The organism is Corynebacterium sp. UMB9976, from assembly GCF_030212265.1.
Lineage (GTDB): Bacteria > Actinomycetota > Actinomycetes > Mycobacteriales > Mycobacteriaceae > Corynebacterium.
Genome location: NZ_JASODY010000008.1, coordinates 1 through 57671 on the forward strand (window position 1 = coordinate 1; position 57671 = coordinate 57671).

Consider the following 57671-nt stretch of genomic DNA (forward strand, 5'->3'; position numbering starts at 1 on the left):
CCCAACCGAATACCAACACAACATAGGAATCCGGAAAGGGCCCATGAGATAAAAAGGGCCCACCCGGCGACACGCCGAGCAGACACACTTTTTGCTACTTAACCCACAAAAGGTCGGCGCCACCATCACGGTGGGGCCGACCTTTTTGCGTTGCCGACTGCTTCTCCCCTACCTCGCCCTCTACTGAAAGGTGCGCTGCATTGGGGAGGTAATCGACTACTGCTTAGCGTCGAAAGTGACCTTCACGGAAGCGGTGCTCTGCTCGTTGTCGTCCTCGTGGACCTCAGTGCTGACGACGTAGCGATCACCGGTCTTGACGACCTTAGCGTCACGCTCCTGCTGGTCGGAGGTCTCCCACTCCTTGCCGTCGACATTGAGGCTGAGCCCGTCGAGGGTCGGGTTGTCCCCCTCGATGATCTCAACGTCGAGCTCGGTAGCCCCATCGCCAGCCTCGTACTTCAGCTCCTGCTTACCGTCGTCCGTGTCACGCTCAACCTTCACGGGGGCGAACTCGCCGTCAACAGGCTTGCCATCGAGCAGAATCTTCGGCTGGCTCAGGTCAGAGTTCTCATCAGCGGCATCCGTCGTGGCCGTGGACTCGTCCGCCTTCGCGGAATCCACCGCGTCGCCAGCCTTCTCGGTCGCGGAGCTAGCAGCGTCGCCTGCCTGCTCGGTGGCATTGTTGACCGTCTCCTCGCCGGAGTCACCACACGCTGCCACACCCAGCAGTAGAGCCGGGGCGGCAACGGCAGCGGTCAGCGACTTCAGAACATTGCTCTTAGCGGTGTTAGTCATAAATCCACGCTAACAGACTTTTGCCTTTGCCCTCCGAAACCATATCGGGCTCGACAGTGAATCAGGGCGACTTTCCCCTCAGCAATAACGTGGAGCTAGATCAGCAAAGACCCAAAAAGGAATCCGAAAGCCACCGCAAGAACAATATTCACCACACCCGGGATCATGAACGGGTGGTTGAAGACCGCCTTACCCACCCGCGTCGAGCCGGTGTCATCCATCTCGACCGCCGCGAGCAGCGTCGGGTAGGTCGGCAGCACGAAAAGCGCGGACACGGCCGGGAAAGCAGCGATAGCAGCAACCGGGCCAACTCCAAGCGCCAGCGCCGTGGGCATCAGCGCCTTTGCCGTCGCAGCCTGTGAGTACAGCAGGGCCGCCGCGAAGAAGAGAACCACGGCCAGCAGCCACGGCTTGGTGCTGAGGGTCGCCCCGGCAGCATCCGTGATCTCGTCGAGATGAGCATTCACGAAAGTCGTCCCCAACCAGGCCACACCGAGGACACACACGCAGGCGGACATCCCGGAGCGGAAAGTTGCCATCTCCAGAATCCGCCCCGGCTCGACTCGGCAGAACACGGTGATAACCATCGCCGCGGCAAGCATGATCGACATGATCGCCTCGGTGCGCGGCAGGGTCGGGTCGACAATAACCTGCAGGTTATCCGAGATCAGCGCCGCGTAGCTGACCACTGCGACGATGGCGAGTAGGAAGATCAACACCGAAGCCTTAGCGCCCGGCTTCTCGGTGTACTGCACCTTTCCCCGGAATTTCACCAACCCCTTTTCCTTACGCTCCAGGTAGACGGGATCCTCCGAAAGCGGAGTGCCAAGCCAGTTGGCAACAAAGCTGGTGACAATGACCGCGAGGAACGTCGAAGGAATCGCGATCCCAAGCAACGTCAGGTACCCCACCCCCATCGGCTCCAGGATGGAGGCCAGGAACACTACGGCCGCGGAAATCGGGCTGGCGGTGATAGCCATCTGCGAGGCCACGACCGCGATCGACAACGGCCGCGATGGGCGAATCTCGTTTTCCTTGGCGACCTCCGTGACCACCGGCAAAGCGGCGAAGGCGGTGTGCCCGGTGCCCGCGAAAAGCGTCAGGAAATAGGTGACCATCGGAGCGAAGAGCGTAATTCGCTTCGGCTGCTTACGCAGCAGCTTATCGGTCTGCGCGACGAGCCAGTCCATGCCGCCGGCAGCCTGCATCGCAGCGATGGCAGCGATGACGGACATGATGATGCCGATGACGTCGAAGGGAATGTCCTCCCCCGTTACCGGCGCGCCAGCGATCGCCAAGGCGATTACACCGAGGCCACCGGCAGCACCGATCGCGATGGAACCGTACCGCGCGCCGAGCACAATGGCCGCGAGGACGATCAGTAGGTGAACCCAAATCATGGTGGCGTTTCTTTCAGCTCAACGAGGGTTCGGCTTCCACTCGCCCACTAACCGCAGTACCTATGCGGAGCAAAAGGAAGTTCATAGAACGCTATGAATCGCACAACAATGAGATGAAATGCGCCCTCGGGAACCCGAGAATAACACGGAAAATAAATTCCACTAAGCCTCAAAAACAAGACAACCATAATGTGCAACCCGTCACTATATCGATTTTAAGGGAATCTCAATAAGGTTATACGACTCGATAAAACGGGCTATTTTTCCAGCTCAAGCCATGCGGGCAGCTCTATTTTCTCCTAGCTCATCGCAGCTCATCCAAAAAGGAGTTAATCCCAAAAGTGATCTCAATAACAGGCGTGACAAGTCACCATCTAATCGTAAACACGGAAACTTCACGCTTGCTTTAATTTCAGGCAGCTTCTTTTGGGAATACCCCCAGGAACTTCCTCACAGCACCCCAGAGCCCTGAACGGCAATTCCCCCATTCCTCCCCGCTCGGCGGCGCATTAGGTAGCGCTCCCGATGGCGCATACAGCCGTATAGCTGCGCGAGCAGCCCTCCACGCAGGAACGGGCTGGCCCCACTTTTGTGGAGCCAGCCCAAACTTAGTTATCCGCGACGGCGTGCGAGCACCAGGGCTCCCGCGCCAAGTAGAAGCACTCCCGCTCCCACCAGGCCGCTAACCGCGACACCGGTCCGAGCCAGAGGCTTATCCGTGGTCGGCGGCACGGTCGTGGTCTCCGTCGGCGGCACGGTCGTGGTCTCCGTCGGCGGCACGGTCGTGGTCTCCGTCGGCGGCACGTCCGTGGTCTCCGTTGGTGGGACGTCCGTCGTCTCCGTCGGCGGCATGTCCGTGGTCTCCGTTGGTGGGACGTCCGTCGTTTCCGTCGGTGGGACGTCCGTGGTCTCCGTCGGTGGGACGTCCGTGGTCTCCGTCGGTGGCACATCCGTCGTCTCCGTTGGTGGGACGTCCGTCGTCTCCGTTGGAGGTGGCACCTCGGTCGTCTCCGTGGGCGGTGGCACATCCTTCGAGTTCTTCAGCACGAAGCCGCTCTCCGCGTCACCGCTGACAGAGGACTCATAACCAGGGACGTCGACCTCGAGCACCGAGTACTTGATTTCGGTCCGCTGTTCATCCACCGTCTTATATTTCGGCAGCCCCTCGAACTTCCCGTGCCAGCCATCTTCGGCGGTCAGCTCAAGAGTTTTCCCGGTCTCCTCGCCGTCGGCCAGCAGCTGCACGACGATAGCCTCGGGCCGGTCTTCCTCCGCGTCGCCGGACCATTCTTTCCGAACGTCGATCGACGTCGGCGGCTCGTTGCGCAGTGCAACCTCATACGTCCGGGTGGCCTCGTTGAAGGTCACCACAGGGGTGTGGGACATGTAACCATCGACTGCGTGCTCGACGAAGGTCAACGGGATGGTCTCCCCCGTCTTGGCATCGATCAGAGTCTTCGGATCCGGGTAGTTGCTGAGCTCGGCTTCCCAACCATTGGCCTTGTCGAGCTTCACGGTTTCCAGAACCTTGTCCCCGAGCTTGACATCCAAGAAGAGGTCCTCCGGGCGCTCGGTTGGCTCATCATTAACCCAGGTCTTAGCCACTTTGACGGTCCAGGGGTCGGGTTCGCCGAAGGTCAGCTTGCCGTTATTGGCAATACCTGCTCCCGAAATTCCAGTACCCGTCGCGGTGTTTTCAACGATCCGCACCGTTGCGAGGCGCTCCGCAATCGCCTTGGCATCCTCACTTGGCACGGACTTGAAAGCGATATTCTCGGTGACTTCCTTGTTCGACTCGATCGCCGTATTCGGCCCTTCCTCGGAATAGCGCGGAACCTTCCCCTCTTCCGACCAGTTGCTGTGGATGCTGTAGATCGAGCCATCCTGGAACCACTGGCGTGGGCTGCCGCCGAGCATCCGGTCGGTAACCACGACCGAGTGACCTTCCACAGGCTCGCCGAACTTGTGCTTAATGATGCTCGCGAAATCATCGCCCGCACCAGCGTTCTTACCTCCAACCACGTTGGGGGCCACGTTATCGAAGATCGCCACGCCGCGGTTGACGTGCATGACCGTCGAGCCCGTGGGGCAGTTCCACACGCCGCCGCCCTGGGCGCTCACCGGGTGGTTCCCGGCCTGAACCAGGAACCCAGGCTTGATGACGTTGTCGCGGATCAGGCCGTTGTAAATCCTCACCTCGGTCTTGGTGTCGTTATACATCGCCCCGCCGCCCCAGAAGCCGGTCGAGGTATTATCTCTCAAATCCGCAGCGTAGAGGGTGGCCTTGGTGGTTCCCATAAAGGCGATGCCGCCGCCCGACCTCGCAGCAGTATTCGACGTGATCTCGGCCCCGGTGATATCAACCTTGGCGTCCCCTTCCGTGTAGATCGCGCCACCATCACTGGTGGACACGTTCTCCTTAAACGTCGCACCCTGGATCTTCAGCGTGCCACCATGCTGGAATAGGCCACCGCCAAAACCCTTGTAGTCGCCGTTGTTATTGCCTTGGACAAGAACTCCGCCTGACATCGTGACATCGCTATCGATGAAGGCAAGAGCCGCACCCTGCTCCGTCGTGTTCTCTTTCAGGGAGCCGCCGGACATGGCCACCACAGCGCCGTCACCATACACGGCACCACCGCGGCCGTTGTACTTCGGATGACTGACTTTGTTGCCCTGCAGCGTGCCGCCCGTCATCTCGAAGCTCGGTTTTTCGCCATCACGCGCCCACAGGCCAATCACACCGCCATAACGCAGCCCCGAGTTATCGGTGAGCGTCCCGCCCTCGACGCGAACAGTGCCGTTATATGCAGTGATAGGGGCGTATTTTTCCTTTTCCACCCCGGCCGGGTTCAGCTCGCCCGTCTCATCAGCAACGGAGTTCTGCGAAAAATCCGCCGTTCCTCCGATGATCAGCGACCCACCGTCGACGAAGATCACTGGCCCGGTGACCTTAGTATCCCGAATCGCGCCAGCGTTGAAATTCAGGTCACCGGCGACGGCAAACTGCACGCCGCGGAATGTGGGTCCCGCCAGGGTCAGCGATCCCCCCTTTTCCACCGTGATCAACGGGGCACCGGGGCCGTTCAGCTGTCCGCTGCCCGTGAGAGTGAGCGTCCTTCCTTCACGCACCGTCAGCGGTTGCGTGTCCTCCTGCGCTTCGATGTCCGACGCGATTGACAGCTCCGCAGAACCACCCGCATCGAGGGCATCAACCGTGGCAATTATTTCCTCCCACGAGTTGACCTCGGCCGCGTGCCCTACACCCCCCGACAACCCGATGGTGGCCAACAGTGCGACCAGAATTGCTGCCCAAGACCGATGTAGCCGGCCCATTTCTACTCCTCTCAAAAGGAAGCGGCGCTGGTTCGCTCTGTACGGGCCAGGATATTCGCCACTACATTCTTAATGTTTTCACATCTGATACCCAGTGACGAATGGGGCCACCTTGAGCCGCCTACACCTACTACCGACTAACCCCATTCGGGGCTTTTCCACCCGGGCTCGCCTACGTCGAGTCCAATCGTCTCGATCATCGGATATGCGCGAGCGCGAAAACTTTTCACCGAGGGCCAGCCACCGGGCTGCTAACCTGGAGCCATTCATAAAGAGAAGGCGAGAGACAAGCTCGACGACCCTTCAGCAACCTACCGACGTGCAAGGTGCTCCAGCTTGAACGATGAGTCTTCTTTTTATGTTGTTTCCAGCCGATCAACATCAAGGAGAAGACATGCGCGGCGAGATTTTTTACGACAGCGGCGAGCTCAAATATTTCGGTGGTACGACCACCGATCCGCAGACGGGGCACGTCTACCGCAAGGGTTACGGCATCGAATACTACGAGGACGGCACGCCGAAGAAGGTTGGGACGTTCCAGCGCAGGGGGCTGGTCTACGGCTGCGAGTTTTACCCCAATGGCCGGCTCAAATCGGTCGCGACATACAACGACCCGGACGATGGGCAGTACTATGGCCCCTCCTACCCCGTAACCGGAACCTTCTTCGACGAAGAGGGTCAGGTTCTCCACTCCGGGCCATTCACCATCTCCAAGTCTGGAATCGGCTGGCCGCGCGTGGTCAAGCCCGAAGGCTATGGCTCCCTGGATTGAAGGCGGGCCGCCCCCGCAGCGCCGAAATATGAGGCAGGCCCCATCAGAGTATTCACCAATATAACCGCGCAGGAACGGCAAAACCCCTGGTCACTGTGACCAGGGGTAAAGCCAATCGTGGAGCCGGCGGGAATTGAACCCGCGTCCTTCGCGACTTCGCCAGGGCTTCTCCGTGCGCAGTTCGCTGTCATCTCTGCTCGGCTCTCCGGGTCACGCGAACCAGCCCGGACGATGAGCCCAGTCACTCTCAAGTGTCCCATGCAGCTCGAGTGACCTAGCTGCACAGCAAGCCTCTTTAAACGATGCCGGATGCTAAGCCAGAGGCTAGCTTAGGCCGACAGACACGCGGTCGCTGAATTAGGCAGCGAGGGCGTAGTCGCGCTGAGTGTTCTCGGCGCTTAGAAATCGCAGCGACGCTTACGGTGGTCATCTGCCTTCACCGGCACGCTTCCCCTAGCTCAATGCACGAAGTCGAAACCATGTCGGCCCCATACAAGCCTGCTGCGGAAGTTGCGTCTCAGCAGGATGGTTCAGATTACTGCATTTTTCGCTTTTCGTAAAGCGCGTTCAATGCCGTTGCCATCTTTTGCCGCTGCCAGTGCAGCTTTTCCTTCTGCGACCGTCGAGCGTTGCGCACCGCGATGATTCCTACGACGGCTCCCATCACGATGGGCACCCAGAACTTCGGGTGGTCCAGCAGCCAGACGAGCCAGTCTGGCAACTCGGGAAGGCTCGGCAGGCTGGGAAAGTTAATCTCGGGCCATGGGATGGTGGGCCAGTTGATGTCCGGCCACGGAATCTTTGGCCAGCGGATCTCCGGCCAGTCAATATCTGGCAACAGCCCCAGCAGGAACTCAATGACGGCGATGATGGGCGTGAGAATCAGCCCGATCAGCCACACCAAGAACTTGGTCACAACCGGGGCCAGGAGAACGGCCAGGATCGCCCAACCACTCTTACCGAGCCCGCCGAGCAGCGGATAGAGCCAGCGCCGGACAGGCGAAGCCTCCATCTTCGCGGCACGCTTTGCAGCTGGAGTGCCCGCCGGCGGGTCGAAAAAAATAAAAGAATCCTTGGTTTTCACCCCGACCTGGAGGAGGTGCCGGTCGAAAACCGCGGTGTCCAACTTCAGCATCGCGGGAGCCGCGGATACCCCTGGGTCCAGAACATCGGAGAACTCGCCGTCGGCCATCTGTTTGGGGGCTCTCCCCGCCGGCGCCAGCCGGACCTTTCGTTGGCTCAGGCTGCGTTCCCGATAGACGGGCACACCGTGCTGGAGCACGACCACGGGAGGCGCCTCGTATTCGAGAAATGACTGCCACTTCTCGGCGATCTTTCCCCGTACCCCACCATCAGGGCTTCCTTTCTCCCCTTCCGCGAGGGAAGCAGGTCGCTGCGGAGCAGGCCGCGGTGCGGGCAGCTCCCCCACCTCAATCTTTGCCCCACCGTCTGGTGCTTCCAGATCGAAAAAGCCGCCGGAGCTGGCCACCGCGTCAGATTGGGCGTCGTCCTTCGTAGGCAGCGGGAACCCCGGGTCAACGCGCCGGAGCTCGGCCGGCTGACCGACGCAGACCTCAATCAACCCCAGGCTCGGGTGAGTAAGCCGCCAATGTTCCACGGCTGTTCTCCTTTTCGTCCCGACGCCAGCGGCGCCTAGCCCTTCATCCCCTTGATCTTGCGCCCCAGCTCGCGGACCACTTCGCGCTCCTCGGTGCGGCGCTTGATGTCCTGGCGCTTGTCGTAGTCCTGCTTACCGCGGGCCAGGGCCAGCTCGCACTTGAGCTTGCCGTCGACGAAGTACAGCTGCAGCGGAACCAGCGTGTGGTTGCCGTCGCGGACCTTGCCCATCAGCGAGTCGATCTCGCGGCGGTGCAGCAGCAGCTTACGCACGCGACGCGGGGTGTGGTTCCAGTAGTTGCCGCGGGAGTACTCCGGGATGTGAAGCCCCCGCAGCCAGACCTCGCCGGCATCGATGGTGGCATAAGCGTCCACGAGGCTGGCCTTGCCCTCCCGCAGGGCCTTGACCTCCGTGCCGACGAGCACCACGCCGCACTCGTAGGTGTCGAGGATGTGATAGTCGTGGCGGGCCTTGCGGTTGGTGGCAATGACAGCCGGGCCCCCGCCACGTGGTGCGGAGGCCTTCTTCCCCTTCGATTTCCCGGAGTCCACCGGGGTGCTCTTCTTAGCCATGATTGCTCACACGTTACCAGCCGTGCTTCCGGCAAAGCAGTCGAGCCGAGGACGAATGCGCCCAGCTAAGAGGAAGCAGAAGGGCCAGCCGATCCCCCATCAGCCAGCCCCGCCAAACAAAACGCTAGTTCTTGACGTACCAGCGCAGCGTGATCTGCGCGGTGATCGCCGCCACCGCGGCACCGATGATGACGAGGATCGGGGCCATCAGCCAGATATCGGCGGTGGTGATCTTCGCAACCAGGTTGGCCCGGTAGACCGAGTCCAGCGCCTTGTCCACGACCAGCGCCTTGCCGGCGAGCATTCCGCCCACCGCGATGACCGCACCGATCACCGCGCCGATGATGGCCTCCAGCACGAACGGTGCCTGGGTGTACCAACGGGACGCGCCCACCATGCGCATGATGCTGATTTCCTCCCGGCGGGAGTATGCCGCGATCTGCACCATGTTCACGATCAGGAAGATCGCGGCCACCGCCTGCACAGCGGCGACGAAGAACGCCGCGTTACGGATGGAGTCCAGGTTGCGGGTCGCTGCCTGCAGGTCCTCGCCCTGATCGACGACGTCCTGGACGACCGGGTTATCGCGCACCGCGTCGATCGGGGCGGTGTCGGTCGGATCCTCCAGCCGGACGTGGAAGGCCGCCGGGAAGGCGTCCTTGCTGGTCTGCTCAACCAGACGCGGGTCGGAGTCCTGGAATAGTTCCACGAAACGGTCGTAGGACTGCTGCTTATTGCGGAAGGTGACGGACTTGACGGCCTCGTCGCCCTCCAGCTGCTCACGGAGCTTGGCACACTCCGGCTTCGCGCACTCCGGGTCCTCGACCGAGACCTCGTCCTTGAGCTGAACCATGACCTCGATGCGGTCGATATAAATGTCCTTGGTGCGCTCGGTCATCGTGGTCATGAGGAAACCGGTGGCCAGCAGCGCCAGAGAGATCGCGGTGGTGATGATCATCGCGATCGTCATGGTGGCGTTGCGGGTCAGGCCACCGAAGGCCTCGCGGGTGATGAAGTTACTTCGCATAAGTATTTAAACCTTCCTCGTTGCCCCGGCTTAGTGGCCGACGCCGTACATGCCGCGAGCGTCGTCGCGCACGAGCTCACCGTTGTGCAGTTCGATGACGCGCTTGCGCATGGAGTCGACGGCGACGTCGTCGTGGGTGGACATGACGACGGTGGTGCCCTGCTGGTTGATGCGGTTGAGCAGGTTCATGATCTCGGCGGAGGTATCCGGGTCAAGGTTTCCGGTCGGCTCGTCGGCAAGCAGGACGAGCGGGCGGTTGACGGAGGCACGGGCGATAGCGACGCGCTGCTGCTCGCCGCCGGAAAGTTCGTGCGGGAAGCGGTCCTCCTTGCCCTGCAGGCCCACGGTCTCGAGGGCAGCCGGGACCAGCTTCTCGATGTCCGGGCGCTTCTTGCCGATCACCTCGAGGGCGAATGCGACGTTCTCGAAGACCGTCTTCTTCTGGAGCAGACGGAAGTCCTGGAAGACGTAGCCGATGCGCTGGCGCAGCTTCGGGACTTCCTTATCCTTCAGCGCGTTGACATGGAACCCGGCGACATGCAGGTCACCAGAGTCCAGCGCCTCTTCGCGGACCATGAGCTGCAGAAACGTAGACTTTCCGGAACCGGAAGGGCCAATAAGAAAGACAAACTCGCCCTTTTCGATCTCTGCGGAAATATTCTGGAGCGCAGGCCGGGTTGAGGTCCGGTAGCTCTTGGAAACGTTATCGAAAGTGATCACGGCTCTAACCTTAGCGAACCAAAGATGAAACTGTTACAGAAGGGAAGCGTGTGACTGCCGAGAAGACAGCGAACAAGCACAGCGACCAGAAAACCGACCGCAGCGAAGAACACCACGAGGAACACGCGCCTGAGAAGGTTGGCGGTTTCCTCGGCTGGGTGGAGCGCGTCGGCAATAAACTGCCAGAGCCCTTCTGGCTCTTCGTCATCATCGGCGGACTCGTCCTCGTCAGCTCCTGGCTGGGCTCACTGGCCGGGCTGAGCGCGAAGGACCCCGAATCCGGCGAAACCGTCGTCGTGAAGAACCTGCTCTCCGCCGAGGGCTTGTCTTCCATCGTCTCCAACGCGGTCGAAAACTACACCAGCTTCCCGCCGCTCGGGCTCATCATCACCGTCATGCTGGGCGTGGCCATCGCGGAACACTCCGGTCTGATCGCCTCGACGGTGCGCGCGGTGGTGAGCAAGGTGGGCCCGAAGAGCCTCACCTTCGTCGTGGCGCTGGCTGGCGTGACCGGCTCCGTCGCCTCGGACGCCGTCTACGTCATCCTCATCCCCATCGGTGCGATGAGTTTCCGCGCGATGGGGCGCTCCCCCATCGTCGGTGCGATGGTCGCCTTCGCCGCCTCCTCGGCGGGCTTCAACTCCTCGCTGGTCCTCAACATCACGGACGTGCTGCTCGCAGGTATCTCCACCTCGGCCGCCAACATCGCGGACGCCGAGTACGTGGTCTCCCCGCTGGCTAATTACTTCTTCGTCATGGCTTCCGCGGTCGTCCTCGCGCTGATCATCACCGCAGTCACGGAGCTCTATATCAATAAGAAGGCCCTCGAGCTGGTCGACCACGATCGGATCAACTACGAGGAGCTGACCTTCGGCAACGCCGAGCACGTCGACTCCGAGGGCAGCGCAGCCCTCGACAAGGACGCCAAGGACATGACGAAGGACGAGCTGGAGGCAGACCTCGCCCTCAGCGAGAAGGAGGTCCGCGCCCTGAAGTGGACCGGCGTCGCCGCCGTCGTCTTCTTCGCAGCGTACTTCGCCGCCCTGTTTGTCCCCGGCTCCCCGCTGCAGGGCGAGGGTGGCGCGGTCATGGAAAGCCCCCTGATTACGGACGTCGGCGTCCCCATCGCGGTCGGCTTCTTCCTGCTCGGTGTGGTCTACGGCCTGGTCGCAAAGACGCTGACCAAGTGGCACCAGGTCCCGGAGTGGATGGCCCGCGGGCTGAAGACGCTGCTGCCGATGATGGTGCTCTTCTTCGCCGTCGCCCAGTTCCTGGCGTGGTTCACCGAGTCCAACCTGGGCTCCTGGACCGCGATCACCGGCGCGGAGATCCTGCAGAAGGCGGACCTGCCCCCGCTGCTGCTCTTCGCCCTCTTCGTCCTGCTGGTCGCGGGCCTGAACCTGCTGATCACCTCGGGCTCTGCGCAGTGGGCTCTGATGGCCCCGATCGTGGTGCCGATGTTCATGTACCTGGGCTACGCCCCGGAGGTCACCCAGATGCTCTTCCGCATGGGTGATTCGCCGTCGAACATCATCACCCCGATGAGTCCCTACTTCGCGCTGGCGCTGACCTTCCTGCAGCGCTATTACTCGCGCTCGGGCATCGGCACGTTGATGTCGCTCGCGCTGCCTTATGCGACGGCGATGCTCATTGGCTGGTTCCTCTTCTTCGTCGCCTGGTGGCTGCTCGGCATCCCGCTGGGCCCGGGCACCCCAATGGATTACCCGGCCTAAACACTCGGTCCCGCCGGATATCCTTCCGGCGGGGCGCCCCGCACACCGCGCACTCCCCCGCAACTAGGGCGTGCGCGGTTTTTATTTCACTTGATGAAACAATCTCGAAAAGGGCGTAGATTTGGGTCATGTGGAATGATACGGCTTCCCCCGCGGGGTGCAACACCGGGCATATCGCCCGGTACAGCCCCCAGTACCGCGGTGCGCTGAGCCGGGTCACTCAAACCCGGCTGCGCGCGCTGTCCCGCGATCGTCGTCGCCGACCCGGTGACCGCCCGCCCGTTCTCGCTGTCTAAGACCGCCCCTGCCCCGACAGCCGGTCCCCTCCCTCTTGCCCAGCCCGTTCGAGGCCTTCTTTTCGGCTCCCCAAAAACCGCAGTGGAGCCAGGCCACAACGGGAAACCCCTCACATAGAGAGACAGCGACCATGACTTCTCACAAGGAGAACAGCAAGAACACCGAACACCAGGACCTCGCGCCGAACCAGGACATGGAGGGCCTCGTCGACGTCGCCATCGAACAGGCCGATACGTGGCTGGAGGTCAAGGAAACAGCCCCGGCCACGAAGCAGTTGGCCGACATGGTCCACGACCCGCACGGCGTGGAGTTCACCTTCAGCTTCGTCGACCGCGTGGCCCGACCGGAGGACAACAAGGTCGCGGCCGAAGAGTTCGCGAAGATCGCCTCCCCCTTCAAGCGCACCGACCCGGCCCCGGCGTTCCTCGGCCTGATCGACACGATCCTGGTCACGGCAGGCTCCATCGCGGCCCCGATCCTGCCGAACGTCGTGATGCCCATCGCGCGAAAGTACCTGCGCTCCACCGTCGGCCACCTGGTGTTGGACGCCGGTTCCGAGACATTGGACGCGATGCTCGACGATGCCCGGGAGAAGGGATTCACCCTCAACCTGAACCTGCTGGGCGAGGCCGTCCTCGGCGAGGCGGAGGCCAAGCGACGCCTCCAGCAGACCATCGACCTGATCCGGAACCCGAAGGTGGAGTACGTCTCCGTCAAGGCCAGCTCCGTGGTCTCCCAGCTCAACCACTGGGACTTCCGCGGCTCCGTCGATCGGCTGAAGGACCGCCTGCGTCCGCTGTACCGGGAGGCCAAGCGCGCGGGCCAGGAACGGTCCGGCAAGCCCACCTTCGTCAACCTCGACATGGAGGCCTATGAAGACCTCGACCTCACGCTGGAGCTATTCACCGAGCTTTTCGCCGAGGAGGAGTTCCTCGACCTAGAGGTCGGCATTGTGCTGCAGGCCTACCTGCCGGATTCCTTCGACGCACTCCAGCGACTGACTGAATTCGCGAAGCAGCGCGTGGCCCAGGGTGGCGCGAAGATCAAGGTGCGCCTGGTCAAGGGCGCGAACCTCTCGATGGAGCGGGTGGATGCGGAGATGCACAACTGGCCGCAGACCCCTTATCTGACGAAGGCGGAGGTCGACGCCAACTACCTGCGCCTGATCGACTGGGTGCTGAACCCCGAGAACGCAGAGGCCATCCGCATCGGCGTGGCCAGCCACAACGTCTACCACGTAGCACTCGCCCACAAGCTCGCCGAACAGCGGGGCGTGGCCGAGCAGCTGGACATCGAGATGCTGCAGGGCATGGCTCCAGCCCAGGCCAGCGAGGTGCAGAAGAAGACCGGCAACCTGATCCTGTACACGCCCGTCGTCCGCAAGGAGGACTTCGACGTCGCCGTGTCCTATCTGGTCCGCCGCCTGGAGGAAAACGGCGCGAAGCAGAACTTCCTCTACGCGCTGTTCACCCCCGAAGAGGACGACGACACCGGCCTGACGCCGATGGAAAACCAGGAGCAGCGCTTCCGGGACGCCGTCGCCGACCGCTGGGCGACCTATCACGGGCCGCGCCGCACCCAGGACCGCATCCAGGAAGCCAGGGACAAGGTTGGTGCCACGGGCGGCTCCATCCCGGGCAACTTCCTCAACGAGCCGGACACCGACCCCGCTCTGGCGCAGAACCGCGAGTGGGCCCGCAGCCTGCTCACCCCGGAGGCCGACCCGGGCCCGGCACAGTCTCCGCTGGTCACCGACCCGGCGGAGATCGACAAGATCGTGCAGCGTGCCGTTGAGACCCACGAGGGAGCGTGGGGGCAGAAGACCGGCGCGGAGCGTGCCGAGCTGCTGGACAAGGTCGCTGATTCGCTGGCGAACTACCGTGGCCGCCTGATTTCTGCGGCGGCTTTCGAGGCCGATAAGACGATCGCGGAATCCGACCCGGAGATCTCCGAGGCCATCGACATGGCGCACTACTACGCGGAATCCGCTCGCCAGCTGGACCGGCACCGCGGTTCGAACTTCACCCCGTACAAGGTCGTCGTGGTCACCCCGCCGTGGAACTTTCCCGTGGCGATCCCGGTGGGCGGTGTGACGGCCGCGCTGGCTGCTGGCGCCGCCGTGATCCTCAAGCCCGCACCCCAGGTGCTGCGCATCGCCGAGGTCTTCGTCGAGGCCATGCGCGAGGCCGGTGTCGGCGAGGACCTGCTCCAGTTGGTCAACGCCGACGAGGACGAAGCTGGCAAGCGCCTGATCAGCCACCCGGACGTGGAATCCGTGATCCTCACAGGAGCCTCGGAGACCGCGCAGCTGTTCCGCAGCTGGGACCCCCGCAAGGTCCTGAACGCGGAGACCTCCGGCAAGAACGCCATCATCGTCACCCCGGCCGCGGACCCAGACCTGGCCGTGGAGGATATTTACCAGTCCGCCTTCGGCAACGCGGGCCAGAAGTGCTCCGCAGCCTCCCTGATCATCACCGTGGGCTCGATGTCCAAGAACGAGCGCTTCATGAACCAGCTAGTGGATGCCGTGGAGTCCATCAAGGTGGGTCGCGGCACCGACATCTCCACGTACATGAACGGCATCATCGAGGCCCCAGGCGAGAAGCTGGACCGGGCGCTACGCAAGCTCGATAAGGGCGAGAAGTGGCTGGTCAAGCCGAAGCAGCTGGACGAGACCGGCACCCTGTGGAGCCCGGGCATTCGCGATAACGTGCAGCCGGGCAGTTGGTACCACACCAACGAGGCCTTCGGCCCGGTCACGGGCATCATGCATGCCAAGGACCTGGACGAGGCGATCGAGTGGCAGAACTCCACTGGCTTCGCTTTGACCGGTGGCATCCACACCATCGACCGCGACGAGACCGCCTATTGGCGCGAGCGGGTCGAGGTGGGCAATGCCTATGTGGAGCGCGGCATCACCGGTGCGATCGTGCAACGCCAGTCCTTCGGCGGCTGGAAGGGTTCTTCCATCGGCTCCGGGGCGAAGGCCGGCGGCCCGAATTACGTCGCCCAACAGGGCGTGTGGACCGAAGGCAATGTCGAGGAGCTGACCTCAGGGACGGTCGAGCCCCGCATCACCCAGCTGCTGCGAGAGTTCCGCGGGCTCGGCTCCCCGGTTCTGGAGGACGCGGATCACGAGTGGCTCCGCCGGGCGGCGGAGTCCGACGCCCACGCGATGGCCGTCGAGTTCGGCGTCGAGCACGACAAGTCGGCGATGGTCGTGGAGTCCAACGTCTTCCGCTACAAGCCGCTGCTGGAACCGCTGCGCGTCCGCGTTAACGCCGACGCCAAGGCGCGCGACGTCCTGCGCCTCCAGCTGGGGGCGGCGGTCACCGGCACGGAGCTGGATATCTCGGCGTCCGAGGAGGTGGCAGCGCAGTTCGGTGAGCTGGGCAAGAGCTTCCGCATCGCCAGCGACCTGGTGTTCGCCGCGGAGATCTCGAAGGCCGCGAACTCCCGCATCCGTTCCCTGGGCGAGAGCCCAGATGCCTTCTACGAGGCCGCGGTCGACTCGAATTCGAAGATCTTCGACCAGCCGGTGCTACCGGATGGCCACCGCGAGCTGCTGACGATGCTGCTGGAGCAGAACATCGCCACCACCGAGCACCGCTTCGGCTACATCCACGGGCTGACGCCTTAGGCGTTCTCCTCCTGCTGCTGCGCCATGCGCCAGCGGATGCCGGCCTCGATGAGCCCGTCGAGGTCGCCGTCGAGGACCTTCTGCGGGTCCCCGACCTCGTATTCGGTGCGCAGATCCTTGACCATCTGGTACGGGTGCAGCACGTAGGAGCGCATCTGGTTGCCCCAGGAGGCGTTGCCGCCCGCGCCAAGGGCATCCATTTCGGCCTTCTCCTCCTGGCGCTTCTTCTCCAACAGCTTGGCCTGCAGCACGCGCATGGCGGAGGCCTTGTTCTGGATCTGGGACTTCTCGTTCTGGCAGGTCACGACGATGCCGGTCGGGATGTGGGTCAGGCGCACCGCGGAATCCGTAGTGTTCACCGACTGCCCGCCCGGACCGGAGGAGCGGTAGACGTCCACGCGGACGTCCGCATCCGGCACCTCGATGGAGTCCGTCTGCTCCACGACGGGCAGGACCTCCACCTCGGCGAAGCTGGTCTGGCGGCGCCCCTGGTTATCGAAGGGGCTGATGCGCACCAGGCGGTGGGCACCCTGCTCCACGGAGAGCGTGCCGTACATATAGTCACCGTGGATGACGAAGGTCGCGGACTTAATACCCGCCTCCTCCGCGTAGGAAATGTCGTAGATATCCACCTTGTGGCCGTGCTGCTCGGCCCAGCGGGTGTACATGCGCAACAGCATCTCCGCCCAGTCCGCGGCATCCACCCCACCGGCGCCGGAGCGGATGTTGACCAGCGCCTCGCGCTGGTCGTACTCGCCGGAGAGCATCGTGGTGATCTCCAGGGATTCGATGGCGGCCCGCAGCGCCGTGCGCTCCTCCTCCGCCATCGCGGCGGCGTCCTCGGCCGCCGCCGGATCCTCCGCGGCCTCCTCCTCGGCCATGTTGTAGAGCACCGGGAGGTCGTCCAGCCGCTGGCGCAGCTCGCGGATTTTCTTCAGCTTGGCCTGCACACGGGAGAGCTCCGAGGTGACCTGCTGGGCGTGATCCGGATCGTCCCACAGCGAGGGGTCGGCGGCCTGATCCTCCAGCTCGCGGGCCCGCGAGTCCAGCTCGTCGAGGTCCAACACCCGCTCGATGGTAGTCAGGGTGCCTTCCAGGTCTTTCAGATCAGAGCTCACATCCGGTTGCATAGTGCGCAAGTCTACCCGGCAGTGTGCACAATGGGATGTATGGCTAAGGCAAAGAATACGTCCACCTCCACCGGCAACTCCCCGGTGCCAGAGGAGATGCTCAACGCGATCATCAAGACCTTCATCGTCGCGCACGTCGACGACACCGATAACCACCTCGCCCAGGCGCTGGTGTACAACGCCGCCCGCCTGGCGTGGCGGATGCGCGCCTCCGGGCTCGAGACGGAGACGAAGACCTCCATCTCCGACGTCGTCACCGCCGCGGATCGGGCCGCCGAGAAGTTCATCACCGATGCGCTGGAGACGATCCGACCGGAGGACGGCGTCCTCGGCGAGGAAGGCACCCGGCGCGAAGGGACCAGCGGGAGGACCTGGGTGATCGACCCCGTGGACGGGACCTATAACTTCACCACCGGCTCGGACTACTGGTGCTCCGCACTGGCCCTGGTTAAGGGCGACCCGAATGACCCGGAGGAGGTCATCTTCGGCGCCGTGCACCGCCCCGCCATGGGCTACACCTGGTTCGGTGGCCCGGAGATCCCCACCACCCGCGACGCCCAGCCGGTCCCGGAGTTCAAGAACACCCCTGCGGAGCGCACCGTGGTCGGCACCTACCTGCACCCGCCGCTGTTTTCCGTGCCAGAGGTTAGGGACGCCTGGATCGAGGTAACCGGCAACTTCGCGACCGTCCGTATGCTCGGCTCAGCTTCCGTGGACATGGCCGGCGTGGCCTCCGGGGAGCTCGGCTGCTGGATTCAGGACTCCGTGGCGGCCTGGGACTGGCTGCCGGGCCGGGCGCTCGTGGAGGGCGCCGGTGGCGTGGCCGAGCAGATCGAGGCCGCGGGCAAGACCTGGTCGGTGGCCGGCACCGAGTCGGCTGTTGCGAGCGTTAAGACTGCGCTCATCGGCAGTTAGTTTTTGAGGCTAAGATCCAGGGCATGAGCACCACATACTCCGATGACCTGTCGCTTGCCTTCGAGCTGGCCAACGCCGCGGACGAGATCACCATGGCTCGCTTCGAGGCCGAGGATCTCCGCATCGAATCCAAGCCCGACCTCACCCCCGTTTCCGACGCCGACACCGCCGTCGAGCGTCGCCTGCGCGAGATCCTGGCGGATTCCCGCCCGGATGACTTCGTGCTGGGTGAGGAGTTCGGCGGCGAAGCGCACTTCGAGGGCCGCCAGTGGGTCATCGACCCGATCGATGGCACGAAGAACTTCGTCCGCGGCGTGCCCGTGTGGGCCACGCTGATCAGCCTGTTGGAGGACGGCGTGCCGAAGGTGGGTCTGGTCTCCGCACCCGCACTGTGCCGCCGCTGGTGGGCCGCGCCGGGCGCTGGGGCGTGGCGCTCCTTCTCTGTACCGAATACTTTCGACGAGGACTCCACCCCTTCTGCTCAGCCGCGCCGCCTGAGCGTGTCGGGCGTGGGCAAGATCGCGGACGCCAGCCTCTCCATCAGTTCCCTGTCCGGCTGGCAGGATCGCGGCCTGCGGGAGCAGCTGGTGGGACTGAGCGACCAGACCTGGCGCCTGCGTGGATTCGGGGACTTCTGGTCCTACATGATGGTCGCCGAGGGCTCCGTGGATATCGCGGCGGAGCCGGAGGTCAGCCTCTGGGATCTCGCAGCACTCGTCCCGATCGTGGCGGAGGCCGGCGGCACCTTCACGAACGTGGAGGGCGAGCCGGGACCGCACGGTGGTTCCGCGGTGGCCACCAACGGGCTGCTGCACGAGGACGTCATCACCGCGCTGAATAACTAAGCCGCTTGCCCCAACCAGGGCAGACAGAAAGAAAAAGGACGCTACCGCACGTTGCGGTGGCGTCCTTAACTGTTGGGGGGGGAACTCCCCCGGACCGGCCCCTAGTAGGAGACGGTGATGAACTGGGTTTCGAGGTACTCCTCGATGCCCTCGAAGCCGCCCTCGCGGCCGATGCCGGACTGCTTCACCCCACCGAATGGCGCGGCTGGGTCGGAGAGCAGGCCCTTGTTGACGGCCACCATGCCGACCTCCATCTTCTCGGCGAAGGCCATCGTCTCCTGTAGCTTCTCGCCGACGACGTAGCCGGCCAGGCCGAAGTTCGTGGCATTGGCGTTGGCCAGGGCCTCGTCCTCATCGGCGAAGGTCTGGATGGTCATGACGGGTCCGAAGATCTCCTGGTTGGCGATCTCGAAGTCCTGGGTGACCCCGGAGAGGACGGTCGGGGCGTACCAGAAGCCGTTGGTGTCCAGCTCACCAGTGGTCTTGAGCTCCGGGTGCTTCGCCAGGGAGTCCTCGGTCAGCGTGAAGCCGCCGATCTCCACCTTCGCGCCCTGCTCGACGGCCTTTTCGACCATGTCGGCGACCTTATCGCGCTGGTCCGCGCTGACCATTGGGCCTGCGGTGGCGCCACTATCGGTTCCCGCGCCGAGCACGAATTCGCCGATCCGCTTGGTGACCGCTGCGGTGAACTCCTCGGCGAGCGACTCGTGCACCAGGATGCGGTTGGCGGCGATGCAGACCTGCCCTGCGCCTCGCATCTTCGCGTCGATGGCGGCGTTCACGGCCTTGTCCATGTCCGCGTGCTCGAGGACGACGAGCGGGGCGTTGCCACCCAGCTCCAGGGAGGTGCGGATGGTGCCCTCGGCGGCCTTCGCTGCGAGCGCCTGCCCCACCCCGGTGGAGCCGGTGAAGGTGAACTTGCGCAGGCGGTCGTCGTCCAAAATGGCGGAGACATTCGACGCGGTGCTGGTCGGCAGCACCTGGAACACCCCGTCCGGCAGGCCGGCCTGGCGGGAGAGTTCGGCCAGGTAGAGCGCGGTCAGCGGGGTCATCTGCGCGGGCTTGACGATCATGGTGCAGCCCGCGGCCAACGCCGGAGCGAGCTTGCGGGTGATCATCGCCAGCGGGAAATTCCACGGGGTCACCGCCAGAACCGGACCGACCGGCTTCGGGTGGGTGATGATGCGGCTGCCGCCGTCCGGGGACACGCGGTACTCCCCCGCGATGGCCTCAGCGCGGGAGGCGTACCAGCGGAAGAATCCCCCGCCGTAGCCGACCTCGCCCTTGCTGTCCTTCAACGCGCGGCCGAGCTCCAGGGACTGCAGGTAGGCCAGGTCATCGGCATTGTCCTGCACCAGCTGATACAGGGAGCGCAACAGGTCGGCGCGCTCCTGCGGGCTGGTGTTCTCCCAATCGGGCTGCGCCTTCGCAGCGTGATCCATCGCCTCGCGGGCGTCGCCCTCCGTTGCGGACGCCACCCGCACGAACTCCTGGCCGGTCGCGGCGTCGGTAACCCCGAGGGTCTCCCCGTCCGCGCCGTGGCGCCACTGGCCGTTGATAAACAGCCCCGTCGGGACGGTGATCTCCCGCGGTCCGGCGGTGACGGTGGTGAAGAATTCTGGATTCGAGGTGTTCTGTGCTGTGTTGTTTTCTGCCGAAGTAGCCATACCTCCACTGTGCCACTGGGCGTGACCGCCGGCCACCGTGCTTCAGCGCCGGCCGCTGGGCGTGACCGTCGGCCACCGTGCTTCAGCGCTGGTCGCTGGGATCAGACACCGACCACCGCGCGGGTACACAGCCCCACCGGTAGCTATGTCGCGGGGCACGCTGTGGCACTACCGTGCGACCGCCGCCGAGACGACTAGGCTGGGTGACGATACGTCCAAGATTCACCGGCGACGCACCTCCCGAGGAGAACTCAAGCAGTGAGCATCCCACCCAACCCACAGCGGGTGACCAGCACCGCACCGTGGCAGGAACTCCAGGACTATAAGGAAAGCTTCGTCGGCACCACCCTCCGGGAGATCTTCAACCAGGAGGCCACCCGCGTCGAGGACATGACCATCCAGGCAGGCCCCCTGCACATCGACCTGTCGAAGAACCTCGCCGACGCCCGCGTCATGGAGCTACTGGTCCAGCTGGGCGAAGCGATGGGGCTGCCGGAGTACCGCGACGCGATGATGGCCGGGGCTACGGTCAACACCACCGAGAACCGTGCCGCCCTGCACACCGCGCTGCGTGTCCCGGTGGACCAGGATTTCCAGGTCGACGGGGTGGACGTCGCCGCCGACGTCCACGAGGTCCTCGGTCGGATGCGGGACTTCTGCCGCGACCTACGCAGCGGCCGGTGGCTGGGTGTGACTGGGAGGACCATCAAGCAGGTCGTCAACATCGGCATCGGGGGCTCCGACCTGGGCCCCTCCATGGCGGCGGCCGCGCTGCGCCCCTACCGAACCGCGGGCATCGAGCCCTACTTCGTCTCCAACCTGGATCCGGCTGACCTCAGCGCCGCGCTGGATGACCTGGATCCGGAGTCCTGCCTCTTCGTCATCAGCTCGAAGACTTTCAGCACCCAGGAGACCCTGGTCAACGCGCGCGCGGCGAAGCAGTGGCTCCTCACCGAACTGGAGCGTCGCGGCGTAGCAGCGGACACGAGCGCGCAGCGGCAAGCCATCATCGAAAAGCACTTCGTCGCGGTGTCCACCAACCGCGAAGCCGTCACGGAGTTCGGCATCGACCCGGCGAACATGTTCGGCTTCTGGGACTGGGTGGGCGGCCGCTACTCGGTGGATTCCGCCATCGGGCTCACCCTCATGGCCGCGATCGGCCCGCAGGACTTCGACCAATTCCTCGCCGGCCTGCACGACGTGGACGAGCACTTCCGCACCGCCCCGCTGCATGCCAACGCGCCAGCCCTGATGGGTCTGCTCAGCGTGTGGTACCGCGACTTTTTGGGCTCCCAGTCCCACGCGGTGATGCCCTATAGCGAGGACCTCCGCGAATTCCCGGACTACCTGCAACAGCTGACCATGGAGTCGCTGGGCAAGTCCGTGCGCCTGGACGGGTCCAAGGTCGGGGTCCCCACGGGCCCGGTGTACTGGGGCGCACCCGGGACGAATGGCCAGCACGCGTTCTTCCAGCTGCTCCACCAAGGCACGCAGCTCATCCCCTCGGACTTCATCGGATTCTGCAACCCCCACGGCGAGGTCACCACCCAACCCGAGGGCACGAAGATGCACGACATGCTGATGGCAAACTTCTTCGCCCAGACCAGGGTGCTGGCCTTTGGTCGCACCGCTGAAGAGCTGCGCGCCGCGGACACCCCGGAAGAGCTGATCCCCCACAAGGAGATGCCGGGCAACCAGCCCAGCACCACCATCCTGGCGGACATGCTGACCCCGCGTTCCCTGGGCGGGCTGATCGCACTCTACGAGCACATCACCTTCGTGCAATCGGTGATCTGGGGCATCAACGCCTTCGACCAGTGGGGCGTAGAGTTCGGAAAACTCCAGGCCAGCGACCTACTCCCAGCGGTACGGGGCACGGCTGCGGTGGCCGCCGGGGATGGCTCCACCGACGCGCTGATCAGCTTTTACCGGCAGCACCGCAACGAGGGTTAGACTCAATAAACACCATCGGCGCAATGACCTGCGCCGACCGATACTGGAAAGAACCGCCTGCTCATGGACGTTGTGATTCGGCAGACCCCGAAAGAAGTCGCGCAACTCGCGGCCACCATCATGGCCCGGTACGTCTCCGAGGGGAAGAACATCGGGCTGGCCACCGGCTCCACCCCGCTGCTGACCTACCGGGAGCTCATCGCCAAGCACCGCGAGGGCCTGAGCTTCGCGAACACCACGGCCTTCCTGCTGGACGAGTACGTGGGCCTGCCGGAGGATCACGAGCAGTCCTATCACTACACGATCTACAACGAGTTCACGCAGTACGTGGACTTCGCCGACGGCGCGGTGCACACCCCCGATGGGATGAACCCGCGTACCGATGAGGCAGGGCGCGAGTACGAGGCGGCCATCGAGGCTGCCGGGGGCATCGACATCCAGCTCCTCGGCGTGGGAACCAACGGCCATGTGGGCTTCAACGAGCCCGGCAGCTCCTTCGACTCCCTGACCCGTCTGAAGACGCTGCACCCGCAGACACGGCGGGATAACGCCCGCTTCTTCGGTTCGCTCGAGGAGGTGCCGATCCACGTGATCACGCAGGGCCTGGGCACGATCCGCCGCGCCGGGCACCTGTTGCTGCTGGCCACGGGGGAAAACAAGGCCGATGCGGTGGCTCGCCTGGTGGAGGGGCCGGTGTCCGCGATGATGCCGGCCTCCGTGCTTCAGCTGCACCGCCACGCGACGGTCATCGTTGACGAGGCAGCGGCCTCCCAGCTGCAGGAAACCGAGTTTTACCGTTTCGTGGATGCCAACCGCCCGGAGTGGCAGGCATACTGACCCCACTTTGGGGGTAAAACGGCAATTTTATCAACGGGGGCACCCGGGGCATCGGGTGCCCCCGTTGGCATTTTTTCTCCTTTAATTCTTCAAAGCGCGCGACAAGCACTCCGAAAAAGGGATAAATATAGACCCAATGTTTTTCGGGTCGCTTGTGAGAATCACCACTTACTCGCACTGGACGATCACAACGCCACCTCTACGTTGCGATCAGTGCCCGGAACTTTCATCCCCCAGAAGACTGCACAGGAGACAAAGTGCGTATCGGTATTCCGGTTGAGCCGGGTGAGAACCAGCCGCTGGTGGCAGCCACACCAGACACGGTCGGCAAGCTCATCAAGCTCGGCTATGACGTTGAAGTACAGGCTGGTGCCGGCGAAGACGCCGCCTACCCTGACGCCCTCTACCGCGAGGCCGGCGCGAGCATCGTAGGCGAGGAGGTCTGGGAGGCGGACATCGTCACCACGCTCGACACCCCACCCAAGGCCAAGCGCGACCTCATGCGCTCCGGGGCCACCCTGATCTGCCGCATGGCTCCAGGCCGCAACGAAGAGCTCATCAACGAGCTCGCCAACCGTGGCATCACCGGGCTCGCGATGGACGCTGTGCCGCGCATTTCCCGCGCACAGTCCATGGACGTGCTCTCCTCCATGGCGAACATCGCCGGCTACCGCGCGGTCATCGAGGCCGCCAATGCCTTCGGTCGACTGTTCACCGGCCAGGTCACCGCCGCCGGTAAGGTGCCGCCGGCAAAGGTCTACGTCATCGGCGCTGGTGTCGCTGGCCTGGCCGCGATCGGTACCGCCAACTCCATGGGCGCGGTCGTCAAGGCCACCGACCTGCGCGTCGAGGCGGGCGAACAGGTCGAGTCCATGGGTGCGGAGTTCGTCGCCATCCAGGAGGAGGCCGAGAAGTCCGAGGACGGCTACGCCAAGGAGATGACCCAGGACCAGGCGGAACTCGCTGCGAAGATCTACTCCCAGCAGTCCGCCGAGGCCGACATCGTCATCACCACCGCCAACATCCCGGGCCGCACCTCCCCGGTGCCGCTCACCGAAGAGGATGTCGCCAACATGCGCCCGGGCAGCGTCGTCGTCGACCTGGCAGCAGCCAACGGCGGTAACTGCGCCCTGACGAAGCCGGGCGAGGTTGTCGTCACTGACAACGGCGTCACCCTCATCGGCTACACCGACCTGGCAGGCCGCCTGCCAGGCCAGGCCTCCCAGCTGTTCGGACAGAACATCGTCAACCTGTTCAAGCTGATCACCCCGGAGAAGGACGGCCAGCGCGTGCTGGACCTGGATGACGAGATCATCCGCACCATCGCCGTCACTCTCAACGACGGCCAGGAGACCTCCATCCTCTGGCCGCCACCACCGGTGAGCGTGTCCGTCACCCCGCAGCAGCAGCCCGCGCAGGACGCGCAGGCCGCCGAGGAGCCGGAGAAGCAAGCCTTCATGGGCGGCCCCTTCGCCAAGATCGGTCTGGCCATCGCCATCCTGTTGGGTGCCGCAATCGTTCTGGTCAGCCCACTGGGAATGAGCGGCAACTTCGTCGTCCTGACTCTGGCCATCGTGCTTGGCTTCTACGTGATCTCCGCGGTCACCCCGACCCTGCACACCCCGTTGATGTCCGAGACGAACGCGATTTCAGGAATCGTCCTGGTCGGCGCGATCTTGCAGGTCAACAGCCCCAATATCATCGTTACGGTCCTCGCGTTCCTGGCGATCGTCGTGTCCTCCGTCAACGTGTTCGGTGGCTTCGCCATCACAGACCGCATGCTCGGCATGTTCGTTAAGGAGGATGCATAAATCATGACTGCCACTCTGATTCTTTCGCAGGCAGCGACCGGCGAGAACGCCACGCTGCTGGACTGGCTGGCACGGATCTCGAACCTGGCCTACATCGTGGCTGCCGTGCTCTTCCTCATGGCACTGGCTGGCCTGTCCAAGCCGGAGACCGCGAAGCGCGGTAACGCGCTGGGCATGAGCGGTATGGCTGTTGCCATCGCCGTGGCCATCTTCCAGGCTGTGGTGCACTCCACCACCGATTCCGAGGCACTGGACCCGGTTGTCACCGTCATCCTCATCGCCCTGGCTATGAGCCTCGGTGCCGCCTACGGCATCAAGCGCGCGCACTCCGTCGAGATGACTGGCCTGCCGCAGCTGATCGCACTGTTCAACGGCTTGGTCGGCCTGGGCGCGGTCTTCATCGGGTACAACTCCTTCGTCTCCGAGTCCGCCGACTCGATGGGCGCTGCCGCCTACAACTTCCACCTGGGTGAGGTCTTCCTGGGCATCTTCATCGGTGCCGTGACCTTCACCGGCTCGATCCTGGCTGGTCTGAAGCTCTCCGGCAAGGTCAAGGGCGCTCCGCTGCTGCTGCCGGCCCGTAACCTGCTGAACGTCGCCATCCTGGTGGTCAGCCTCGTGCTCATGGTCGTGTTCATCGTCGCTGGCGAGGGCACCACCGCTTGGATCGCGGTTGGCATCATGACCGCCCTGGCGCTGTTCATGGGTTGGCACCTGGTCGCCGCCATCGGCGGTGGCGATATGCCGGTCGTCGTGTCCATCATGAACTCCTACTCCGGCTGGGCAGCTGCTTTCACCGGTCTGATGCTGCAGAACCCGCTGCTGATCATCACCGGTGCGCTGGTCGGTTCCTCCGGTGCGTTCCTCTCCTACGTGATGTGCCAGGCGATGAACCGCTCCTTCCTGAACGTCCTGCTGGGCGGCTTCGGCACCGACGGTGGCGCGGTCGCGGAGGGCGTCGACGGCACCCACACCGAGATCGACACCGACGAGGCTGTCGCAATGCTCAAGGACGCGAAGAACATCATGATCACCCCGGGTTACGGCATGGCCGTCTCCCAGGCGCAGTACACGGTCGCCGAGCTGACCCGAAAGCTGCGTGACCAGGGCAAGACCGTCCAGTTCGGTATCCACCCGGTCGCCGGCCGCCTGCCGGGCCACATGAACGTCCTGCTGGCTGAGGCGAAGGTCCCTTATGACATCGTCATGGACATGGAGGAGATCAACGACGACTTCGACGAGGTCGACGTGGTCCTGGTCATCGGCGCGAACGATACGGTCAACCCGAGCGCCGAGATGCCGGGCTCCCCGATCGCCGGCATGCCGGTGCTGAAGGTGTGGGAGGCTGAGCGCGTGATCGTGCTGAAGCGTTCCATGGGTGCCGGTTACTCCGGTGCGCAGAACCCACTGTTCTTCAACGAGAACACCGACATGCTGCTCGGCGATGCGAAGGCATCCATCGAGAAGCTGGCCGCAGGGATCAGCAACTAAGCCTGAGAACCCCGCGGTGACCGCGCCACCCACCCGGGTGGTGCACCGAGAAAATCCCCGTCGATGCGACAAGCATCGGCGGGGATTTTGACGTCCCTAAAGGGACAACGATCCGGAACTCTAGGGGTGGCGAATGCCACTCCCCCAGTCGGGATGGGGCTAGAAGAGGCCCTCGTTCTTCTTGCCGGTATCGGTGACCGTGTGCTCACGGGAGTCCACCTGCTCGTCGTTAGCGGTGGCGGTGTCCTCCTTGTGGCGGCCGGTCTGGGTGACCTCAAGGTAGTTGTAGAGGCGACCTTCCTTGGTCTTGCCGTCGCCGAAGTCCAGGGCCGCGACGGTTGCGGTGTCGCCGGAGTTAATCGGGTTGGAGAGCGTGACGGTGAAGCTTCGGGTGGAGGTCTCCGGGTCGAAGCCCTCATCGAAGATGTGCGCACCGTTCATGCCGCGCGGGGTGATGAGGCGGTCAACGCCCTCCGGGCCCTTGTCGGTCTTCACGTTGATGCGGAAGGTCGTCAGCGGATAGTCCTGGTAGTAGCGCTGGCTGCCGACGTTCTTCAACTTCAGGACGACGGTTCCGGCGAAGCCCTTCGCCTTGGCGCCGGAGGTCTGGAAGTACGGCTCGAGGTCATGGTCGGCCTGGTTGGACGCAGCGGCGTGGGAGAAGTCCTGGTCGATTTCTTCCTGCGCGGTGGCAGCACCAACCGCACCGCCGATTCCGCTGAGCGCGGCGACGGTGGCCAGGCCTGCGGTGGCCAGGCGGAGGGAGTTCTTGGTTTTCTGCATTAGGCTTCCTCTTCCTCGAGCGTGGTGGTTTCGGACTTAGCGGCGATTTCTTCAGCCTGGGCGGCCTTTTCTGGCTCTGCCTCCTTGGTCACGGCCTCTGGAGTCTCGCCCTCGGTCGGCTTCGCATCCTCCTGGACCTCCACCGGCTCGCCCTGAGGCTCGGTACCTTCCTCGACCTTCGCGCCCTCGGCAGCGCCGGCCGGGTTTTCATAGAGCTTCACATTGACCTGGTTCTTGATCGGGGTGAGTGCAGTCCAGCTGCGCGGGGTGGACCAGGTGCCGTTCGGCTTGCAGTACTGCTGGGTGCCGCTCATGGTGATGGTGCGGAAGCCGTAGGTCGCCTCGCCGGTCTTTCCGGCTGGAACGTTGTATGGGCCGATGCTCTGGCCGACTTCCCAGCTCAGGGAGTAGGAGGCCTCGAAGCCCAGGGTCTTGGCCAGGGAGTAGGTGATACCGGTGGAGACGTTGCCCTTGTCCCCGCTGGCTCCGCCGCCGAGGTTGGCGGTGGTGGTGGAGGTCCGGTCGCCCTTAACGGAAAGCTGGATGGACTGGGACTTGGACAGGTCCTGGGTCAGCGGGATGGTGTCGGCGGTCCCGTTGGTCGCAGAGATCGTGCCGGCCGGGGTGAAATTATCCTTGACCTTGTAGACAACGGTGCGGAAGTCCTCCCCAGAGTTACACACTGGGCGCGGGTTGAGGATATTGGCCTTGATGTGGTCGCTACCGTGGTAGGTGTTGACGATCGGCAGGTCAACGTTGGTTTTCGGGGTCTCCGGATAGTGATCGTTCAGGGTGTCTGCCTGGGCCTGGCCGGCCAAGCCGGTGGCCACGAGGCCGAGAGTTGCTACTGCGGCGGCGCACTTACCGGCCGTCGAGGTTTTGCGGGTGAACACGAAAGAATTCTCCTCCTCGGTGTAAAGCTGACTGCATGACGCTGACTCTGTGTAAGCGGCACCGATAAGATAACCACCCTCGAACACGCACTTGGTTAATGGAGTGAAACCTCAAAGTTAACCAGAGATCACCCCTAAGAGCCCTCTTAAAACAGACCACGAACCCCTAGCGCTCCCCCAAACGAGGGGCCCACACGCTTCAGATTTACAGCTCGCATGCATAAGTCGATATCAATAGATATCGTTCAACGACTACCGAATACATGCGTGACATGACACGCTCGCGGAGCAGTGAACCCAGCTAGCAGCGCGTCACACAGTACTGAATCGTTCAGATAAAAATTCCCTGAAAATTTTTCCTAACCCGCGAAAACAGCCTGCTCTACCCCAACCTGGGGGAGCTAACGGGAGGGGAGGCTAGGCCTTAAACGCCCGGCTGGCAGTGCGGGCACCACCAGATGATGCGTTCCAACTCCCCGGCGTCCAGTACCGGGTCCCCGCCTGCGAAACGCCCCCCGAGGGTGGACTGTTCGATTGTTTCCCCGCAGCGTCGGCAGGGCTTCGCCGCGCGGCCGAAAACGAAGGTGCCCATCCCGGGGCGCCGGTCACCAGTGAACACCCGGTGTGGCTCCAGCCGGTTCTCCCACATCACCCGACGCGCCAGGTCCAGCGCCTGCGCCACCTTCTCCTCCCCAACCCGGCCGACGGGTACGGCGGGGTGCAGGCCGGTGAGGAACATGACCTCGGCGCGGTATTCATTGCCGATACCGGCGACATTGCGTTGATCCAGCAATGCGGCCCCCAGGCTCCGGTCGGGGCGGCGCAGGATCCGTCGCAGGGCCTCGTCTCGCCCCGTCCGGCCGGTGTCCCGGAATTCTTCGCTGGCCCAGCAGGGGTCCAGGATGTCGGGGCCCAGGTGCTGAACCACAGCGGGGTAGTCTCGGGCCGGATACAGGCGCACGAAGCCCAGCTCGTGGCCGACGACCTCGATGGGCGGCCCGCTCGGATGCTGGGGGCTCAAGCGAAGCACGACCCGGGCGGTGTACCCCGGGCGGCGCCAGCGGCTGCCAGCTGCGTGGATGGCCCATACCCCCTCCATTTTCAGGTGAGTGTGCAGGATCTGCTCCCCTGCCTGGATGAACAAGTGCTTTCCATAGGGCCAGACCGCCCGGATCCGCTCGCCGGTGATGGAGGCGGTGGCCAGCGCGGGCACCCGGAAATCGCTGTGCAGCACTTCACGGCCGGGCATCCACTTCAGCCTATTGGCCAGCTGCAGGACGGAATCTCCCTCGGGCATTGCCCGCCTCCTTTCGGCTCTTCTTGATCTCACCTGAGCTCGGCCCTGGTTGCCGAGCTGCCACATCTCATTGCCGGAGTACCGCCCCTATGGTGGGCAGTGCGCTGGCGCGCTACGTCGCACGGCCTCAGCCGCGGATGCTCAGGCCCTTCGGGGTGAGCCGCGCCCCGGCAGCGATCCAGCCCTGGGTGGGCAGATCCATCACGGATGCGCCATTGATCCTGTCAATCGTGACCGGGGATAGCTTCCCGGCGCGAATCACGCTGCTCAGCGCGGTGATGATGGCATCGATCGTCGGCTGGCTGATGGCCCCCGGCGGGGTGTCATCGGCCATGCTTGGCGCATCGAAGGCGGTGAGCGTCCTGCCACCCCGGGTGAAGTGCGCGACCAAGCGGCCACGATCCAGCACCACGAAGGCTCCCGCGCCTCGGGTCAGCCGGGCGGGCTCGCCGTCAAGGCTGGGCCACGGCAGGCTCGCGCCGTAGGGGTTGGCCACATCGCCGGCGGCCAACAGCACCGCCCCGTCCCCTACCCTGCTGGTGGGAGCGCCACCGTCCGACTGTGGACCCGCACCGTGGTCTTCCAGCTTCCGCAGCTGCCGGATCACCGCGTACGGCGCGAATTGCGCCCCGCCGAGGCCTTCGATGACGTATCCGCGAAGCACCGCGCCCGAATCTTCCCAGGCACTCAAGGTCCGGTAGGCTTCCGCGAAACCACCGGCGTGGTGCTCGGCCATCACGGCCCCGCGGGTGACCACGCCATAACGGTCGATCCACGCCTCGCTGCGGGCCAGGGCACGCTCCGCATCGGTCACGTCGATGTCCAACAGCGGGGCGAGTGCCGCCCAGCGCCCCGGCACCGACTGGTGCGCATTCATCGCCTGGCGCCGCTGCCGGATGCGGTCCATCGACTCGTTGCCGGCCATCTGCGCAAAACTACTGCGCCCCATGCGCAGCCGCCGCGCCGATCCTCTCCCGCGGTTGCGGCGGGGTGCCCGGTGGACGGTGGCACCACTTTGTTTTCCGGACGTCAACCTCGCCCGGAGCGCTGCGAAACCATCGGGAGCGATGAGCCCTGCGTCGAAGAGCTCCCACAGGGCGTCGTCGACCTCCTGATAGGCCGCGCCAGTAGCCCGGGTGAGTTCAGCGGCGAGGAAGGCCCCGCCGCCGGCCATGTGCTCCAGCAGCTGGGTTGCCACCATCGAGAGCTGCGGGGCCTCCGCCGGCTCGTCGATGAGCAGCGGGGCGATGTCCGCGGGTAGGAGGCTCACGAGGGCGTCATTGCTCCCGGCGGTTCCCTCCCCGCGCAGGATGATCTCCCCGGTGGCCAGCAGGTCGTCGAGATCACCAGGTTGGTAGTCCGGGATCCGGCTGGGCAGCACGAGGGTCTCCCAGGCGCTGGTGGGCAGTGCGACCCCGGCGAGCTGTTCGATGACCTCGCCCAGTTCCTCCCGCTCGGAGCTGCCCACCCCATGCCAGTCCACGAGGAACTCCGCATAGGTCAGTGGGCTGACCGGTTCCACGGCGCCGCGGGCGGCGGCCAGCGTGGCCGAGCGCAGGCGGCGCAGCATGCCGGTGTCGATATACTCCGTGACCTGCTCGGCTGCCCCCTGACCGCCACCTGCGGTGAAGTGGCCGGACTCCAGGCGACGCTGGCCGACCCAACGTTTCAGCAGGGATTCGGCGGTGGCCGCGCCCAGCCCGAACTCTGCAGCCACCCGGGCAGGCGTTACTGGACCCTGGTGCCGGATGAAGCGCAGCACCAGCTGGTCGATGGCGTCAGCCACCTGCTCAGGATCGGCGGCCACGCCGGGTGGGACGGGCACTCCGAGTCCGTCGCGGAGCACCGGCATATCCTCCACTACCGCCCAGCGGCTAGCTCCGCCGAAGGTCACCTCGGCGAGGCGCTGCGGGATAAGCTCCGCCAGTTCCGCCAGCACGGCCTCCCGGTTCTCCGGCACCAGGCGGTCGCTGACTTGCTCCCGGGTCAGGGGTCCCAGGGCGCGGATCATGTCGATGGCCTGCTCGGCGGTGCCGGCCTGGCGGCCATCGGCCAGCCATTGCGCCGCCGACACCACCCGCTCGATCACCGCGGGGTCCAGCTGCAGCCCTTCGCCGCTCTTACCCAGCAGCTTGGCCAGCAGCGCGGGGTCCACTGCCAGCGCGGCGGCCCGCTCGGCGGAATCGCCTTCGTACATGAACGCGCTGGTGTAGGTGAACAGCAGAGACTCGGCGAAAGCGCTCGGCCCCTCGGTGGTGACCTCCGCGACCCGCACGCCTGAGCTGCCACCCCGTAGCCCAAGCTTCTTCAGCAATTCGGTGAGCGCATCCAGCTGGTAGACATCATGGAGGCATTCGCGCATGCTCTCCACCATGATCGGGAACTCCGGGTGCTCCCGGGCCACGTCCAGCAGCTGGGAGGCCCGCTGCCGCTGCTGCCACAGCGGCTGCCGCTTGCCCGGGTTGCGCCGCGGCAGCAGCAAGGCCCGAGCCGCACACTCCCGGAACCGCCCAGCGAAGAGCGCGGAGCTGCCCACGTTGTCCATCACATCGGCCAGCACGACCTCCGAAAGCTCACCCGGCTGCCCGTCGCCCCGGCCCGCGATATCCTTCCGGCTCCCAGCACCGTCACCACCAGCGCCCTGGCGAACAGCTCCCTCCCCGACTCCAGGCCTGGTCTCCCGGAAGAACTGCCCCAGCAGCAGGTCCGCCCCCGGTGGCTCCTCGGAATACGGCAGGCGCAACACCAGCCCGTCGTCCCCGGCCACGGCCATCGCGTCGATCCCGGTCTCCCGCTGCAGCACCGCGCCCAGCGCCATCGCCCACGGCGCATTAACCCCGCGCCCATAGGGCGAGTGGACGATGACCCGCCAGTCCCCGATCTCGTCCCGGAAGCGCTCGACCAGCAGGGTGCGCTCATCCGGCAGGATCCCCGTGGCTTCCTTCTGGTCCCGGTAGTAGGCGTCCAGATTCTCCCGGGTGTTATCGCAGATGAACGGGGCCGCGTGCAGGTCGCCCACGGTGCCGCTGCCCCACTGCCTGCGATGCTCACCGATCGCCGTACCCAGTTCCACCGGCCGGCCGGCGGCGTCCCCGACCCAAAACGGCAACCGCCCCGTGTGGCCCGCCGCTGGCACGACGATGACCTGGTCGCGGTTGATCTCCGTGATCCGCCAGCTGGAGGCCCCGAGCGTGAATACGTCCCCCACCCGGGACTCGTAGACCATCTCCTCGTCGAGCTCCCCGACGCGCCGGGCGCCCTCCTCACCTGCGGCGAGGAAGACTCCGAACATGCCGCGGTCCGGGATCGTCCCGCCGCTGGTGGCCGCCAGCCGCTGGGCGCCGGGGCGGGCTTGTAGCGTTCCCGCCGCCGGGTCGTACACCACCCGAGGTTTCAGGTCCGCGAAGTCGGTGCTGGGATAGTGCCCGCTGATCAGTTCGATCACGCCATCGAAGGCATCCCGTGGCAGTGCTGCATAGGAGTACGCCCGGCGCAGCGCACGCCACCAGCGCTCCACGTCCAGCATCCCGTGTGGTGTTTGTCCCTCCTCATTTTCCGACGTCAACGCCTCAGCCTCCGCACCCGACGGCGGATTCGTGAAACCCAGTTGGGCCTGCACCGCAGCGGCAATCGTCTGCTGCGCGAGCACGTCCAGCGCATTCGTGATGATCTGCAGCGGTTCCAGCTCGCCCGCGTACAGCCGTTGGGTGATCACCGTGGCCGCCTCGGCGTCCTGCTTGTGCAGCGGGTAGATCGTGGCATGCGAGGTCGCGCCCACAGTGTGCCCGGCGCGGCCGCAGCGCTGCACTGCAGAGGCCACTGAGGGCGGGGCTCCCACCTGCACCACGTGGTCCACCAGGCCCATGTCGATGCCGAGCTCCAGGGAGCTGGTGGCGACCACGCAGCGCAGGGTCCCGGACTTCAGCGCTGCCTCGATGTCGGCGCGCTCTTCCTTGGATACCGAGCCGTGGTGGGCACGAGCGATGACCGCCGGTACGCCGGTGACCTGGGTGGATTGCGCCATGAGCTGCGCGGGGTCGCGACGGGTGGGGGCGGCGATGGACTCCGGATCGTGCTCCTCGGCCCACAGCTCGTTGAGCGCCCCGGTGAGTCGCTCGGCAGCGCGCCGGGAGTTCACGAAGACGAGTGTTGCCCGGTTCTCCATGACCTGCTGGTAGATGGCGTGCTGGACGTGGGGCCAAACGGATTTTTGTTGCGGGAGGGCGGATTCCTTATCTACCCCGCTGGCCACCCGCGCCCCGGAACCCAGGGCGGAGGCACCGCCCAGCCCCTCGCCGATGAGGCTGGGTCCAACGAGGGCCTCGTCGATCAGCGCTTTTTCCGCGACATCGCCGCCTTCCGCAAGTCCTCCGCCACCGTGTCCGGCGCCGGCTGCACCCTGGTCCCCGTCGGTGCCCGCCTGGGTATCGCCAGTTGGGTCCTCGTAGCGCGCGGCGTCGAGATCTTCGGCAGCCGGCGGATCCTGGAAGTCCGGCACCACGCTGCGAACCTGGACGTCCCAATCCTTCCTGATCGCCGGGTTGACCACCGTGACCGGCCGGTCGCCGCCGAGGAAGCTGGCCACCGCATCCACCGGATTCACCGTCGCCGACAGGCCGATGCGCTGCACCGCACGGCCGGTGAGCAGCTCCAGCCGCTCCAGGGAAAGAGTCAGGTGGGCGCCACGTTTGGTCCCAGCCACCGCGTGGATCTCGTCCACAATGACGGTGTCCACCCCACGCAGCGTCCCCGCCGCCTTCGAGGTCAGCATGAGATACAGGGACTCCGGGGTGGTGATGAGGATCTCTGGCGGATTGCGCAGCAACTTTGCCCGCTCCGACTGCGGGGTGTCCCCGCTGCGCACGCCCACCCGGACCGGGGCGACGTCCTCCCCCATCGCCGCGGCGGTGCGCGAAATACCTGCCAGCGGGGCGGCGAGGTTGCGATCAACGTCCACCCCAAGCGCCTTGAGCGGCGAGATGTATAGCACGCGGGTGGGAGTCTGCGGGTCGGCCTGATCCGCGGACGGATGGGAAAGCACACCCGTGCGCGTCAGCTCGGAGAGCGACCACAGGAACGCCGCCAGCGTCTTACCGGAACCGGTGGGGGCGACGACTAACGTGTTCTCCCCTGCACTAATGGCCCGCCACGCCTGGGATTGGACGACCGTCGGCTCGTGGAACACGTCCCGGAACCATGCGGCTACTGGGGCATGAAATTGATCCAAGTCGGCGGAGGGCATGAGTCCATACAACCAGAAGCGCTAAGGTGTAGACCATGACACAAGGACTAGGCTCAGGCGACGCGCTCGACGATGCCACGCTCTGTGCCCGTTTGGCTCGCAGCACCGGGGATATCCTCACCAGCATTCGCACTGCTGGTGCACCGGATCCCCTCCTGGTGGACTCCGACGGGCTCGGTAAGTCCGGCGATAAGGTCGCCCAGGCCTGGATCGCGCGTGTGCTGAGCCTGCACCGCCCCGATGACGCCATCCTCTCCGAGGAGGCGGAGGACGATCCCTCCCGCCTGGACAAGTCCCGGGTGTGGGTGATCGACCCGCTGGACGGCACCCGTGAATACGCCAGTGCCCGGAATGACTGGGCCGTGCACATTGCCCTCACGGTCGACGGCGAGGTTGTCGAATCCTCGGTCGGCATGCCAGAAATGCACACCGTCTACAGTGCCGCCGACTACCGGGAGGGCCGGGCGAAGGCGGACTTCGGTGAACTGAACAACCGCCTCGTCATCAGCCAAAACTCCACCCCGCAGATCGCGGTCGACGTGGCCGAGGACTTGGGCATGGAGATCACCCGCCTGGGTTCCTGCGGCGCGAAGGCCATGAGCGTGGTGCGTGGGGACAACGACGCGTACATCCACGCCGGGGGCCAGTACGAGTGGGATAACGCCGCCCCGATCGGCGTCGCCCTGGCGGCAGGACTGCACTGCAGCCGCCTGGACGGCACGCCCGCGACCTATAACGAGCCGGATCCGTACCTCCCGGACCTGGTGATCTGCCGCAAGGAGATCGCCGAGGACCTGTTGGCAAGCATCCAGAAGTTCCTCTAGTTCGACCCCTCGCACGGGTGGCTGACTGAGCGGCGATTCTTTTGCCTAGACTATGAGGCATGTCAGAGGCTCAATCTTCCCCTACTATCGCCACGCCCTACGAGGATCTGCTCGCCAAGATCCTCGCGGAGGGCACCAAGAAGGACGACCGCACCGGCACTGGTACGACGTCCCTGTTCGGCCAGCAGATCCGCTTCAATCTGGCGGAGTCCTTCCCACTGATTACGACGAAGTCCGTGCACGTGAAGTCCGTGGTCGGCGAGCTGTTGTGGTTCCTCTCGGGCGACTCCAACGTTCGGTGGCTGCAGGATAACGGCATCCGCATCTGGAACGAGTGGGCCGATGAGGACGGCGACCTGGGCCCGGTCTACGGCGTGCAGTGGCGCAGCTGGCCCACCCCGGATGGCCGCCACGTCGACCAGATCTCCCAGGCGCTGGAGATGCTGAAGCAGAACCCGGATTCGCGCCGGAACATCGTCAGCGCGTGGAATGTCTCGGAGCTGGAGAACATGGCCCTGCCACCCTGCCACCTGCTGTTCCAGCTGTACGTGGCTGATGGGAAGCTCTCCTGCCAGCTCTACCAGCGCAGCGCGGATATGTTCCTGGGCGTGCCTTTCAACATCGCCAGTTACTCGCTGCTGACCCACATGTTCGCCCAGCAGGCGGGCCTGGAGGTCGGCGAGTTCATCTGGACCGGTGGGGACTGCCACATCTATGACAACCACCGCGAGCAGGTGGAGCTGCAGCTTTCCCGCGAGCCGCGCCCCTACCCGCAGCTGGAGCTGACCAAAGCCAAGGACATGTTCAGCTATGGCTTCGAGGACGTGAACTTCGTGGGCTACGACCCGCACCCGGTGATTAAGGCAAAGGTGGCTGTGTAATGGAAGCTTCGGAGTTTGACGTCCAGAAGGAACAGCGCCCCAGCGGCTACCGCGAGGGCGACTACCCCACCCTGACCCGCGCGGACGTCCCGGAGGGGGTGGAGATCGCGATGATCTGGGCAGAGACGACCGCCGGCATCATCGGCGATGGCGCGGAGATGCCCTGGTATCTGCCGGAGGATCTGAAACACTTCAAGAATTCCACGATGGGTTATCCGGTCGTGATGGGGCGCACGAGCTGGGAGGCGCTGGGCAAGTACCGCCCGCTGCCGGGCCGCGAGAACTTCGTCATCACCCGTTCGGCTGATTATTCAGCCCCCGGTGGTCACGTGGTCGCCTCCATTAAGGACGGCATCGCGGCGGCCGCAAAGTTCGCCCGCGGAGAAGGTTCGGGTGGCGTGGTGCCGGAGACGGCGTCGCAGGCGCTGCAGGACGACGGCCGGGTGACCGTGTGGATCCTGGGTGGTGGCCAGGTGTACGCGCAGTGCATGCCGATCGCGGACCGGGTGGTGATCACGGAGATCGACATGGTGGCCCCGGAACGCTTCCAGGTCTATGCCCCGGCGATGGATGATTCGGAGTTTACGGTCGAGCGCTCCGAATGGTTCGCCTCGGAGAAGGGCCACCCGGTCGACGAGGAGCCGAACGGGCTGCGCTACCGCTTCGAGACGTGGCGCCGGAAGGCGTAGGTCTTACACGGGGGACGCAACGGGGGTAGGAATCAACCCGGCCACATGGCCGGGTTTTTCTCTATGATCCGCGTTTTTGCAGGTCGGGCGGAAGTTTTCATGAACGCTGTCTAAAAAGTCAAAACTTTCTTATCGGAAACTTTGGAAAAAGCTCTAGGTGCCGGTAGATTCTTTCGCAATCGCAAAAGAATTGTGATGCCAATCACAGGAGCTGAGGCCGAACGGCCAGGCGAATGTGAAGATCTGCACAGTCCCAAGGAAGGGAGAAAGAGTTGACCCAGTCGGCCGCCCCCGCGCAACGGCACGTCCCCACGCCCGATGAATTCGTCGCCGCGCAGCAATCACCCGAGTTCCAGGAGCTTCGCTCAAAAATGCGTGGGTTCACCTTCCCCATGACCGTGTTTTTTATCGTCTGGTTCGTCCTCTACGTCAGCCTGGCGATGTTTGCACCGAACTTCATGGGGATCAAGATCTGGGGAAACATCAATGTCGGCGTGCTCCTTGGCTTCGGCCAGTTCATCACGACCTTCCTGATCACGTACCTCTACGTGAAGTACGCAGACCGCGAAATTGAGCCCCGCGCCCAGCATGTTCGCGAGTCCCTCGAAGGCTCCCCCGCAACCCCAGCCAGCCAGGCTTCCCGGGGCTAGCGGCACCGCGTCCCGCTCACCCCCACGGATTAGAAAAGGAAAGGTCTCACTATGGATCTCATTCTTGCTGCCTCGCAGGAGACAAACCCGATCCTGAACATCAGCGTATTCATCGCCTTCATCGTGGTGACGATGTACATCGTGACGAAGGCTGCCGCCAAGCCGCAGAAGTCCGCGACGGACTTTTACACGGGTGGTGCTTCCTTCACCGGTACCCAGAATGGCCTGGCCATCGCCGGCGACTACCTCTCGGCGGCGTCCTTCCTGGGCATCGTCGGCGCAATTGCGCTTACGGGTTACGACGGCTTCCTGTACTCCATCGGCTTCTTCGTCGCGTGGCTCATCGCCCTGCTGCTGGTCGCCGAGCCGCTGCGTAACACCGGTAAGTTCACCATGGCGGACGTGCTCTCCTTCCGCCTGAAGCAGCGACCGGTGCGCGTGGCCGCAGCTTTCGCGACCCTGTTCACCTCGCTGTTCTACCTGATCGCTCAGATGGCTGGTGCTGGCTCCCTGGTCTCCGTGCTGCTGGATCTGCACTCCAAGACCGCCCAGGGTGTCGTCGTCGTGATCGTCGGCCTGGTGATGATGGCCTACGTCCTCATCGGTGGCATGAAGGGCACCACCTACGTGCAGATGATCAAGGCGGTCCTGCTGATCGCCGGTGTTGCTTTCATGTTCCTGATCATCGCCGTGATGTGGAAGGGCAACCTCTCCCAGCTCTTCGCTGACGCTGTGAACTCCCACGGTGACCCGGCGATCCTGCAGCCTGGCCAGAAGTACGGAGCCACGACCGCAACGAAGTTCGACTTCATCTCCCTGGGCGTAGCCCTGGCGCTTGGTGCCGCTGGCCTGCCGCACGTCCTGATGCGCTTCTACACGGTTCCGACCGCGAAGGAAGCACGTAAGTCCGTGACCTGGGCGATCGTCCTGATCGGCTCCTTCTACCTGCTGACCCTGTTCCTGGGCTTCGCAGCTGCCGCTCTGATCTCCCCGGAGGACATCAAGAACGCACCGGGTGGCGCGAACGCCGCGGCACCGTTGCTAGCGATGGAGCTGGCAGGCCCGATCTTCATGGCCCTGATTTCCGCGGTTGCCTTCGCGACGGTGCTGGCCGTGGTCGCTGGTCTGGCGATTACCGCTTCCGCTTCTGTGGCTCACGACTTCTACAACGGCGTGCTGCGCAACGGCCAGGCAACCGAGGAGGAGCAGGTCCGCGTCTCCCGAATCACCGTGGTCGTGATCTCGCTGGTCTCCATCGCGCTGGGCATCCTGGCGATGGACCAGAACGTGGCCTTCCTGGTCTCCCTGGCGTTCTGCATCGCTGCGTCCGCTAACCTGCCGACGATCCTGTACTCCCTGTACTGGAAGAAGTTCAACACCACCGGCGCCGTGGCCTCCCTGTGGGTCGGCCTGGGCGTGGCCCTGGTCCTGATCTTCTTCTCCCCGGCCGTCTCCGGCGCGGAGACCGCGATGTTCCCGAACGTGGACTTCGCTTGGTTCCCGCTGACCAACCCGGGTCTGGTTTCCATCCCAGCTGGCTTCATCGCCGGTATCGTGGGCACCTACCTTGGCAAGGGTGACGAGGATCCGAAGCTGCAGTCCGAGATGGAGGTTCGCTCCCTCACCGGTGTTGGCGTGGAGGCTCCGGTCGACCACTAAGCCACTCCCCGAGGCTCCTCTTCTTGGATGAGCCCAGCCGCCTGGTCAACGGTGGCTGGGCAACACCCCCGCCGCATCTGGCTAGTTCCAGAAGCTGCGGGGGTACCTTGTATCATGAGTGGTCGTGCCCGCAGGGTGCGGTCGCACAGCCCCAGTAGCTCAGTGGATAGAGCACGGCTCTCCTAAAGCCGGTGTCGTAGGTTCGATTCCTACCTGGGGCGCTTTTTGTTTTTTACCCCACTGGTCATCACGAGCCCCACCAACCCATCACCGTTAATTGTGTTAGCCTTACCTAAGAAAAGACGCGGGCGCCCCCACAGCACCCCAGTGTTTGAAGGACAGTGATGATCATGGCTGACCAGGCTCGAAGCGCAGCACCGAAGCGCAAACCCCGTAAGGCCAACGAAGCAACCGTGACTGACCGCCGCCAGCTCTCTCCGGATCTCGTTCGTTTGAGCTTGAACTCTCCTGCATTTGTGGGCAAGGAGCTGGCGTTTACCGACCACTACATCAAGCTGCTCTTCGCCCCAGAGGGCGCTGATTACTCGTGGCCATTCGATATCGAGAAGGTTCGTGAGGAGCAGCCCAGGGATAAGCAGCCAGTCACCCGCACCTACACCCTGATTAATCTGGACCCAGAAACCGGGGATTTCGACGTCGATTTTGTCACCCACGGCGATTCCGGACTGGCTGCGCCCTGGGCGCGCGCGGCCGAAATTGGGGCGAAGATCGGCTTCTTCGGCCCGGGTGGAGCGTGGGGCCCCGGCGAAGAATATGAGCACTTTATCTTCGTCGGCGATGAGTCCGCTGCACCAGCCATCGGCGCGGGTCTGAAGCACCTCCCCGAGGGCGCCACGGCGACCGCCTTCATCGAGATCGAGGCAGAGGACCGGAAGTTTGAACTCCCCACCCGCGAGGGCGTGGACGTCAACTGGGTTATCCGCGATGGGGCAACCCACGGCACGGAGCTTTCTCGCGTGGTGCGCTCGGCCGGTGTGCCAACGGGTAAGAAGACCAGCTGGTTTATCCACGGTGTCGCCGAGATGATTAAGGAAATGCGCCGCTTCCTCTTCGTCGACTCGGAGATCCCCCGCGCCGACGTTTCGATTTCTGGTTACTGGCGGATCGGCATGACCGAGGACCAGTGGCAGTCCTCGAAGCGCGAATTCAATGCTGAGATTGAGCAAGAGGAAGCACAAGCCAGAGCCTAACGCTTACTCGCAAACCTAGCGCTCGCTGGCCTACCACGCATGGTCAGTATCCTCCGGAACGAACAGGCGCACCTGGCTGGTCAGCCCCTCAGCACGTGCGGTTTCCAGAACGGTTGCCGCCTGGTCCGCCGTGCCTATTGACCCCGCTCAGGTTGCAGAAAACACGACACCACACCCGCCACCGATCAGGCTTTTGCGGAGAGAGTCCGGGCGCCCCTTCTCAGGTATGTCACGGCAACGCCGATCGCGACGACGCCGATGAGCGCTCCCACCGGGAGCAGGATCACCGGCAGGGGATTGATCACCACTCCGTCTCCTTGCGAGGGCCTGTACTCGTAGTAGAGCGCTGAGCCCCATGCGACGAGAAAACACGCGGCCCCGACCCCGTTTAGCGCGTTGAGGACCAGAACCCCCGACCTCCACAGAGCCAGAAACAGGAGAAAGGCGGCGAGAACAGTCGCAGCCCAAACCAGGGGCCAGGACACCGACTCGGCAAGAGTAAATGCGACCGCAGAGCACAGGCCGACGATAGCCTGCAAAACAATTGTCGCCAGCAGGTAGGCGCGGCGAGAACCCGATTCCACTGGGGCAGTAGCCGGAGCGGGCACAGGTTTCACTGAACGAGTCATGAGGCGACTTTCTGACGCATTGAGTCCTCTAGCGAGGACTGACAGTACCTCTATTCTCGTTGCTATTCGACAAAAAATACACCCTTCTAAACGTATAAACGTTTGCTGACAAAGCATTTTTAGGGGCGTAGCCTCAGGGGCATGAGGTACCAAAAAGTTGCACTATCCATCGCCCTCTCCTGCACCTTGGCGGGAACGCTGAGCGCGTGCAGCGATGATGGCACCGCCACCGAATCTACCGATGCCAGCTCGCCGGCAACCGTCACCCAGACGGTGAAGGAGTCAAACCCCTCGGAGGCGAAGGACCAGCCGAAGCCTGAGCCGACGAGGAAGTCCCCGGCGCAGGAGAGTGAGCCGGGCAAGAAGCCGGATGAGCAGTGCGGAGACCTCCCCGCCGAGGAGGCGCTCCGACAAAACGTGGGCAAGCTCGCCTCCCCAAAAGGCACTGACTGGACATGGAACACGTCGTATGCCGGCACGGATCTCTACGACCCTTGTGCTGATCTTTCGCCCATCGTGCTGACCATCGACGGCGCAACCGGATCCAGCCCGTACCACATCATGCTCTTCCACAAGGGCGAGTACCTGGGCACCGCTACCGCCGAGCCGCAGGGCTTCTCCCCCGACATCCAGCGGGTCGATGGGAAGACCCTCGCGGTGACCTACTTCTACACCAAGCCCGGCGAAGCTAACGCTGAACGTTCGGGCGAAGCCCACGCCACCTTCACCTGGGATCCGGCGCAGGAGAAGGTCGTCATGAACGGCGAACTGCCGCCGAAGCCTTAGTCCTGGCCTGCCAAGGCTGCCCCCTCTCTCCCCCAGGTCGGCTTCCTACCTGGGGCGAAGTAATCTCATAGCCATGAGGCTCCACAATGTTGCGCTACCACTGGCTCTTTCCTGCGTCCTCGTGGGAGGACTGACCGCGTGCAGCAGTGACGGCAGCGATGCCACCGATTCCGCTTCACCCGTCACCGTCACCCAGACGGTGAAGAAGCCGAAACCTGCTGAAAGCAAAGAGAAAGCCAAGCCAAAGCCAACGAGAAAGGCCCAGGAGAGCGAGCCAAGCAAAAAGACCCGCCCCAAGCGGTGCGGAGACCTTTCCGCCGAGGAGGCGCTCCGACAAAACGTGGGCAAGGTGCCCGAGTTTAAACCGGGCTGGACGTGGAATACCGAGTATGCCGGCACAGGCCTCTACGATCCTTGCGCTGATCTCTCGCCTATCGTCCTCACGATTGATATGGCAACAGCTTCCAGTCCGTACCACATCATGCTCTTCCACAAGGGCGAGTACCTGGGCACCGCCACCGCCGAGCCGCAGGGCTTCTCCCCCGCCGTCAAGCAGGTCGACGACCAGACGATCGCGGTGACCTACTTCTACACCAAACCCGGCGAGGCCAACGCTATGCGCTCCGGCGAAGCCCACGCCACCTTCACCTGGGACCCGGCACAGGAGAAGGTCATCATGGACGGCAATCTGCCGCCACGGGGCTAGGTCACGCGCCGCCGACTGGCGCCCCGCTACAACAGGAACCATCCACCTCCCAGGCCTACCCCTGGCCTGGGATGTGCATTAATCTCAAAGCATGAGGCCCCACAATGTCGCGCTAGCCCTCGCCCTCTCCTGCGCCGGAGACCCGCGCGATCTCGTCGGCGAGCTGGCTGGCGGCGCGCTCGATGCGCCGGTCCAGCCCTTCCTCGCCGCCGAAATCATCCGTGGCCGCGAAGACCGCGGTGCTCATCACATCCGCGCGTAGGTAGCTCAGCAGCGGGCGCATCGCGTATTCCAGCATCAGGGAGTGCCGGGGTGTCCCGGCGGTGGCGGCGATGATCACGGGCATGCCGGTGATCGCGTTCGGATCCAGGGCGTCCATGAACATCTTGAACAGACCCGAGTAGCTGGCGGCAAAGACCGGGCTCGCGGCGACCATCGCGTCGGCCGCGGTGATCTTATCCTGGGCGGCCTTGAGCTTCTCCGAGGCGATCCCGGTGGTCATCATCGTGGCCAGATCGGCGGTGTATTCGCGGATGTCGATGTACTCCACGGCCACGGACTCTCCGCGGCGGCCAACCTGGGATTCCACCGCACCGGCGATGCGTTCGGCGAGCTTGCGGGTCGTCGACGGGCTGCCCAAACCTCCGTTGAGAACGATGAGGGAGTTCATGAACTCTTCTGCTCCATCCTTTCCTTGCACTTCCAGCGGCGAACTACCAGGAGCGATACTAGGCCTGCACGCCCCTAAGCAGCTACTGCACCTACCCAGCTACTGAACCTGGGCCGGCTGCACCTGCCGGTGCGGGGAGTCCGGCCCCTCCGCCACCAGCGTGGCGTGGGTCGGCGGGTCGGAGGGTACGTGCGCCGGGCGGCGGCGCTCGAACTCCTCCCGCAGGACCGGCACGATCTCCCTACCGAGGATCTCAATCTGCTCGAGCACCATCTCCTGCGGCAAGCCGGCGTGGTCGATCAGGAAGAGCTGGCGCTGGTAGTCGCCTACGGCGTCAGCGTAACCCAGGTAACGCTCGATGATCTGCTCCGGGGTGCCGACCGTCAGCGGGGTGATGCGCTCGAATTCCTCCAGCGACGGGCCGTGCCCGTAGACCGGGGCGTTGTCGAAGAACGGCCGGAAGGTGGCCTTTGCTTCCTTTTCGGTATCGGCAGCGAAGATCTGCCCACCCAGGCCCACGATCGCCTGGTCGGCCGCGCCGTGCCCGTAGTGCTCGAAGCGCTGGCGGTACAGGCGCACCAGCTGCTGGGTGTGCTCGATGTTCCAGAAGATGTGGTTATGGAAGAACCCGTCCCCGTAGTACGCGGCCTGCTCGGCGACCTCCGGGGAGCGAATGGAACCGTGCCACACGAAGGGCGGGACGTCGTCCAAAGGACGTGGGGTGGACGTGAACTGTTGCAGTGGGGTGCGGAATTCGCCCTTCCACGTCAGGTCCTCTTCGCGCCACAGGCGACGCAGCAGGTGGTAATTCTCTACGGAAAGGGGAATCGACTTGCGGATGTCCTTGCCGAACCACGGATAGACGGGGCCGGTGTTGCCGCGGCCGAGCATGAGGTCCACACGACCCTCCGCGAGGTGCTGGACGTAGGCGTAATCCTCCGCGATCCGCACCGGGTCGGTGGTGGTGATCAGCGTGGTCGCGGTGGAGAGCTGGAGGGTCTCAGTCTGAGCGGCGAGGTTGGCCATCAGCACGGGTGGGTTCGCGGGTGCGATGAACGGCGGATTGTGGTGCTGTCCCGTGGCGAAGACGTCGAGCCCCTCGGACTCTGCCTTCTTCGCGATCTCGACGGTGTTCTTGATGCGCTCGTGCTCGCTGGGCACGTCCCCCGTGACCGGGTTGGGGGTGACATCGCCGATGGTGAAGATTCCGAATTGCATACCCTTAACCTTAACCCAAACGTAAGTGACATATCACCTAAGTGCGGTGGGAAGTCCGCTCACCTAGCATGAAGCCATGAATCCCGAAGCCCAGAATCCAACCCCTCCAGCACAGACCGTGCCGCACCCACACGCCTTCCCCGCGCCGCTCGACGTCCCCGAATTCCTGCTACCCCACCTGAGCGCGAACACCCGCCTGCTCGACGCGGGCTGCGGGCAGGGCTCCCTCACAATGAACCTTGCCGAGCACATCACCCAACTCGGCGGCGCACCCGCCCAGGTCACCGGGGTCGACCAGTCCGCTGACGCGATCGCGGAGGCCACTGAGCTCGCTGCGGAAAAGTCGCTGGACGTCCCGTTCCAGCAGGCGGATATCCACCAGCTCCCCTTCGCGGACGCCACCTTCGACGTCGTCTTCTGCCACCAGGTCCTCCACCACGTCGCAGACCCGCAGGTCGTACTCCAGGAGTTCCGTCGCGTCACGAAGCCCGGCGGCATCATCGCCGTCCGGGACGCCGACTTCGGCGCGATGACGTGGTTCCCACCCAACCCGGGGCTATCCCGCTGGCGCGCGACCTTCTCCGTCGGGTTGGCAACCCACGACGGCAACCCCGCGATGGGTCGCCAGCTGCCGCATACCTTCTACTCCGCTGGGCTCACCGACCTCAGCGTGTCCGGCAGCCTGACCGCCTACGCCAGCGAGGCCGAGCGCGAAGCGCTGGCCGAGAAGTGGACACGGCGCAGCATGTCACCCCGCTACGCCCGCACCACTGCCACCGCACTGGGTGAGGACTTCCCCGATACCGCGGTGACGGATGACGGCGAACTCGTGCCCGGCCAGCTCGGCACGGTCACCCGCGAGGCGCTGACCCAGATCACCGAGGGCTGGTCCCAATGGGCCGCCACCGGTGGCGCGGCGTTCTTCATCCCGAATACCGAGATCATCGCGCGCGTGCCCTAGAGCTCGCACCGGGTTAGCGCCCCTGAAACTTCGGCGCCCGGCGCTGAGGTGCGCCCCACCGAGAAAAATATTGCGCGCCCACGCCCCACCCATAAGCTCACGCCCACCGGCTGGGCGGTTTCGGCCGATCGCGGGAGAACTACTGCTTCTGCAGCGAGGTTCCCTCGTAGAAGGTGTGTGGATTCGGGCCGCGGCGGCCTGCCTCGCCCTCCTCGATCGCGGTGATGCGCTGCATCTGGTCCTCAGTGAGCTGGAAGCCGAACACGTCCGCGTTGCTGCGGATGCGCTCCGGCTTGGAGCTACGCGGGATCACCACATCGCCGCGCTGGATGTGCCAGCGGATGATGACCTGCGCGACGGTCACCCCGTGGGCGTCCGCGATGGCCTGGAAGGCCGGGTTATCCAGGTTCTGCCCCTGCTTCAGCGGGGACCAGGACTCGGTCAGGATGCCGCGCTTGGCGTTCTCAGCACGCAGCTCATCCTGGTTGAAACCGGGGTGAACCTCGATCTGGTTCACAGCCGGGGTATCGCCGCTGGCCTCGATCATCTTGCCCAGGACCTCTGGGTAGCTATTGCACACGCCGACGCTGGCGGTCTTGCCCTGATCCCGCAGGGTCACCATGTCCCGGTAGGCCGTGGCAAACATTCCGATCTTCTCGACCGGCCAGTGAATCAGGTAAAGATCCACATAATCCAGGCCGAGGCGCTCCAGGGAGGCATCCAGGGCACCGGCGACACGGTCGTGGCTATCGTTCCACAGCTTCGTGGTGACGAAGAGCTGCTCGCGGGTCACCTCGCCGGCATCGATGGCGTCCTGGATGGCGCGACCGACCTCTTCCTCGTTGCCGTAGACAGCGGCGGTGTCGATGTGGCGGTAACCCGCGGTGATCGCGGCCCGCACGGCGTTGTAGCAGGTCTCGCCGGACAGCTGGAAGGTACCAAAACCGAGCTGCGGGATCTGCCGACCATCGTTCATGGTCAGCAGCGGGATGACGGAATTATTGTCCAGATTCTGAGTAATAGTTGGCATGCCCCCTGTCTACCTTTTTCCGTCACACCCCGCTGTGGCCCAGTCCGATCGGTAAAATCCTTAGCGCACAGAAACGTCGCAGACATTCGCGCGTCTCTGCCCTCAGAAAACACCAACCGCGACCGACTTCAAGCAAAGGAACGGATGACAGGAACTGCCCTCCACGTCGAGAAATTAAATAAATTCTACGGCGACCACCACGTACTGAAGGACATGAGCTTTTCCGTCCAACCGGGCGAGATCTACGGCTTCGTTGGCTCCAACGGTGCGGGAAAGTCCACGACGATGCGCATCGCATTGGGAGTCCTAGCTGCTGACTCGGGCGAGGTCCGCCTTGGCAGCACCCCAATGAACGACGACTTGCGCCGCCGGATCGGCTACATGCCCGAGGAACGCGGGCTCTACAACAAGGAAAAAATCGCAGACCAGCTGAGCTTCTTCGGCCGCCTGCACGGCATGGATAAGTCCGCTGCAGCCACCGCCGCGCAGGATCTGCTGGAACGCCTGGACCTAGGAGAACGCGCCCAGGACAAGCTTGAGGAGCTCTCCTTGGGTAATCAGCAGCGCGTCCAGCTGGCAGCCTCCCTCATTCACGACCCGGATGTCCTCATCCTGGACGAGCCCTTCTCTGGGCTGGATCCGGTCGCCGTGCAGGTCATGTCCGACATGCTCGTCGAGCGCGCCCAGCGCGGCGTGCCCGTGCTCTTCAGCTCCCACCAGCTGGACCTGGTCCAGCGGCTCTGTGACCGCGTAGGAATCATCACCGCCGGCCAAATGCAGGCCGAGGGTGGGGTTCAAGAGCTGCGTGAGCGTGGACCGGTCGTCTTCGAGGTCGGCACCCCGGCGCGCGATTGGTACCCGGAGTTCGCCACCTTCGTCGGCGAAGACGACGGCACCGTCCTGCTGCAGGTCGATCGCCAGGACCGCGACCAGGAGCTGTTGCGTGACGCGCTCGCGGCCGGGCCGGTACACCACTTCCAGCGTCGCATCCCCGACCTGACCGACCTATTCCAGGAAGTCATCCAGGGAGCGAAGCAGCAGGCCACGGAAGAAAGTACGAACCGCGCGGGAGGTACCGCATGAGTTACACCAGTTCAAACACGATCCGTACCGTCGCCACCCGCGAGATCGCCGTCGCGGTGCGGAACAAGGGAATCATCTTCTCCCTGATCATCACGCTCATCCTCGCGATCGGCGGTATCGGAGTAGCCAGCTACTTCAACAACCGGGAGGACGACGCCCCGGCACTCGCGGTGGTGGGAATTTCAGCCGAAGAGTTCCGGCAGGTCCAGGACGCCCTGGGCGAGAACGTCGAGAAGCTCTCCGTCGCCGACGCCACCGGCCGCGATGCCGCGGAAGCCGCGGTGAAGGAAGACATCGACGCAGCCCTGATCAAAACGGACGAGGGCTATGAGCTGCTCAGCGACGGGCAGCCCAAGAGCAGCGTCCAGGCCACCGTCGCGGCCGTGACGAGCACGCTGACCCAGAATGAGGCCCTAGATAAGCTCGGCATCAACCCGCAGGAATTCGGCGAGGCGATGGGTGCCGCGAACGTGAAAACCACGGACATCAGCGAGGACCCCGTCGAAGAGCAGATGGGCGCCATCGTCACCGTCATGCTGGGGATGATGCTGATGACCTTCTTCATCATGCTCTTCGCCGGAAATATCGGCGGGCGCATCACCGAGGAGAAGTCCTCCCGCGTCGTGGAGATCATCCTGGCGAGCGTGCGACCGCTGGACTTCCTCGCGGGCAAGCTCATTGGAAACACCATCGTGGGACTGGTAGCCACAGCTGTGATCGTGCTCGCCAGCGTGGCGGCACTGTCGATCTCCGGGCTGGCCGATGGCTTCGAGTTCGACATGTCGGTACTGCCGATGATCCTGGTCTCCTTCATCCTGGGCATGCTCTTCTTCGGCAGTCTTTACGCTGCCGCGGGATCGATGGTTAGCCGCACCGAAGACCTACAGTCCACGCAGATGCCGATCCTGCTGTTCGTCTTCGGCATGATCTATGCCCCCGCGTTCGGCTTCAACGCGCTCGACAGCACCATCATGCAGGTGCTCGGCTGGCTTCCGCCGTTCAGCCTGGCCGTCGCCCCGCTGCAGTACGTGGCCGGGCACATGAGCTTGCCAGCGGTACTCGCAGCCTATGGGCTCTGCGTAATCGTGGTCATCGCTGTGCTGGCGCTGGTGGCGCGAATCTACCGCAATGCGATCCTGCATAACGGCAAGAAGATGAGCTGGATCGGCGCACTGAAATAGCGATTCAGCGACCTCTGGTTTCAGCCACTCGCAGAACAGCCCCCGCTCGGTTCCCGAAGAGCCAGGCGGGGGTTGTGTGCGCTCCAGCCCCGGCGCACGATCCTCCCCCTGACCATCCGACCCCGCGCAATCAACACTAAGGGTAGGCTTACCAGCATTATGTCGAAGAGCCAGAACACCATGGATCCCCTCGCGATCAGCGCTACCCGACCCGCTTCATACGTTGATCACCAGCTGCTCGATCCCCCAAGCGAGCGCGGTCATCGCATCATCCGCGCTGAAGTCTGCAGCATCAGTGCTCCGGCAAAGAATTTGCGTCGGATCGCCGTCCAGTCACCCGAGCTAAAGGGTTTCCAGCTCTCTGGCCCTGATGAGTTCTTTGGCCTCCTCATGCCCCCGACCCCCGGCGCGCAGCTGCACCTTCCAGATCACGATGGTGGCATTAACATCCGCGCCAGCGTGGCGGCGATGCCAGAGGGACAGCGCCCCAATCTGCGTTGGTATACCGTCCGAACACTTGATTCTGAACGCGGATCCCTCACTTTCGATGTGGTCACGCACGGCATAAGCAGCCCTGATGACGAACACATCGGCCCCGGGCTTTCTTGGGCGCTGAACGCCCACGTCGGCGATGACGTCGCTCTGTGGACATGCCAGGGTCTGTGGCATCGTCAGCAGACTTCCCAGACCTTGATTGCCGACCCCTCTGCAGCGCCTTCCCTCCGCGCCATCCTGGAGTACACGCAGACCTTCGCGCCCGAACAGCTACCCGAGATGCACGTGATTGTGCTTGCCGAAAGCCAGCACGACCTGGAACCGCTGCTACGTGAACACTGGCGGGACAAGGTAGGCAGCTTAAAAGTTATTCTCCGCCCTACGACAGAGTTCAGCGGCGCCACCCTGTCGCACCTTCGCCAACTCGACGAAGCCAAGCACCCCGCCACCCGCGCGTCATATGTCTGGGTCGCGGGCGAAGGAGATCTCTGCAAAGAGGTACGGCGCCACGTCATTGACTCGTGGGGTCTTAAGAGCGACTCCGTGCAATGGTGCCCGTACTGGTTCATCGGCAGGGCTCGCCCTTAGCTCGGGTCAGATGACGCCAACCCCGAGCACCTAGCCACCGCCCTCTGCGGTGTGGCGCTAGGAGGCCTGGGTGGGGTTGTCGACGACTCCTCGTGGCACGATGATCGGCGCTGTGCCACGGGGGTCCTCCCACACCTCAGCGCGCAGGCCATAAGCCTCGTGGAGCACATCCTCCGTTAGCGCTTCCCGCGGTGCGCCCTGCGCGATCTTTTTCCCACCCTTCATCACGATCATGGTGTCGCTGAAGGCACCAGCCAGGCTGAGGTCATGCAGCACCGTCACGACTGTCTTGCCCTCCCGAGCGAGCTCGCGCACGATCCCCAGGATCTCCATCGCATGCGCTGGGTCTAGGTAAGTTGTCGGCTCATCCAGCAACACGACTGGCGTATCCTGCGCCAGCACCATCGCCATCCAGACGCGCTGCCTCTGGCCACCAGAGAGCGCCGCCACATCACGAGCGGCAAGGTGGTCAGTCGCTGTTTTCTCCAACGCCTCCCGCACCTTCTTCCGGTCCTCGGAGGGCGATTCGCTCCCACCCCACAGCGCGCGCCGGTAGGGGTGCCTCCCACGCTCCACCAGCTCCCCTACCGTCAGCCCCGGCGGGCAGATCGGATGTTGCGGCAAGAGCGCGATGAGACGAGCTGCCTCGCGGGCGCCCAAGCCGTGGACGTCCTTATCCGCGACGAGCACCCGCCCCTGGCTGGGAACGAGAAGCCTGGACAGGGCCTTGAGCAGGGTGGACTTGCCACAGCCATTGGGGCCAAGCAGCGTCGTGACCTGCCCCGGCTGCGCTTCAAAAGAGACATCCTTAACGATGCTCCGGTCCTCGCTGTAGCCGACCGTCACGTGCTCGACTCGCATACTCATTGGATCATTCCTTTCACAGTTCCGCGACGCGCGGCCGACCACACCAACCAAATCAGCGCAGGTCCGCCGATAATCGCGGTCACCAACCCCACAGGAGCAGTAAAGGGCAACGCACCTGCCACCACCGCGCACACGGCCATGAGCGCGGATCCCGCAACAGCCGAACACAACGGATGAGGCGTAGGGGTACCGGCCACCAACTTGGCCAACTGAGGAGCCAGCAACGCGATAAAACCGATGGGCCCAACAAAGGAAACCACGACCGCAACGATGCCGGTCGCTGCGATAAGCAAGATCGAGCGCACCCGGGTGACATTCACGCCAAGGGTGGAAGCGGTGGCGTCGTCATGAGCAAAAAGTGGAAGATCGACCGTGACGACGAGGCCCAAGACCACGAAAGGCAGCATGCCCAACACCATGGGCAACAACGCTTCGGTGCGTACGAAGCCGGTGGAACCAGCGAGCCACGTTTGAGCATCGGCAGCACGGGTCAGCTCTGCTTTGAGCAAAAGATACTGCACCAAGGCCTGCGTAAGAAAAGAAAGCGCCAGGCCAATGAGCACCACGCGCTGAGAGGTGCCAAAGCCACCGAGCAGCATAAGCAACGCGACAATCACCAGGGAGCCGATGAGGGCGAGTCCCGCACGCCACCAAAACGTCGGGATACCCTCGCTCCATGCCGGTCGGGCAAGCACTGTGCCCGCAACGACAAGCACTGCTGCGCCCCCGGAAACGCCGAGGATATCGGGGCTGGCTAGCGGATTGCGGGCCATGGCTTGAGTCCATGATCCGGCGAGCCCCAGGGCCGCGCCAACCACGACGGTGGCGATGGCCACGGGAAGGCGCAGATCCCACACAACGTTGATCGCCTGGCGCGTACCGCCACCGGTGAGAACATCAAGCACCTCAGCCGGGCTGAGCTTCACAGCCCCCTGCCCAAGAATGAGGAAATAACCCAGCACCGTGGCGGCGGCGAAGCCTAATGTCGCCAGGAAGATACGCCTGGTGCGAGCGCGCTTGACTGCGTGCAATGCCGTCATCCCGCTCACACTGCCACCTCCGCGTCTTTCGAGCCCGAAATGCCTCGCCGACGACGAACCGCCGCGACCATAATGGGCGCACAGCCGATAGCCAGAACAATCGACATCTCGAGTTCATTCGGCTGCAGCACGAAACGACCAACAATGTCTGCCAACAACGTGGCAGCGCCGCCAACCACCGCGGTGGGCACCAGCAAGCGCGTAAGCCCAGGGCCGGTGACAGGCCGCAGCAAATGCGGTACGGCAAAGCCCACAAAAGTAACAAGCCCCACGGTGGCGGTCGCCGAACCGGCAAGAATAACCACCGCAGCGGCGGCGAGCAGACGTGCTCGGGCGGGCGAGCCACCCAGGGAACGAGCCGCATCCTCACCCATGGCCAGAAGGTCCAGTGGCCGTGCCGCTAACGCCGCGCACAGTGCCCCGAGGGCTAGGCCGACAGCAGCCATCAGCACGTCATCCATACCGCGCCCTGCGGTGGAGCCGACGGTCCAGCGGCGCAGTCCCTCCAGGGTGTCGGAGGAATAGAGGCTCAGCATATTCGTGGCTGCTTGCAGGGTGAAGGTGACGCCGACGCCTACCAGCACCAGCGTCAATGGGTCGCGGGAGACCCGGGAGATAAGCAGGACGACCAGCGCGGCAATGGCCGCACCGATAAGCCCTGCCACTGCCCGGTGCCCGACCGTCGTCGCCCACCCCACGGTGAGTGAGACGGCGACCGCGAATCCCGCGCCGGCGTTGACACCGATGATGCCGGGGTCCGCCAAGGGGTTGCGTGTCCAGCTCTGCGCGATCGCTCCCGCCATGGCGAGGGCTGCGCCCGCGAACACAGCCAAGAGAGTGCGGGGCACGCGCAGGTCCCAAACAATCCCTGCCTGCTCTGCGCCAGCGGTGGAATGTGGCGCGTGGTGCGGTCCGTGCAGGAGGATGCTGGTCACCTCCCCCATCGACAGGCTGCGGGCCCCTAGGTACAAGGAGGCGATCATCAAAAGCACCAGAAAAGCCAGTGCGCCAAGCGTAACCGCGACAACGGACAGGGGACGCCTAGCCCCCGCACCGCCACGTAGGCGTTGTGCGGGAGAGGCGAGCGGTGAGAGCGCTTTGATCACAGAACTTTGCAGCTAGACCGCGTCGGAGAACTTCTCGACGGCCCACGGGATGGTCAGGGGGTTGGGCATGCTCATCGCGTTACCGACGTTGTCCTCCATCCAGTACACCTTGCCCTCGCGAACCACCTCGAGCTTGCTGAAGGTTGGATCCTTCTTCAGAGTTTCTGCTGCCCCCTGGTAATCGAGCACAAAGAGGTAATCCACGTTGTTGAGCTCGTTGTAGTTCTCGGGAGCGATGTCGCGGTAGAACTCACCGCCATTGCCCTCAAGCTCCTTCGGAATGTCGAAGCCCAAGTTCTCGATGAACTGCCCTCGACCATCGCCGGAGGTGTACAGGCCAATCTTGCCCTCGTAGGGCATGACGATAGCTGCGCGCTTGCCCTTGAGCTCGGGGTGCTGCTTTCGGAAGTCCTCGAAAGCCTTCTGCGTCTCCTCGACGAGCTTGTCCCCTTCCTCCTTCTTATCCACAGCCCTCGCGATCTGGGCTACCTGGTCTCGCCACGGGATCTGCCAGTCCGTTGTCCCCTCTGGCTTGACGGTGGTTGGGGCAATGTCGTTGAGAGCCTTCTTCGCCTGCTCATCCACGGCGCTGTTCACAGCGATGATCTTGTCGGGATCGGCAGCCGAAATCTTTTCCAGAACTTCAGCAGTGAAGCCGTTACCGGTGCCGTAGACAGTTTCTGGCTTCTCCGTCCCAAGCTTGTCGGTTGCCCATGGGCCAACGCCCGAGGCATCCACATCGCCCTCCGCACCCCACGGCGCTACCAGGACAGGCTGGATTCCGAGAGCGAGCAGTGTATCGGCGTCCCCGAGCCCAACTGCCGCGATCCGCTCATTGCCTGCCCCTTCCCCTCCTGAGGCCTGCTCCTCCCCTCGCGCGCAACCGGTGAGAACGAGGGCGGATACAGCCAGAGCTGCTGTGGTCTTGATAGCCGCGCGGCGGCTCAGAGTCTTCTTCAGGAACATGTCGGGCCTTAAAGTGTGAGAGTTTTGGGTGCTTCGACTGCAGCGGGACATCGCGGTGCAAGCGACCCAAAATATCCGGAAAGAATACTCCGGCAGGTCACGGGCACAGCATGACGCGCAACAATTTCAAAATAATACCAAGGGTAGCCTAACCATACAAACCCTCGGCTTACTCGCTGGTAGCGATGCCCAAAACTAGGACCCACCCCAAGTACCACCAACAAACCCCACCGTGTTCCACACACAGCACAACCCCCGCGCGGTTCCTCAGAAACCCGGCGGGGGTTGTGTGCGTTCCAGCTAGCTTGCGTCACCCAGAAGGACGACGCCTGCTAGTTACTTCGCATCGATCAAATCGATCACGCTGTGCTAGCTACTTCGCATCGATGAGATCGATGACGAAGACCAACGTGCGGCCCGCGAGGGGGTGCGGGGTACCGGCTGGGCCATAAGCCAGCGCCGGCGGGATCGTCAGCTTCCGGCGGCCACCCGTCTTCATGCCCGGGATGCCCTCCTGCCAACCAGCGATCAGGCCCGAGAGCGGGAACTGAATCGACTCACCGCGATCCCAGGAGGAATCGAACTCCTGGCCGGTCTCGAAGTCCACGCCCACGTAGTGCACCTCAACCATGCCGCCAGGCACAGCCTCAGCACCGTCGCCAACCACCAGGTCCTCGATCACGAGCTCCTCAGGCGCCGGACCAGATCCAGCGTCAATCTGCGGCTTCGACATTCTTTGCCACTCTCCTCACGCCAGCCTTCACAGGCCGGCAAGTTTCCTTCTCAAAGAACAGCCCCGCCCCTGCCCTATGCAGGAGGCGGGGTGTCACAGCACCGACTGTACGTAGCCGGTAATGCCCACGCGAACCACGTTCTCACGCAGCTCGGCTAGCAACAATTAGCGGTCGAGCTTGCGCTCGCTCTGGCCGGTGTAGATCTGACGCGGGCGGTTGATGCGCGCGGTCGGGTCGTTGACCTGCTCCAGGTAGTGAGCGATCCAGCCCGGCAGACGGCCGATGGCGAACAGAACCGTGAAGAAGTCGGTCGGGAAGCCCATCGCGCGGTAGATCAGGCCGGTGTAGAAGTCGACGTTCGGGTACAGCTTGCGCTCGATGAAGTAGTCATCGTTCAGCGCGATGTCCTCGAGCTTCATAGCCAGGTCCAGGAGGTGGTCGCCGCCCAGGTGATCCAGGATCTGGTGAGCGGACTCCTTCACGATTGCCGCGCGCGGGTCGTAGTTCTTGTAGACGCGGTGGCCGAAGCCCATCAGCTTCACGCCGTCTTCCTTGTTCTTGACCTTGGTCATGAACTCGTCGGCGTTGTCGCCGTTCGCGTGGATGTCCTCGAGCATCTCCAGAACGGCCTGGTTAGCGCCACCGTGCAGCGGGCCGGAGAGTGCGTTGATGCCACCGGCGACGGAAGCGAACATGTTGGCGTCGGAGGAGCCAACCATGCGAACCGTGGAGGTGGAGCAGTTCTGCTCGTGGTCAGCGTGCAGGATCAGCAGCTTGTCGAGCGCGTCGACGACGACCGGGTCGACCTCGTAAGGCTCGGTCGGGTAGCCGAACATGCTGCGCAGGAAGTTCTCGCGAGCATTCAGGGAGTTGTCCGGGTACATGTACGGCTTACCCTGGGATGCGCGGTAAGCGTAGGCAGCCAGCATCGGAACCTTCGCCATGAGGCGGTAGGTGTTCAGCTGCTGCTTCTCCGGGTCACGCGGGTCCAGGTCATCCTGGTAGTAGGTGGACAGAATGTTCACGGAGGAAGCCAGCACGCTCATCGGGTGAGCATCGCGCGGGAAGACGCGGAATGCGGCCTTGAAGTCCTCGTCCAGGAGGGTGTGGCGGCGGATACGCTCGGAGAACTCCTTGAGCTCATCCTGGGTCGGCAGCTCGCCGTTGATCAGCAGGTAGGAGACCTCGTTGAAGGTGGCCTTGTTAGCCAGGTCAGCGATGTCGTAACCGCGGTAACGCAGAATGCCGTTTGCGCCGTCGATGTAGGTGATCTCGGACTTGGTGGAGCCCGTGTTCACGTAGCCAGGGTCCAGGGTGGTCAGACCGGTTTCGGCCAGCATCTTGCCAAGCGCGACGCCGTCGTTACCCTCGGTCGCCTTGACGATGTCCATCTCGTACTCTCCACCTGGGTAGTGGAGAACGGCCTTGTCCTGATTATCGGTAGCCAATTGCCATCCCTTTCTAAAAGTTCACGTGCGATATCTCCACACGCGGAGTACGTCCGTAGCTAACAGTGTATAGCGCTTGTGGCTCGTCTCGCGGCGTACACCTTGAAACTTTGCGTACTGCACCCGCATCAGCGGGCACCGAGCCGCCAGGCGACTCTAGTGAAGCTCCCTGCCGCTGCCGTTCCACAGCGCCGTGGGATACCCCAGTATCCTACGTCATATGTGAGCTACGCGACATTCTTGGGGTGCGTCGCCACTACCCCCAGCGGGTGGCAACCCCCGGAAGGCCGCCCGCTAAAATGAGAACTGAACCACAAAAGCCCACCACCTCACGCGGCCACGCAGTGAGGCCAGTTAGGACAGCAAGGAAGGTCCGCATCTATGGCAACCCCAAATAACGAACTGCCAACTCTGCCCCAGGAACTCATCCCCGGCGACGGTCGCTTCGGCTGTGGCCCATCCAAGGTTCGCCCAGCTCAGCTGCAGGCCATCGCCGATAGCGCAGCCATCCTGGGCACCTCCCACCGCCAGGCTGGGGTCAAGGACGTCGTCGGCAGCGTCCGCGAGGGCCTGAGCGAACTGTTCAGCCTCCCGGAGGGCCACGAGATCGTCCTCTCCCTCGGTGGTGCAACCGCATTCTGGGACGCCGCGAGCTTCGGCCTGATCCGCAACAAGTCCGCCCACCTCACCTACGGTGAGTTCTCCGGCAAGTTCGCCACCGTCTCCAAGAAGGCACCGTGGCTCGACGCCCCGGAGATCATCGAGGCGGAGCCAGGCACCGCACCGTCCCCGTCCCAGCTGGATAACGCGGACGCCGACGTCGTCGCATGGGCCCACAACGAGACCTCCACCGGTGCGATGGTGGACGTCACCCGCCCGGCTGGCGATGCGCTCGTCCTGATCGACGCCACCTCCGGCGCTGGTGGTCTTCCGGTCGACATCGCCCAGACTGATGCCTACTACTTCTCCCCGCAGAAGTGCTTCGCCTCCGACGGTGGCCTGTGGCTCGCTGCTTTCTCCCCTGCCGCAATCGAGCGAGTCGAGGCGATCGCCGCCTCCGACCGCTACATCCCAGCCTTCCTGGACCTGAAGACCGCCGTCGATAACTCCCGCAAGAACCAGACCTACAACACCCCGGCCGTCGGCACCCTGGTGATGCTCGACAACCAGGTGCAGTGGATGAATAACAACGGCGGCCTGGACGGCATGGTCAAGCGCACCACTGAGTCCTCCAACCACCTGTACTCCTGGGCGGAGGGCCGTGACGGTGCCAACCCGTTCGTCACCCCGGCCTCCGCCCGCTCCCTGGTCGTGGGCACCATCGACTTCGACGAGTCCATCGACGCCGCGCAGATCGCCAAGATCCTGCGCGCCAATGGCATCCTGGACACCGAGCCGTACCGCAAGCTGGGCCGCAACCAGCTGCGCATCGGCATGTTCCCGGCCATCGACCCGGAGGACATCAAGAAGCTGAC

At 64.1% G+C, this 57671-nt stretch carries 45 protein-coding genes, 1 tRNA gene, 1 other RNA gene and 1 riboswitch (1 of these 48 running past the window's edge); of the genes, 23 read left to right on the forward strand and 24 right to left on the reverse strand.

Annotated features, from left to right (window positions below):
* Positions 1-216 precede the first annotated feature (216 nt).
* From QP140_RS05285 to QP140_RS05295, 3 genes are all read right to left on the reverse strand, one after another.
* Complete coding sequence (locus QP140_RS05285; protein WP_070758744.1) at positions 217-795, reverse strand: lipoprotein LpqH; 579 nt, start codon at positions 793-795, stop codon at positions 217-219.
* Positions 796-890: 95 nt separating this feature from the next.
* Complete coding sequence (locus tag QP140_RS05290) at positions 891-2195, reverse strand: anaerobic C4-dicarboxylate transporter (RefSeq protein ID WP_284758574.1); 1305 nt, start codon at positions 2193-2195, stop codon at positions 891-893.
* Positions 2196-2807: 612 nt separating this feature from the next.
* Positions 2808-5531 (reverse strand): Cna B-type domain-containing protein, encoded by a 2724-nt coding sequence (locus QP140_RS05295; RefSeq protein ID WP_284758575.1) that lies wholly within the window; start codon positions 5529-5531, stop codon positions 2808-2810.
* Between the two features lie 263 nt (positions 5532-5794).
* A riboswitch (SAM riboswitch) is annotated at positions 5795-5881 on the forward strand.
* Between the two features lie 44 nt (positions 5882-5925).
* Between QP140_RS05295 and QP140_RS05300 the strand changes: the two genes are divergently transcribed.
* Positions 5926-6303: a hypothetical protein gene (locus tag QP140_RS05300; protein WP_148812729.1), complete on the forward strand. Its 378-nt coding sequence runs from the start codon at positions 5926-5928 to the stop codon at positions 6301-6303.
* Positions 6304-6418: 115 nt separating this feature from the next.
* Here QP140_RS05300 and ssrA read toward each other — a convergent pair.
* The 5 genes from ssrA to ftsE form a co-directional block, all read right to left on the reverse strand.
* Positions 6419-6793, reverse strand: a transfer-messenger RNA (tmRNA) gene (gene ssrA, locus QP140_RS05305).
* Positions 6794-6838: 45 nt separating this feature from the next.
* Positions 6839-7792 (reverse strand): hypothetical protein, encoded by a 954-nt coding sequence (locus tag QP140_RS05310; protein WP_246821208.1) that lies wholly within the window; start codon positions 7790-7792, stop codon positions 6839-6841.
* 164 nt (positions 7793-7956) lie between these two features.
* The gene (gene smpB / locus QP140_RS05315) at positions 7957-8493 is read right to left on the reverse strand and encodes an SsrA-binding protein SmpB (RefSeq protein WP_070758748.1); all 537 of its coding nucleotides are present in this window, start codon (positions 8491-8493) and stop codon (positions 7957-7959) included.
* A gap of 124 nt (positions 8494-8617) precedes the next feature.
* The gene (gene ftsX, locus QP140_RS05320; protein WP_070758749.1) at positions 8618-9520 is read right to left on the reverse strand and encodes a permease-like cell division protein FtsX; all 903 of its coding nucleotides are present in this window, start codon (positions 9518-9520) and stop codon (positions 8618-8620) included.
* A gap of 30 nt (positions 9521-9550) precedes the next feature.
* Positions 9551-10240, reverse strand: coding sequence for a cell division ATP-binding protein FtsE (ftsE, locus tag QP140_RS05325; protein ID WP_284758576.1), 690 nt, complete (start codon positions 10238-10240; stop codon positions 9551-9553).
* A gap of 50 nt (positions 10241-10290) precedes the next feature.
* On the opposite strand from ftsE, the gene QP140_RS05330 reads away from it, so the two are divergent.
* On the forward strand, positions 10291-11973 hold the full coding sequence (locus QP140_RS05330) for an AbgT family transporter (RefSeq protein WP_442875009.1): 1683 nt from the start codon (positions 10291-10293) through the stop codon (positions 11971-11973).
* Positions 11974-12400: 427 nt separating this feature from the next.
* Entirely contained in the window at positions 12401-15910 is a 3510-nt protein-coding gene (locus QP140_RS05335; protein ID WP_284758577.1) for a proline dehydrogenase family protein, read from the forward strand.
* On the opposite strand, the gene prfB is transcribed toward QP140_RS05335, so the two are convergent.
* Positions 15907-17040 carry a peptide chain release factor 2 gene (prfB, locus tag QP140_RS05340; RefSeq protein ID WP_070758753.1) on the reverse strand — a complete coding sequence of 378 codons (1134 nt, stop codon included), beginning with the start codon at positions 17038-17040 and terminating at the stop codon, positions 15907-15909. The genes QP140_RS05335 and prfB overlap by 4 nt on opposite strands.
* A gap of 39 nt (positions 17041-17079) precedes the next feature.
* On the opposite strand from prfB, the gene QP140_RS05345 reads away from it, so the two are divergent.
* Together QP140_RS05345 and hisN are read left to right on the forward strand one after the other, a co-directional pair.
* Positions 17080-17955, forward strand: a complete 876-nt coding sequence (locus tag QP140_RS05345; protein WP_442875010.1) for an inositol monophosphatase family protein — start codon at positions 17080-17082, stop codon at positions 17953-17955.
* 23 nt (positions 17956-17978) lie between these two features.
* Positions 17979-18800, forward strand: coding sequence for a histidinol-phosphatase (gene hisN / locus QP140_RS05350; protein WP_015381873.1), 822 nt, complete (start codon positions 17979-17981; stop codon positions 18798-18800).
* Positions 18801-18901: 101 nt separating this feature from the next.
* On the opposite strand, the gene QP140_RS05355 is transcribed toward hisN, so the two are convergent.
* Positions 18902-20467 (reverse strand): NAD-dependent succinate-semialdehyde dehydrogenase, encoded by a 1566-nt coding sequence (locus QP140_RS05355; protein WP_284758578.1) that lies wholly within the window; start codon positions 20465-20467, stop codon positions 18902-18904.
* Positions 20468-20725: 258 nt separating this feature from the next.
* Between QP140_RS05355 and pgi the strand changes: the two genes are divergently transcribed.
* From pgi to QP140_RS05375, 4 genes are all read left to right on the forward strand, one after another.
* Positions 20726-22420, forward strand: a complete 1695-nt coding sequence (pgi, locus tag QP140_RS05360; protein WP_284758579.1) for a glucose-6-phosphate isomerase — start codon at positions 20726-20728, stop codon at positions 22418-22420.
* Between the two features lie 63 nt (positions 22421-22483).
* Complete coding sequence (nagB, locus tag QP140_RS05365; protein ID WP_284758580.1) at positions 22484-23257, forward strand: glucosamine-6-phosphate deaminase; 774 nt, start codon at positions 22484-22486, stop codon at positions 23255-23257.
* Positions 23258-23514: 257 nt separating this feature from the next.
* A complete protein-coding gene (locus QP140_RS05370; protein WP_284758581.1) occupies positions 23515-25068 on the forward strand; it encodes a Re/Si-specific NAD(P)(+) transhydrogenase subunit alpha in 1554 nt (517 codons plus the stop codon).
* A gap of 3 nt (positions 25069-25071) precedes the next feature.
* The gene (locus QP140_RS05375) at positions 25072-26559 is read left to right on the forward strand and encodes an NAD(P)(+) transhydrogenase (Re/Si-specific) subunit beta (RefSeq protein WP_070760624.1); all 1488 of its coding nucleotides are present in this window, start codon (positions 25072-25074) and stop codon (positions 26557-26559) included.
* A gap of 159 nt (positions 26560-26718) precedes the next feature.
* On the opposite strand, the gene QP140_RS05380 is transcribed toward QP140_RS05375, so the two are convergent.
* The 4 genes from QP140_RS05380 to QP140_RS05395 all read right to left on the reverse strand — a co-directional run bounded on the left by QP140_RS05380 (position 26719) and on the right by QP140_RS05395 (position 34774).
* Positions 26719-27342: a hypothetical protein gene (locus QP140_RS05380; RefSeq protein ID WP_284758582.1), complete on the reverse strand. Its 624-nt coding sequence runs from the start codon at positions 27340-27342 to the stop codon at positions 26719-26721.
* A complete protein-coding gene (locus tag QP140_RS05385) occupies positions 27342-28235 on the reverse strand; it encodes a hypothetical protein (RefSeq protein WP_284758583.1) in 894 nt (297 codons plus the stop codon). Before QP140_RS05385 ends, QP140_RS05380 begins: the two co-directional genes overlap by 1 nt.
* Before the next feature lie 424 nt (positions 28236-28659).
* The gene (locus QP140_RS05390) at positions 28660-29532 is read right to left on the reverse strand and encodes a DNA-formamidopyrimidine glycosylase family protein (protein ID WP_284758584.1); all 873 of its coding nucleotides are present in this window, start codon (positions 29530-29532) and stop codon (positions 28660-28662) included.
* Positions 29533-29659: 127 nt separating this feature from the next.
* Positions 29660-34774: a DEAD/DEAH box helicase gene (locus QP140_RS05395; RefSeq protein ID WP_284758585.1), complete on the reverse strand. Its 5115-nt coding sequence runs from the start codon at positions 34772-34774 to the stop codon at positions 29660-29662.
* Positions 34775-34809: 35 nt separating this feature from the next.
* Between QP140_RS05395 and QP140_RS05400 the strand changes: the two genes are divergently transcribed.
* From QP140_RS05400 to QP140_RS05430, 7 genes are all read left to right on the forward strand, one after another.
* The gene (locus QP140_RS05400; protein WP_284758586.1) at positions 34810-35598 is read left to right on the forward strand and encodes a 3'(2'),5'-bisphosphate nucleotidase CysQ; all 789 of its coding nucleotides are present in this window, start codon (positions 34810-34812) and stop codon (positions 35596-35598) included.
* Positions 35599-35657: 59 nt separating this feature from the next.
* Positions 35658-36479, forward strand: a complete 822-nt coding sequence (locus QP140_RS05405) for a thymidylate synthase (RefSeq protein WP_284758587.1) — start codon at positions 35658-35660, stop codon at positions 36477-36479.
* On the forward strand, positions 36479-37168 hold the full coding sequence (locus tag QP140_RS05410; protein ID WP_284758588.1) for a dihydrofolate reductase: 690 nt from the start codon (positions 36479-36481) through the stop codon (positions 37166-37168). The genes QP140_RS05405 and QP140_RS05410 overlap by 1 nt, the downstream gene beginning before the upstream one ends.
* Before the next feature lie 272 nt (positions 37169-37440).
* Positions 37441-37818 (forward strand): DUF485 domain-containing protein, encoded by a 378-nt coding sequence (locus tag QP140_RS05415; RefSeq protein ID WP_083317310.1) that lies wholly within the window; start codon positions 37441-37443, stop codon positions 37816-37818.
* A 51-nt stretch (positions 37819-37869) separates the two neighbouring features.
* Positions 37870-39477, forward strand: a complete 1608-nt coding sequence (locus tag QP140_RS05420; protein WP_148812754.1) for a solute symporter family protein — start codon at positions 37870-37872, stop codon at positions 39475-39477.
* A gap of 148 nt (positions 39478-39625) precedes the next feature.
* Positions 39626-39698, forward strand: a tRNA-Arg gene (locus QP140_RS05425).
* 129 nt (positions 39699-39827) lie between these two features.
* Positions 39828-40688 (forward strand): siderophore-interacting protein, encoded by an 861-nt coding sequence (locus QP140_RS05430; protein WP_284758589.1) that lies wholly within the window; start codon positions 39828-39830, stop codon positions 40686-40688.
* 185 nt (positions 40689-40873) lie between these two features.
* Here the strand turns inward: QP140_RS05430 and QP140_RS05435 are convergent, their stop codons facing one another.
* Positions 40874-41317 (reverse strand): hypothetical protein, encoded by a 444-nt coding sequence (locus tag QP140_RS05435; protein ID WP_284758590.1) that lies wholly within the window; start codon positions 41315-41317, stop codon positions 40874-40876.
* Between the two features lie 141 nt (positions 41318-41458).
* Between QP140_RS05435 and QP140_RS05440 the strand changes: the two genes are divergently transcribed.
* Both QP140_RS05440 and QP140_RS05445 read left to right on the forward strand, forming a co-directional pair.
* On the forward strand, positions 41459-42103 hold the full coding sequence (locus QP140_RS05440; protein WP_284758591.1) for an LppP/LprE family lipoprotein: 645 nt from the start codon (positions 41459-41461) through the stop codon (positions 42101-42103).
* A 73-nt stretch (positions 42104-42176) separates the two neighbouring features.
* Complete coding sequence (locus QP140_RS05445; protein ID WP_284758592.1) at positions 42177-42809, forward strand: LppP/LprE family lipoprotein; 633 nt, start codon at positions 42177-42179, stop codon at positions 42807-42809.
* A gap of 112 nt (positions 42810-42921) precedes the next feature.
* Here the strand turns inward: QP140_RS05445 and QP140_RS05450 are convergent, their stop codons facing one another.
* Together QP140_RS05450 and QP140_RS05455 are read right to left on the reverse strand one after the other, a co-directional pair.
* On the reverse strand, positions 42922-43479 hold the full coding sequence (locus tag QP140_RS05450) for an FMN reductase (RefSeq protein ID WP_284758593.1): 558 nt from the start codon (positions 43477-43479) through the stop codon (positions 42922-42924).
* Between the two features lie 99 nt (positions 43480-43578).
* Positions 43579-44697: a CE1758 family FMN-dependent luciferase-like monooxygenase gene (locus tag QP140_RS05455; protein WP_284758594.1), complete on the reverse strand. Its 1119-nt coding sequence runs from the start codon at positions 44695-44697 to the stop codon at positions 43579-43581.
* A 76-nt stretch (positions 44698-44773) separates the two neighbouring features.
* Here QP140_RS05455 and QP140_RS05460 point away from each other — a divergent pair, with 76 nt between their 5' ends.
* Positions 44774-45658: a class I SAM-dependent methyltransferase gene (locus QP140_RS05460; protein WP_284758595.1), complete on the forward strand. Its 885-nt coding sequence runs from the start codon at positions 44774-44776 to the stop codon at positions 45656-45658.
* Between the two features lie 139 nt (positions 45659-45797).
* On the opposite strand, the gene QP140_RS05465 is transcribed toward QP140_RS05460, so the two are convergent.
* Positions 45798-46688 carry an aldo/keto reductase gene (locus tag QP140_RS05465; protein ID WP_284758596.1) on the reverse strand — a complete coding sequence of 297 codons (891 nt, stop codon included), beginning with the start codon at positions 46686-46688 and terminating at the stop codon, positions 45798-45800.
* Positions 46689-46832: 144 nt separating this feature from the next.
* On the opposite strand from QP140_RS05465, the gene QP140_RS05470 reads away from it, so the two are divergent.
* The 3 genes from QP140_RS05470 to QP140_RS05480 all read left to right on the forward strand — a co-directional run bounded on the left by QP140_RS05470 (position 46833) and on the right by QP140_RS05480 (position 50035).
* Positions 46833-47771, forward strand: coding sequence for an ABC transporter ATP-binding protein (locus QP140_RS05470; protein WP_284758597.1), 939 nt, complete (start codon positions 46833-46835; stop codon positions 47769-47771).
* Positions 47768-48952: an ABC transporter permease gene (locus tag QP140_RS05475; RefSeq protein WP_284758598.1), complete on the forward strand. Its 1185-nt coding sequence runs from the start codon at positions 47768-47770 to the stop codon at positions 48950-48952. Before QP140_RS05470 ends, QP140_RS05475 begins: the two co-directional genes overlap by 4 nt.
* Before the next feature lie 159 nt (positions 48953-49111).
* Complete coding sequence (locus QP140_RS05480; protein WP_284758599.1) at positions 49112-50035, forward strand: siderophore-interacting protein; 924 nt, start codon at positions 49112-49114, stop codon at positions 50033-50035.
* Positions 50036-50092: 57 nt separating this feature from the next.
* Here the strand turns inward: QP140_RS05480 and QP140_RS05485 are convergent, their stop codons facing one another.
* The 6 genes from QP140_RS05485 to QP140_RS05510 form a co-directional block, all read right to left on the reverse strand.
* Positions 50093-50902, reverse strand: coding sequence for an ABC transporter ATP-binding protein (locus QP140_RS05485; protein WP_070491591.1), 810 nt, complete (start codon positions 50900-50902; stop codon positions 50093-50095).
* On the reverse strand, positions 50899-51942 hold the full coding sequence (locus tag QP140_RS05490; RefSeq protein ID WP_284758622.1) for a FecCD family ABC transporter permease: 1044 nt from the start codon (positions 51940-51942) through the stop codon (positions 50899-50901). The genes QP140_RS05485 and QP140_RS05490 overlap by 4 nt, the downstream gene beginning before the upstream one ends.
* 5 nt (positions 51943-51947) lie before the next feature.
* Entirely contained in the window at positions 51948-52925 is a 978-nt protein-coding gene (locus QP140_RS05495) for a FecCD family ABC transporter permease (RefSeq protein ID WP_198020645.1), read from the reverse strand.
* Positions 52926-53060: 135 nt separating this feature from the next.
* Positions 53061-54014, reverse strand: coding sequence for an iron-siderophore ABC transporter substrate-binding protein (locus QP140_RS05500; RefSeq protein WP_284758600.1), 954 nt, complete (start codon positions 54012-54014; stop codon positions 53061-53063).
* 373 nt (positions 54015-54387) lie between these two features.
* Positions 54388-54747, reverse strand: a complete 360-nt coding sequence (locus QP140_RS05505) for an FKBP-type peptidyl-prolyl cis-trans isomerase (RefSeq protein ID WP_012360792.1) — start codon at positions 54745-54747, stop codon at positions 54388-54390.
* Positions 54748-54912: 165 nt separating this feature from the next.
* Complete coding sequence (locus tag QP140_RS05510) at positions 54913-56196, reverse strand: citrate synthase (RefSeq protein ID WP_284758601.1); 1284 nt, start codon at positions 56194-56196, stop codon at positions 54913-54915.
* Positions 56197-56577: 381 nt separating this feature from the next.
* On the opposite strand from QP140_RS05510, the gene serC reads away from it, so the two are divergent.
* Positions 56578-57671: the 5' portion of a phosphoserine transaminase gene (serC, locus tag QP140_RS05515; protein ID WP_284758602.1), read on the forward strand. The gene runs 46 nt beyond the window's last position; the window shows 1094 of its 1140 coding nt (coding positions 1-1094); it begins with the start codon at positions 56578-56580; the stop codon falls past the right edge of the window.

Coding starts and splice junctions, on each gene's coding strand:
- QP140_RS05420 (WP_148812754.1), top strand. CDS start 37,870: ATGGATCTCATTCTTGCTGCCTCGCAGGAGACAAACCCGATCCTGAAC.
- QP140_RS05470 (WP_284758597.1), top strand. CDS start 46,833: ATGACAGGAACTGCCCTCCACGTCGAGAAATTAAATAAATTCTACGGC.
- QP140_RS05460 (WP_284758595.1), top strand. CDS start 44,774: ATGAATCCCGAAGCCCAGAATCCAACCCCTCCAGCACAGACCGTGCCG.
- QP140_RS05355 (WP_284758578.1), bottom strand. CDS start 20,467: ATGGCTACTTCGGCAGAAAACAACACAGCACAGAACACCTCGAATCCA.
- QP140_RS05445 (WP_284758592.1), top strand. CDS start 42,177: ATGAGGCTCCACAATGTTGCGCTACCACTGGCTCTTTCCTGCGTCCTC.
- QP140_RS05335 (WP_284758577.1), top strand. CDS start 12,401: ATGACTTCTCACAAGGAGAACAGCAAGAACACCGAACACCAGGACCTC.
- QP140_RS05430 (WP_284758589.1), top strand. CDS start 39,828: ATGGCTGACCAGGCTCGAAGCGCAGCACCGAAGCGCAAACCCCGTAAG.
- QP140_RS05285 (WP_070758744.1), bottom strand. CDS start 795: ATGACTAACACCGCTAAGAGCAATGTTCTGAAGTCGCTGACCGCTGCC.
- QP140_RS05465 (WP_284758596.1), bottom strand. CDS start 46,688: ATGCCAACTATTACTCAGAATCTGGACAATAATTCCGTCATCCCGCTG.
- QP140_RS05475 (WP_284758598.1), top strand. CDS start 47,768: ATGAGTTACACCAGTTCAAACACGATCCGTACCGTCGCCACCCGCGAG.
- QP140_RS05375 (WP_070760624.1), top strand. CDS start 25,072: ATGACTGCCACTCTGATTCTTTCGCAGGCAGCGACCGGCGAGAACGCC.
- QP140_RS05505 (WP_012360792.1), bottom strand. CDS start 54,747: ATGTCGAAGCCGCAGATTGACGCTGGATCTGGTCCGGCGCCTGAGGAG.
- QP140_RS05435 (WP_284758590.1), bottom strand. CDS start 41,317: ATGACTCGTTCAGTGAAACCTGTGCCCGCTCCGGCTACTGCCCCAGTG.
- prfB (WP_070758753.1), bottom strand. CDS start 17,040: ATGCAACCGGATGTGAGCTCTGATCTGAAAGACCTGGAAGGCACCCTG.
- QP140_RS05455 (WP_284758594.1), bottom strand. CDS start 44,697: ATGCAATTCGGAATCTTCACCATCGGCGATGTCACCCCCAACCCGGTC.
- QP140_RS05485 (WP_070491591.1), bottom strand. CDS start 50,902: ATGAGTATGCGAGTCGAGCACGTGACGGTCGGCTACAGCGAGGACCGG.
- nagB (WP_284758580.1), top strand. CDS start 22,484: ATGGACGTTGTGATTCGGCAGACCCCGAAAGAAGTCGCGCAACTCGCG.
- QP140_RS05395 (WP_284758585.1), bottom strand. CDS start 34,774: ATGCCCTCCGCCGACTTGGATCAATTTCATGCCCCAGTAGCCGCATGG.
- hisN (WP_015381873.1), top strand. CDS start 17,979: ATGAGCACCACATACTCCGATGACCTGTCGCTTGCCTTCGAGCTGGCC.
- QP140_RS05380 (WP_284758582.1), bottom strand. CDS start 27,342: ATGCAGAAAACCAAGAACTCCCTCCGCCTGGCCACCGCAGGCCTGGCC.
- smpB (WP_070758748.1), bottom strand. CDS start 8,493: ATGGCTAAGAAGAGCACCCCGGTGGACTCCGGGAAATCGAAGGGGAAG.
- QP140_RS05450 (WP_284758593.1), bottom strand. CDS start 43,479: ATGAACTCCCTCATCGTTCTCAACGGAGGTTTGGGCAGCCCGTCGACG.
- QP140_RS05390 (WP_284758584.1), bottom strand. CDS start 29,532: ATGCCCGAGGGAGATTCCGTCCTGCAGCTGGCCAATAGGCTGAAGTGG.
- QP140_RS05490 (WP_284758622.1), bottom strand. CDS start 51,942: ATGACGGCATTGCACGCAGTCAAGCGCGCTCGCACCAGGCGTATCTTC.
- QP140_RS05400 (WP_284758586.1), top strand. CDS start 34,810: ATGACACAAGGACTAGGCTCAGGCGACGCGCTCGACGATGCCACGCTC.
- QP140_RS05495 (WP_198020645.1), bottom strand. CDS start 52,925: ATGATCGCCTCCTTGTACCTAGGGGCCCGCAGCCTGTCGATGGGGGAG.
- QP140_RS05405 (WP_284758587.1), top strand. CDS start 35,658: ATGTCAGAGGCTCAATCTTCCCCTACTATCGCCACGCCCTACGAGGAT.
- QP140_RS05500 (WP_284758600.1), bottom strand. CDS start 54,014: ATGTTCCTGAAGAAGACTCTGAGCCGCCGCGCGGCTATCAAGACCACA.
- QP140_RS05300 (WP_148812729.1), top strand. CDS start 5,926: ATGCGCGGCGAGATTTTTTACGACAGCGGCGAGCTCAAATATTTCGGT.
- ftsX (WP_070758749.1), bottom strand. CDS start 9,520: ATGCGAAGTAACTTCATCACCCGCGAGGCCTTCGGTGGCCTGACCCGC.
- QP140_RS05345 (WP_442875010.1), top strand. CDS start 17,080: ATGGCTAAGGCAAAGAATACGTCCACCTCCACCGGCAACTCCCCGGTG.
- QP140_RS05295 (WP_284758575.1), bottom strand. CDS start 5,531: ATGGGCCGGCTACATCGGTCTTGGGCAGCAATTCTGGTCGCACTGTTG.
- QP140_RS05290 (WP_284758574.1), bottom strand. CDS start 2,195: ATGATTTGGGTTCACCTACTGATCGTCCTCGCGGCCATTGTGCTCGGC.
- QP140_RS05440 (WP_284758591.1), top strand. CDS start 41,459: ATGAGGTACCAAAAAGTTGCACTATCCATCGCCCTCTCCTGCACCTTG.
- QP140_RS05410 (WP_284758588.1), top strand. CDS start 36,479: ATGGAAGCTTCGGAGTTTGACGTCCAGAAGGAACAGCGCCCCAGCGGC.
- QP140_RS05480 (WP_284758599.1), top strand. CDS start 49,112: ATGTCGAAGAGCCAGAACACCATGGATCCCCTCGCGATCAGCGCTACC.